The organism is Maricaulis salignorans (genome assembly GCF_900103475.1).
GTDB lineage: Bacteria > Pseudomonadota > Alphaproteobacteria > Caulobacterales > Maricaulaceae > Maricaulis > Maricaulis salignorans.
On the sequence record NZ_FNHG01000023.1, the window covers coordinates 1 to 44,547 of the forward strand.

The 44,547-nt window shown below is 63.1% G+C and carries 37 protein-coding genes; 17 read left to right on the forward strand and 20 right to left on the reverse strand.

Annotation, left to right across the window (positions count from 1 at the left end; translation table 11 throughout):
- Positions 1–633 precede the first annotated feature (633 nt).
- A complete protein-coding gene (locus tag BLT42_RS13745) occupies positions 634–1,092 on the forward strand; it encodes a peptidase S1 (RefSeq protein ID WP_091771776.1) in 459 nt (152 codons plus the stop codon).
- Positions 1,093–1,175: 83 nt separating this feature from the next.
- Here BLT42_RS13745 and BLT42_RS13750 read toward each other — a convergent pair whose 3' ends face one another.
- The 3 genes from BLT42_RS13750 to gap all read right to left on the reverse strand — a co-directional run bounded on the left by BLT42_RS13750 (position 1,176) and on the right by gap (position 4,580).
- Positions 1,176–2,213, reverse strand: a complete 1,038-nt coding sequence (locus BLT42_RS13750; RefSeq protein ID WP_091771777.1) for a class I fructose-bisphosphate aldolase — start codon at positions 2,211–2,213, stop codon at positions 1,176–1,178.
- Between the two features lie 121 nt (positions 2,214–2,334).
- The gene (locus BLT42_RS13755; protein ID WP_091771745.1) at positions 2,335–3,546 is read right to left on the reverse strand and encodes a phosphoglycerate kinase; all 1,212 of its coding nucleotides are present in this window, start codon (positions 3,544–3,546) and stop codon (positions 2,335–2,337) included.
- Between the two features lie 23 nt (positions 3,547–3,569).
- The gene (gap, locus tag BLT42_RS13760; protein ID WP_091771746.1) at positions 3,570–4,580 is read right to left on the reverse strand and encodes a type I glyceraldehyde-3-phosphate dehydrogenase; all 1,011 of its coding nucleotides are present in this window, start codon (positions 4,578–4,580) and stop codon (positions 3,570–3,572) included.
- Positions 4,581–4,858: 278 nt separating this feature from the next.
- Between gap and BLT42_RS13765 the strand changes: the two genes are divergently transcribed.
- Entirely contained in the window at positions 4,859–6,064 is a 1,206-nt protein-coding gene (locus BLT42_RS13765) for an NAD-dependent epimerase/dehydratase family protein (protein WP_091771747.1), read from the forward strand.
- 67 nt (positions 6,065–6,131) lie between these two features.
- Here BLT42_RS13765 and argE read toward each other — a convergent pair whose 3' ends face one another.
- The gene (argE, locus tag BLT42_RS13770; protein WP_091771748.1) at positions 6,132–7,304 is read right to left on the reverse strand and encodes an acetylornithine deacetylase; all 1,173 of its coding nucleotides are present in this window, start codon (positions 7,302–7,304) and stop codon (positions 6,132–6,134) included.
- Between the two features lie 120 nt (positions 7,305–7,424).
- On the opposite strand from argE, the gene BLT42_RS13775 reads away from it, so the two are divergent.
- From BLT42_RS13775 to BLT42_RS13785, 3 genes are all read left to right on the forward strand, one after another.
- Positions 7,425–8,915 (forward strand): pilus assembly protein TadG-related protein, encoded by a 1,491-nt coding sequence (locus BLT42_RS13775; protein ID WP_091771778.1) that lies wholly within the window; start codon positions 7,425–7,427, stop codon positions 8,913–8,915.
- 83 nt (positions 8,916–8,998) lie between these two features.
- Positions 8,999–10,564, forward strand: a complete 1,566-nt coding sequence (locus BLT42_RS13780) for a pilus assembly protein (protein WP_091771749.1) — start codon at positions 8,999–9,001, stop codon at positions 10,562–10,564.
- Positions 10,565–10,648: 84 nt separating this feature from the next.
- Positions 10,649–12,202: a pilus assembly protein gene (locus BLT42_RS13785; RefSeq protein WP_091771750.1), complete on the forward strand. Its 1,554-nt coding sequence runs from the start codon at positions 10,649–10,651 to the stop codon at positions 12,200–12,202.
- A gap of 76 nt (positions 12,203–12,278) precedes the next feature.
- Here BLT42_RS13785 and BLT42_RS13790 read toward each other — a convergent pair whose 3' ends face one another.
- The 3 genes from BLT42_RS13790 to BLT42_RS13800 all read right to left on the reverse strand — a co-directional run bounded on the left by BLT42_RS13790 (position 12,279) and on the right by BLT42_RS13800 (position 17,793).
- Positions 12,279–12,947: an FKBP-type peptidyl-prolyl cis-trans isomerase gene (locus tag BLT42_RS13790; RefSeq protein ID WP_233342510.1), complete on the reverse strand. Its 669-nt coding sequence runs from the start codon at positions 12,945–12,947 to the stop codon at positions 12,279–12,281.
- A gap of 57 nt (positions 12,948–13,004) precedes the next feature.
- Complete coding sequence (locus BLT42_RS13795) at positions 13,005–15,845, reverse strand: M16 family metallopeptidase (RefSeq protein WP_233342511.1); 2,841 nt, start codon at positions 15,843–15,845, stop codon at positions 13,005–13,007.
- Between the two features lie 88 nt (positions 15,846–15,933).
- Entirely contained in the window at positions 15,934–17,793 is a 1,860-nt protein-coding gene (locus BLT42_RS13800) for an ABC transporter ATP-binding protein (RefSeq protein WP_233342512.1), read from the reverse strand.
- 324 nt (positions 17,794–18,117) lie between these two features.
- Between BLT42_RS13800 and BLT42_RS13805 the strand changes: the two genes are divergently transcribed.
- Positions 18,118–21,534 (forward strand): PAS domain-containing protein, encoded by a 3,417-nt coding sequence (locus BLT42_RS13805; RefSeq protein WP_176780370.1) that lies wholly within the window; start codon positions 18,118–18,120, stop codon positions 21,532–21,534.
- 3 nt (positions 21,535–21,537) lie between these two features.
- Here BLT42_RS13805 and BLT42_RS13810 read toward each other — a convergent pair whose 3' ends face one another.
- Genes BLT42_RS13810 through BLT42_RS13820 form a run of 3 tightly spaced genes read right to left on the reverse strand, consistent with a single transcriptional unit; the run spans position 21,538 to position 24,889 of the window.
- Positions 21,538–22,776, reverse strand: a complete 1,239-nt coding sequence (locus BLT42_RS13810) for an ABC transporter permease (RefSeq protein ID WP_091771754.1) — start codon at positions 22,774–22,776, stop codon at positions 21,538–21,540.
- Entirely contained in the window at positions 22,773–23,453 is a 681-nt protein-coding gene (locus BLT42_RS13815) for an ABC transporter ATP-binding protein (protein WP_091771755.1), read from the reverse strand. Before BLT42_RS13815 ends, BLT42_RS13810 begins: the two co-directional genes overlap by 4 nt.
- Positions 23,450–24,889, reverse strand: a complete 1,440-nt coding sequence (locus tag BLT42_RS13820; RefSeq protein ID WP_233342515.1) for an efflux RND transporter periplasmic adaptor subunit — start codon at positions 24,887–24,889, stop codon at positions 23,450–23,452. The genes BLT42_RS13815 and BLT42_RS13820 overlap by 4 nt, the downstream gene beginning before the upstream one ends.
- A gap of 175 nt (positions 24,890–25,064) precedes the next feature.
- Here BLT42_RS13820 and BLT42_RS13825 point away from each other — a divergent pair, with 175 nt between their 5' ends.
- The 3 genes from BLT42_RS13825 to feoB all read left to right on the forward strand — a co-directional run bounded on the left by BLT42_RS13825 (position 25,065) and on the right by feoB (position 27,614).
- Positions 25,065–25,403: a hypothetical protein gene (locus tag BLT42_RS13825; protein ID WP_143024164.1), complete on the forward strand. Its 339-nt coding sequence runs from the start codon at positions 25,065–25,067 to the stop codon at positions 25,401–25,403.
- Between the two features lie 106 nt (positions 25,404–25,509).
- Positions 25,510–25,776: a FeoA family protein gene (locus BLT42_RS13830; protein ID WP_176780371.1), complete on the forward strand. Its 267-nt coding sequence runs from the start codon at positions 25,510–25,512 to the stop codon at positions 25,774–25,776.
- Complete coding sequence (feoB, locus tag BLT42_RS13835; RefSeq protein ID WP_091771759.1) at positions 25,773–27,614, forward strand: ferrous iron transport protein B; 1,842 nt, start codon at positions 25,773–25,775, stop codon at positions 27,612–27,614. The genes BLT42_RS13830 and feoB overlap by 4 nt, the downstream gene beginning before the upstream one ends.
- Positions 27,615–27,632: 18 nt before the next feature.
- Here the strand turns inward: feoB and BLT42_RS13840 are convergent, their stop codons facing one another.
- Positions 27,633–29,381, reverse strand: a complete 1,749-nt coding sequence (locus BLT42_RS13840; RefSeq protein ID WP_091771760.1) for a pyridoxal phosphate-dependent decarboxylase family protein — start codon at positions 29,379–29,381, stop codon at positions 27,633–27,635.
- A 155-nt stretch (positions 29,382–29,536) separates the two neighbouring features.
- Between BLT42_RS13840 and BLT42_RS13845 the strand changes: the two genes are divergently transcribed.
- Complete coding sequence (locus tag BLT42_RS13845; RefSeq protein ID WP_091771761.1) at positions 29,537–29,863, forward strand: ArsR/SmtB family transcription factor; 327 nt, start codon at positions 29,537–29,539, stop codon at positions 29,861–29,863.
- Positions 29,860–30,282: an SRPBCC family protein gene (locus BLT42_RS13850; RefSeq protein ID WP_091771762.1), complete on the forward strand. Its 423-nt coding sequence runs from the start codon at positions 29,860–29,862 to the stop codon at positions 30,280–30,282. The genes BLT42_RS13845 and BLT42_RS13850 overlap by 4 nt, the downstream gene beginning before the upstream one ends.
- On the opposite strand, the gene BLT42_RS13855 is transcribed toward BLT42_RS13850, so the two are convergent.
- The 4 genes from BLT42_RS13855 to BLT42_RS13870 form a co-directional block, all read right to left on the reverse strand.
- Positions 30,275–30,784 carry a DUF1697 domain-containing protein gene (locus BLT42_RS13855; protein ID WP_091771763.1) on the reverse strand — a complete coding sequence of 170 codons (510 nt, stop codon included), beginning with the start codon at positions 30,782–30,784 and terminating at the stop codon, positions 30,275–30,277. The two genes, BLT42_RS13850 and BLT42_RS13855, sit on opposite strands and share 8 nt — an antisense overlap.
- Complete coding sequence (locus tag BLT42_RS13860; protein ID WP_091771764.1) at positions 30,781–31,098, reverse strand: type II toxin-antitoxin system RelE/ParE family toxin; 318 nt, start codon at positions 31,096–31,098, stop codon at positions 30,781–30,783. Before BLT42_RS13860 ends, BLT42_RS13855 begins: the two co-directional genes overlap by 4 nt.
- Positions 31,095–31,337 carry a type II toxin-antitoxin system ParD family antitoxin gene (locus tag BLT42_RS13865; RefSeq protein WP_091771765.1) on the reverse strand — a complete coding sequence of 81 codons (243 nt, stop codon included), beginning with the start codon at positions 31,335–31,337 and terminating at the stop codon, positions 31,095–31,097. Before BLT42_RS13865 ends, BLT42_RS13860 begins: the two co-directional genes overlap by 4 nt.
- Positions 31,338–31,435: 98 nt before the next feature.
- Complete coding sequence (locus tag BLT42_RS13870; protein WP_233342513.1) at positions 31,436–32,227, reverse strand: SDR family NAD(P)-dependent oxidoreductase; 792 nt, start codon at positions 32,225–32,227, stop codon at positions 31,436–31,438.
- Between the two features lie 413 nt (positions 32,228–32,640).
- Between BLT42_RS13870 and BLT42_RS13875 the strand changes: the two genes are divergently transcribed.
- Complete coding sequence (locus tag BLT42_RS13875) at positions 32,641–33,828, forward strand: DUF418 domain-containing protein (RefSeq protein WP_176780372.1); 1,188 nt, start codon at positions 32,641–32,643, stop codon at positions 33,826–33,828.
- Positions 33,829–33,899: 71 nt separating this feature from the next.
- Here BLT42_RS13875 and BLT42_RS13880 read toward each other — a convergent pair whose 3' ends face one another.
- The 4 genes from BLT42_RS13880 to BLT42_RS13895 all read right to left on the reverse strand — a co-directional run bounded on the left by BLT42_RS13880 (position 33,900) and on the right by BLT42_RS13895 (position 39,028).
- The gene (locus BLT42_RS13880) at positions 33,900–35,123 is read right to left on the reverse strand and encodes a DUF5694 domain-containing protein (protein ID WP_091771767.1); all 1,224 of its coding nucleotides are present in this window, start codon (positions 35,121–35,123) and stop codon (positions 33,900–33,902) included.
- A 178-nt stretch (positions 35,124–35,301) separates the two neighbouring features.
- Positions 35,302–37,131 carry a translational GTPase TypA gene (gene typA, locus BLT42_RS13885; RefSeq protein ID WP_091771768.1) on the reverse strand — a complete coding sequence of 610 codons (1,830 nt, stop codon included), beginning with the start codon at positions 37,129–37,131 and terminating at the stop codon, positions 35,302–35,304.
- Positions 37,132–37,250: 119 nt separating this feature from the next.
- Positions 37,251–38,387, reverse strand: coding sequence for a PDC sensor domain-containing protein (locus BLT42_RS13890; RefSeq protein WP_091771769.1), 1,137 nt, complete (start codon positions 38,385–38,387; stop codon positions 37,251–37,253).
- Positions 38,388–38,551: 164 nt separating this feature from the next.
- Entirely contained in the window at positions 38,552–39,028 is a 477-nt protein-coding gene (locus tag BLT42_RS13895; RefSeq protein ID WP_091771770.1) for a MarR family winged helix-turn-helix transcriptional regulator, read from the reverse strand.
- A gap of 113 nt (positions 39,029–39,141) precedes the next feature.
- On the opposite strand from BLT42_RS13895, the gene hppD reads away from it, so the two are divergent.
- Together hppD and BLT42_RS13905 are read left to right on the forward strand one after the other, a co-directional pair.
- The gene (gene hppD, locus BLT42_RS13900; RefSeq protein WP_091771771.1) at positions 39,142–40,215 is read left to right on the forward strand and encodes a 4-hydroxyphenylpyruvate dioxygenase; all 1,074 of its coding nucleotides are present in this window, start codon (positions 39,142–39,144) and stop codon (positions 40,213–40,215) included.
- Positions 40,216–40,226: 11 nt separating this feature from the next.
- Complete coding sequence (locus BLT42_RS13905; RefSeq protein WP_091771772.1) at positions 40,227–40,760, forward strand: VOC family protein; 534 nt, start codon at positions 40,227–40,229, stop codon at positions 40,758–40,760.
- A 57-nt stretch (positions 40,761–40,817) separates the two neighbouring features.
- Here the strand turns inward: BLT42_RS13905 and BLT42_RS13910 are convergent, their stop codons facing one another.
- Positions 40,818–41,516 carry an SOS response-associated peptidase gene (locus BLT42_RS13910; RefSeq protein WP_091771773.1) on the reverse strand — a complete coding sequence of 233 codons (699 nt, stop codon included), beginning with the start codon at positions 41,514–41,516 and terminating at the stop codon, positions 40,818–40,820.
- Between the two features lie 319 nt (positions 41,517–41,835).
- Here BLT42_RS13910 and BLT42_RS13915 point away from each other — a divergent pair, with 319 nt between their 5' ends.
- The 3 genes from BLT42_RS13915 to BLT42_RS13925 form a co-directional block, all read left to right on the forward strand.
- On the forward strand, positions 41,836–42,609 hold the full coding sequence (locus tag BLT42_RS13915; RefSeq protein WP_091771774.1) for an ImuA family protein: 774 nt from the start codon (positions 41,836–41,838) through the stop codon (positions 42,607–42,609).
- Entirely contained in the window at positions 42,524–44,104 is a 1,581-nt protein-coding gene (locus tag BLT42_RS13920; RefSeq protein WP_143024166.1) for a DUF6504 family protein, read from the forward strand. Before BLT42_RS13915 ends, BLT42_RS13920 begins: the two co-directional genes overlap by 86 nt.
- Positions 44,104–44,547 (forward strand): endonuclease domain-containing protein (locus BLT42_RS13925; protein ID WP_176780373.1); only part of this gene is annotated, 444 nt, incomplete at its 3' end. The genes BLT42_RS13920 and BLT42_RS13925, both read left to right, overlap by 1 nt.

A 44,547-nucleotide genomic window follows, 5' to 3' on the forward strand; every position in this document is an offset into this window, starting at 1 on the left:
GTGGCTAGTGGGCCTGCATCGCCGCGCACACGAAAATCTCCACGCGGCTCGCCGCTGGAGGTTTGAGTGGGCCTCCCCGGTTTGGGAGGTGTGCGGGACGCCGGCGAATGCCGGAGCTGTTGTAGGTTTAGGGGGCATCCGAGACGTCCCGCACGTGGAGATTTGCTCAGGTCCCTCGCGGGCCCTGCCTCGAAATGACCGTGGACGAACAGTCGAGCATTCATGCTGCCCTTCCCCGATCATGGCCTCACCAGAGCTTGAGGATGTCACCCCTCTGCCCGGACGAGCTCCACGCTCCCGATCGCCGCGAATGACTGAGCTCACGCCTCCCGTGCGACCGGAACCGCTGAAGTATGCGCGCAGGTTGGTGGGGTGGGGATAACATCGCTCGGAATGTGTCGTCCTGACGCAAGTCGGGACCTCGATATTGCCGGCTGTGCACCTGTCTCAGCAAGCGCCTGGCTTGCGTCCGGGTTGCGTGGGACAGTTGTTTAGGGTGGGGGATAGGCACCCGATCCCGGCCCGGATGCAGTCTTCGACGCAGCGTGTTCATCTCGCCGTCATCAACGACACTGCATGTTCACAACATCAACCAATGATCTTGTTTCGATCCAGTTTTATCAGGGGAAATATATGTCCATCAAAACCGTCCTTGCTGCCAGCCTCGCTGTCGCAGCGCTTACCGGTGTCGCCGCCGCCCAGGATTACTCGCTGCCGCCGACCTATGGTTCCGTGGCGCTGAATCCCGGCTTTCTGCCTGACCCCCATCAGGCACAGGTGGTCGCTGGCGGCACGATTGATGCCTCGTCGATCAATAACGCCTGCGTCGGCCTGATCGCCAATGCACCCGATTATCGCCTGCAATACGGCGGCGGTGGCTCACAGCTGTTCATCGGCGTCACCTCCTCGGTCGACACGACCCTCGTCGTCAACGGTCCCGACGGCAGCTGGTATTGCAATGATGACTATAACGGCCTGAACCCGCTCGTTGGCGGAGAAATGCCGGATGCTGGCCAGTATGATATCTGGGTCGGCACCTATGGCAGCAGCACCGCGCCAGCCACCATCTTCATCACCGAATACGACCAGTAGACTTCAGACCATCGCCGAAACGAGAACGGGGCCCGCAATGCGGGCCCCGTTTTTTTGGTGGTCAGCATTCCGACAGCCGAAAATCAGGCGCCGTTTTTCTCCATCGCCGCATCATATTCACCCAGCGAGGCCAGGCTGTTCATCCTGGCGCGGTGGTTGAAGGCAGCCTGGGCCGCATCGACATTGCCAGGCTTGCCAGCCCAGACCTTCAGCGGCGCCGCCTGCAGCGCACGGCCATAGGAGAAGCTGACCGGCCAGGGCAGGTCATAATTCGCGGTCATGGCATTGAGGTGGGCCGTGGCTTCCTCATCGGACTGGCCACCGGAGAGGAAGGCGATGCCCGGCACGGCGGCTGGCACGCAATTGGCCAGGCACTGCATCGTCATGTCGGCGACTTCTTCAATGCTGGCGCGGTCCTCGTTCTTCGTGCCCGAAATCACCATGTTCGGCTTCAGGATCGTGCCTTCCAGGATCACGCCCTGGTCGAACAGCTCGCGATACAGCGTCTTGAGCGCGAATTCGGTCACTTCATAGCAACGCTCGATCGAGTGATCGCCATCCATGATGACTTCCGGCTCGACGATCGGGACGATATTGGCTTCCTGGCACAGCGCCGCATAGCGGGCCAGCGCGTGCATATTGGTGTTGATGCAATACTGGCTCGGCATGGATTCATCGCCATTGCGGCCGATATTGATCACGGCACGCCATTTGGCGAAGCGGGCACCGAGCCCGTAATAATCGGCGAGACGATCGCGCAGGCCATCAAGGCCTTCGGTGATCATTTCGCCATCGCTGCCCGCCAGGCCCTTGGCGCCGGCATCAACCTTGATGCCCGGAATCGCGCCGGCATCCTGGATCAGCTTGACCAGCGGCGTCCCGTCCTTGGATTTCTGGCGGATGGTCTCGTCATAGAGGATGACGCCGGAAACATGCTCGCTCATCGCCGGTTCGGTGCGGAACAGCATTTCGCGCCAGTCGCGACGGTTGTCGGCGGTGTTTTCCAGGTCAATCGAAGCGAAGCGCTTGCCGATCGTGCCAGTGGATTCATCAGCTGCCAGCAGGCCCTTGCCGGGCGCCACCATGGCACAGGCGGTTTCGTTGAGTTGGTCGAGATCCATCATGTCATCCCCAGCTAGGTTCGATCTTTGTCTTCATCATGCATTGCGCCCTATCTACACAGAGCGCGGCCAAATCCCAAGACAGGAAACGGCCCGAATTCGGGTTTGTCTGGCGCAGGCGTCAGGCGCTGACGCTATCGCGCTGCATCAACACATCGACGCCAGGCAGGACCTTGCCCTCCATCCACTCGAGGAAGGCTCCGCCCGCCGTCGAGATGAAGGTGAAGTCGTCGGCCACGCCGGCCTGGTTGAGCGCTGCGACCGTATCGCCGCCGCCGCCGACCGCGACCAGGCCCTGGTCGCGCACGGCGCGGGCGACATGTTCAGCCACGGCCATCGTCGCGGCCTCGAAAGGCGGGGTCTCGAAGGCGCCGAGCGGGCCATTCCAGATCAAGGTTCTGCAGGTGTCGATCGCCTGGTTGATTTCGACCACCGTACCGGGACCGCAATCGAGGATCATCTCCTCGGCGCCGACATTGTGAACGGCGGTGAGCCGGGTTTCCGGATTCGCCTTGAACTCACGCGCCAGCACGACATCGCTCGGCAGGATGAGCTTGCAACCCGCTTCTTCCGCGGCCACGAGGATTACCCGTGCCGTATCGGCCAGATCGGCCTCGCAAAGGCTGGCGCCGACCTTGATGCCCTGGGCGTGCAGCAGCGTATTGGCCATGCCACCGCCGACGAAGAGAATATCGACCTTCTTCACCAGGTTTTTCAGCAAATCGATCTTGGATGAGACCTTTGCGCCGCCAACCAGCGCCATGACCGGGCGCTCGGGCTTTTCCAGCGCCGCGACCAGATGGTCGATCTCGCGCTGCATGGCCAGGCCGGCATAGGCCGGCAGCAGATGCGCCACGCCTTCGGTCGAGCCATGGGCACGGTGGGCAGCGGAGAAGGCGTCATTGACATAGATATCGCCGAGCCGGGCCAGCGCCGCTGCGAAAGCGGGGTCATTGGCTTCCTCGCCGGGCTCGAAACGTGTGTTCTGCAACAATAGCACATCGCTATCGGCCATGTCGGCCACTGCCGAAGCGGCATCATCCCCGACCAGGTCATCGACGAAATCAACCGCTTCACCGACCAGGTCAGCCAGCGGCTGCGCCACCGGCTCCAGCGACAGACCCGTAACCCGGCTGCCTTTGGGGCGACCGAAATGGGCCAGCAGGATCACTTTTGCCCCGGCTTCGCGCAGGAATTCAATCGTCGGCAAGGCCGATTGCAGACGGGTATCGTCGGTGACGATTCCATCCTTCATCGGCACGTTGAAATCGACGCGCACAAGCACGCGCTTGCCGGCCAATTCGGCGTCCTGGATACGGCGGATCGTCGTCATGACCTGTCCTCGCTCAAGCGTGATTAAAGGTAACGGCCCATCGCCACGGCCGTATCGACCATGCGGCAGGCGAAGCCCCACTCATTGTCATACCAGGTCATCACCCGGACCAGGCGCTCATCAATGACATTGATCTTGTCGATGGCGACGATGGAGGAGCGGGGGTCGTGATTATAATCGATCGAGACCAGCGGGATGCTGTCATAGCCGAGCACGCCCTTCATCGGGCCATCGGCGGCGGCGATGATGGCTGCGGACAGCTCCTCCGCCGTGGTGGCGCGCGAGGGCACGAAGACCATGTCGATCAGCGACACATTCGGGGTCGGCACGCGCACGGCGGCACCGTCGAGCTTGCCGATCAGTTCGGGGATGACCAGGCCAACCGCCTTGGCGGCACCGGTCGAGGTCGGGATCATCGACATCGCAGCGGCGCGGGCGCGGTGGAGATCCTTGTGATTACGGTCCAGGGTTGGCTGGTCGCCGGTATAGGCATGGATGGTCGTGACATGACCGCGCTCGATGCCGACCGCGTCATTGAGCACCTTCGCGACGGGCGCGAGGCCATTCGTGGTGCAAGACGCGTTCGAGACGATGATGTCCTCGGCGCTCAGCTGGTCGTGATTGACGCCATAGACGATGGTCTTGTCAGCATTCTTGGCCGGAGCCGAGCACAGCACCCGCTTGGCGCCGCTCTCGATATGGGCCATCGCGGCGGCCTTGTCGTTGAACTTGCCAGTGCATTCCATCACCAGATCGACGCCCATCGCCTTCCAGGGCAATTGGGACGGATCGCGATTGGACACCTTCTGGATGCGGCCATAACCGGCATCAAGCCAGTCTTCACCAACTTCGATCTTGCCGGGATAACGGCCATGCACGCTGTCATAGGTCAGCAAGTGGGCGTTGGTTTGGGGCGTCGAGCTGTCATTGATCGCCACGACTTCGATCTCGCCCCAGCGCTTCTCCTCGAGAATCGCCCGCAGTGCGAGACGGCCGATACGGCCAAATCCATTGATTGCAACCCGAAGCGCCATGGCCAGTCTCCTCAATATCGGTAATCGCGACAGCGGGGCATGAGGCCGGTCGCGCTGGAATTGGCGCGGATTTACCCGCCTTTCAGGTCACAGTCCACCGCAGGAATGCGGCAAAACAGCGACATGACGGACTTATCGCCCCCCTCCGGACAGGCTGTATGTGTGTCAGTACAGTGCTTCACCGGCCCGACCGCAGAGCGGGGACTTGAAATGAAACTGTACGCCTGCGAGAAACGGAGTAGACAGTTATATAAACCTTTTGGGCGGGTGCCGGAATTATGAAAGTTATCGTTCTTGGTGGGGACGGCTTCTGCGGATGGCCGACAGCGCTTCACCTCTCCAATCTTGGCCATGACATTGTCATCGTCGACAATCTCTCGCGTCGCATGATCGATGTCGAACTGGAAGTGGAATCGCTGACGCCGATCCGGCCAATGAGCGAACGCCTTGCCGCCTGGAAAGACGTCTCCGGCCGCGACATCCGCTTCGTGAACATGAATATCGGCAAGGATTTCCAGGAATTCATCGATCTGATCGATGAGGAAAAGCCTGACACGATCGTGCATTTCGCCGAACAGCGCGCCGCGCCCTATTCGATGAAATCGGCCCGCCACAAGCGCTATACCGTCGACAATAACCTCAACGCCACCAATGACGTGCTCGCCGCGATCGTCGAGAGCGGTCGCGACATCCATCTCGTCCACCTCGGCACGATGGGCGTTTATGGCTATGGCACGGCGGGCATGAAAATCCCCGAAGGCTATCTCAAGGTGAAGGTGCAGACGGATCACGGGCTGCAGGATCAGGAGATCCTCTATCCGGCCAATCCGGGCTCGATCTACCACATGACCAAGACCCAGGATCAGCTCTTCTTCCATTTCTACAACAAGAACGACAAGGTGAAGATCACCGATCTCCACCAGGGCATCGTCTGGGGCACCCAGACCAATGAGACCAAGCGCGATGAGCGCCTGATCAACCGGTTCGATTATGACGGCGATTACGGCACTGTGCTCAACCGCTTCCTGATGCAGGCCGCCGTCGGCTATCCGCTCACCGTGCACGGCACGGGCGGCCAGACGCGCGCCTTCATCCATATCCAGGACACGGTTCATTGCGTCCAGATCGCGGTCGAAAACCCGCCGCAATCTGGCGACAAGGTTCGCATCTTCAACCAGATGACTGAAACTCACCGGGTTCGCGATCTGGCCAAGATGATCGCCGACATGGCCCATGCCGAAGTGCAGCTGGTTCCCAATCCGCGCAATGAAGCGGACGAGAATGACCTTCATGTCGAAAACGACACCTTCCTGCAGATGGGCCTCAAGCCGATCACCCTGGCCGCTGGCCTGATGGAAGAAGTCACCGACATCGCAAGCAAATACGCCGACCGCTGCGACAAGGCGAAAATCCCTTGCATCTCCTATTGGGGCAAGACTCGCGAAGACGCGGCCCAGCCCGACCCGCTGAAGGTCGTAGGCTAGGGCTTCAGGTCTGACGAATTGAAAAGGGCGCCCCGCGGGGCGCCCTTTTTTCGTGTGGCGGCCCGGCTCAGGCCTCCAGCACCCGCACCAGCCGCTCCATAAAGCCGCAACACTGATCCAACTGGTCAATCGCGACGAATTCGTCCGGCTGGTGCGCCTGGCTGATCGAGCCGGGACCGCAGACGACGACGGAGAGGCCCGCCGCCTGGAATTGGCCGGCTTCGGTGCCATAGCTCACGACGCGGGTGGAGTTGTCGCCGGTGAGCTGGCGCGCCAGGCGTTCGGCGGCGCCGTCGGCCTCGCGGGCGAAGGCCGGCACGTTGGAGCGCACGGTTACCGTCACGCTGGCTTCGGGAACTGATTGGCGCATTTTCGCTTCAACAGCCGCAGCCCGCTCCCGCAGACCCGCCTCGATCGCGTGCGGATCATCCCAGGGGGCGGGGCGGATCAGGCTGGAGAACTGGGCGTCGAGGGCCAGGATGTTGAGGGCTGTGCCGCCCTTCATCTCGCCAATCGTCAGCGTCCCGAAGGGCGGGGTATAGGGGCTGTCATCGGGGGCGGCGGCCTCCATTTCGGCGGCGCAATCGACCAGGTATTGCATCAGCGGCACACCGTGGGTGACGGCGCAGGCACCATCGCGCACGAGGGAGGAATGCGCTTCGCGGCCGCGCAGTTTCACCGTCATCGAGAACAGGCCCTTATGAGCGGTGACGACTTTCATATCGGTCGGCTCGCCGACAATGACGGTCGACGGCTTGATCGGGCCGGCCATGATCTTCTCGATCATCGCCGGTGCGCCGATACAGCCAATCTCCTCGTCAAAGGAGAGCGCGATGTGGACCGGGCGTTTCAGCTTGGCGCTTGCGAACATTGGCGCCAGCGCCAGGATGCAGGCGGAAAAGCCCTTCATGTCGCAGGTGCCGCGGCCATAGAGCTTGCCATCACCCTTGTCGGTCAGCGTCCAGGGATCCGACGTCCAGGGCTGGCCATCGACCGGCACGACATCGGTATGGCCCGACAAGACGACCCCGCCATCGACCATCGGGCCGATAATCGCGTGCAGATTGGCCTTCGTCCCGTCGCTATTGGGGATGCGCTCGCAATGGGCGCCCAGCGCTGTCAGGCGCTGCTCGACATGGTCGATCAGGGGCAGGTTGGAATTGCGCGAGGTGGTGTCGAAACCGATCAGATCGCGCAATTCGTCGATTGCGGTCTCAAGGAAGGGGGATGGCTGGGACATGGGTGACCTCGAACAGTTGTAGCTTGGGTGTTAGCCGGTTTTTCACTTCATTTCCAAAACTCAGTGCCCATCCGCCCGCCCCGCGCGCAGTATCGCCGGGTTGAACGGATTGTGGACCTGATGCCTTCGAGTCTGATCTCATTTTTACGGACCTGGATGGTCGACCGGCGCGGCAATGTCGCGCTGATGTTCTCGATTCTGCTGATGCCGCTCATGGTGCTGACTGGCGGGGCTGTCGATCTCAACCAGGCCCTCAATGCCCGCACCCGGCTGGCCCAGGCGCTCGACGCAGCAGCCCTCGCGGTCGGCGTGCAGACATCGCTCACCCAGGATGAGGCCGCAGAATTCGCGCTCGGCTTCGTGACCGCCAATTATCCGCCCACCGAGATCGGCGAGATTGGCGGGCTGACCGTAGCCCTGGATGCCGACAATGACATCGTCACGGTTGGCGCCGAGGCGCGCATTGCGACGCTGGTGCTGTCGCTGATCGGGATTGAATCCATCACTGTGCACTGGGAGAGCGAGGTCCAGCGCGCGCGCCGCCGGCTGGAACTGGCCATGGTGCTCGACAATACCGGCTCGATGGGCGGCTCCAAGATCGCCAGCCTGCGCGATGCAGCGCATTTGCTGACCGATATCCTGTTCGAGGGCGCCGATCCGGACCGGCTCAAGATCGGCCTTGTGCCCTTCGCGGCGACGGTGAATGTCGGCACTCAGTATGAACGCGCCTGGTGGCTCGATCCGGATGCGCTCTCGCCGCTGCATTCGGAGAATTTCATCCCGGCCGCCAATCGCTGGGACGTGTTCGACACGATCACCAATCGCGACTGGACCGGCTGTGTCGAGGCACGGGCCATTCCGCATGATATCGAGGATACGCCGCCGTCCGCGGCATCGCCGGACACGCTCTTCCTGCCCTATTTCGCACCGGACGAGTCCAGCTATGGCTCCTACCCCAACAGCTATATGAGCGATCAGATGTCGGGCTATGACCAGACCGCCCGGATGCGCAATGCGCCGAAATATACCGGCGCGTCTGTGTCATCGGGCGACGGGCCCGGCTGGGGCTGCACAGCGCGGCCGATCACGCCGCTGACGGGCAATCAGAGCACGATCAATTCCGGCATCTCCGCCATGATCGCCAGCGGCACGACGAATATCCCGATCGGCGTCAGCTGGGGGGTGCGGGTCCTGTCGCCGGGCGAGCCCTTCACCCAGGGCGTGGACTGGGGCGAGGATGATACGATCAAGGCGATGGTCGTGCTGACCGATGGCGAGAATTATCTCAATGGCCGCGGCAACAGCAATTATTCGGACTATTCCGGCTATGGCTATATGCGCGATGGCCGCCTTGGCATCGTCTCCTCGAATGACACCACGATCCGCAACGCCCTCAATGCCCGCACCACGGCGGCCTGTGCCTATGCCCGGGAGCGGGGTATCCGCGTCTACACCATCACATTCCAGGTCAATTCCAGCTCGACGCGCAATATGATGCAGGCCTGCGCAACCCATCCAGGCCTGTATTTTGACTCGCCCTCATCCGACGCCCTGCGTGATGCATTCGAGATGATCGCCGGGGATCTGAGCAATTTGCGACTTTCGCGGTAACACACTCAAAATAAACTTGGAATTCTAACTCGGTTTTAACTCCCAACCGGTAGAATCCTGGCGAATTGATGAGGGTGCCCTGCATGTGCCTGACCCGCTTTCCCAGAATTCTGTCCCGTTTTGCGAAGGATCGCCGCGGCAATATTGCGGTTATTTTCGCGCTGGCCCTGATGCCCGTCACCCTGCTGGCCGGCGGTTCTGTTGATCTCAGCACCGCAATGAATGCCCGCAGCCGGCTGGCCCAGGCGCTCGATGCAGCGGCCCTGGCGGTGGGCGTCAACGCCTCGGTGTCCAATGCCGATGCGCTGGCCATCGCCAATGGCTTCATCAATGCCAATTACCCCGAACGCGAAATGGGCAATATCACCGGCGTCACTGTGACCCTTGACCCGGTTACCGACAGTGTCACCGTGCGCGGCGCCGCGGAAGTGCGCACCACCATGCTCGCCCTGGCCGGGATACCGACCATCACCGTGCATTGGGAGAGCGTGGCCCAGCGCGCCCGCCAGCGCATCGAGCTGGCCATGGTGCTCGACAATACCGGCTCGATGAGCGGCTCCAAGATCACGGCCCTGCGCGGCGCGGCGCATCTGCTTTCTGAAATCCTGTTTGAAGGCGCCGGCGACACCGGCGACGTCAAGATCGGCGTCATTCCCTTTGCCGCAACGGTCAATGTCGGAACCGGATTCGCACGCGACTGGTGGCTGGACCCGAATGCCGCCTCACCGATCCACGCCCAATGGGCCGGCGGCGATCAAACAAGCGAGGTCTGCACCGGCAATGGCAATCGGCGCAGATGTACGACCACGACCATCCACCCCAATCACTGGGACTTGTTTGACGACCTGCGCAATACGTCCTGGGGCGGCTGCGTCGAGGCGCGCGCCGTGCCGATGGATATTGACGACACCACGCCCAATGCCAGTCGGCCCGAAACCCTCTTCATCCCCTATTTTGCGCCCGACGAGCCGGATCTGTCAGGCTATTCCAACAATTATCTGAGCGATGGACTGGCGAGCGGGGTGGCCGGGAACGTGCTCAACCGATTGCGCAATCTGCTGAAATATGAGGATGGGCGGCCCAGCTCCAACGGGCCGAATGCGGCCTGCACAGTGACGCCGATCACCCCACTCACCACCTCGCGCTCACGCGTCGACGCGGCCATTTCGGCCATGGCGGCCAACGGCAATACCAATATCGCCAATGGCATCGGCTGGGGCGTGCGCGTCCTGTCGCCACAAATGCCCTTCGCCGAGGGCGTCGCCTATGACGATCGCACCGTGCTCAAGGCGATGGTGATCCTGACGGACGGGGAGAATGTGCTGTCGGGACAGGGCAATGACTTCATGTCCCGCTATGAGGCCTATGGCTATATCAGCGACAACCGGCTTGGTGTGCGCACTTCGAACGGCAATCTGCTCAGCACGGCGCTCAATGCCCGCACCGCAGCGGCCTGCGCCTACGCCAAGGCGCAGGGGATCCGGGTCTACACGATCACCTTCCAGGTGAGTTCAAGCTCGACGCGAAACATGATGCAGGCCTGTGCCACCAATGCGAGCCTGTACTTTGACTCGCCCTCATCCTCGGCCCTGCGCGATGCCTTCGAGATGATTGCCGGCGATCTCGCCAATCTGCGGCTGTCGCGATAGGACACGATTGGTTAACCACCTCATCTAACGGCCCTTTAACCCCGAACCTGTAGAGTTTTACCGAATAGATGATGGTAAGCGCACATGTTCCTGGCCCGTATTTCGAGAAGAGTCGCAGAGTTCGCGAGCAATCGACGGGGCAATGTCGCAGTGATTTTCGCCCTGGCGCTGATGCCGGTGACCCTGCTCGCCGGCGGTTCGGTGGACCTCAGCACGGCGATGAATGCCCGCAGCCGGCTGGCCCAGGCGCTGGACGCCGCAGCGTTGGCCGTTGGCACCAATGCCACGATCAGCGACGAGGAAGCGCTTGAGATCGCGACCGGTTTCATCAATGCCAATTACCCCGAGCGCGAGCTGGGCAATATCACCAGTGTCACCGTCAGCCTCGATACTGAAACCGACACGGTGACCGTCCGCGGGGCCGCCGAAGTTCGCACGACCATGCTGGGCCTTGCGGGGATTCAGACCATCACCGTGCACTGGGAAAGCGTCGCCCAGCGCGCCCGCCAGCGCATCGAGTTGGCCATGGTGCTCGATAATACCGGCTCGATGGGTGGTTCCAAGATCCGCGGTCTGCGCGATGCGGCACACCTGCTCTCGGAAATTCTGTTTGAAGGTGGCGACGATCCGGACGACGTCATGATCGGCCTGGTACCCTTCGCCGCGACGGTCAATGTCGGAACCGGTTTCGAGCGTGACTGGTGGCTCGACCCGGATGCGACCTCGCCCATTCACGCCGAATGGGCTGGCGGCGATTACAGCGTCGAAGAGTGCCGCGGCCGCGGCCGCCGGCGGACCTGCACCACGACGACTATCCACCCGAATCACTGGGACCTCTTCGATCAGCTGCAAAACACCAGCTGGGGCGGTTGTGTTGAATCGCGTTCCCTGCCGATGGATATCGATGACACCCCGCCCAATGCCGGCCAGCCCGAAACGCTTTTCGTGCCGCATTTTGCGCCGGACGAGCCGGACACCTCATACTATCCCAATGACTATATCGACGACGACGTGAGCGGCAGTGCCTGGGACCGGCTGCGCAATTTGCCCAAATATGATGGCGCCCGGCCCAATCGCGGTGGCCCGAACGCGGCGTGCACGTCGACGCCGATCACGGCGCTGACCAATTCACGCTCGCGGGTCGACCGCGCCATTTCCGACATGGATGCGAACGGCACCACCAATATCGCCAATGGCGTCAGCTGGGGGGTACGGGTTCTGTCGCCACAAATGCCCTTCAGCGAAGGCACCGGCTATGATGATCGCGACGTTCTCAAGGCGATGGTGATCCTGACCGATGGTGACAATGTCCTGCGCGGCGAGAATTCCGACTTCATGTCCGAATACGAGGCCTATGGCTATATTGCAGACAATCGCCTCGGGATCCGAACAACCAGCGACAGCCGCCTGAGCGAGGCGCTCGACGAGCGCACGATCGCGGCCTGCAATTATGCCAAGGCCCAGGGCATCCGCGTCTACACGATCACCTTCCAGGTCAATTCCAGCTCGACCCGAAGGATGATGGAAGCCTGTGCCTCCAGCCCGAGCCTGTATTTTGACTCGCCATCAACCTCGGCGCTGCGCGATACGTTCGAGATGATTGCCGGCGACCTCGCCAATCTGCGCCTGGCACGCTAGCGCCGCACCGGTGAGCACAAACTCACCGGCACGGCCCTGACATCATCGGATTGATTTTCGGACCGGGTGAACGGGCCTAATTGGCGCCCGGCACATCGATCAGTTCAAGCTGGAAAACGAGCGCTTCGTTCGGGCCGATCGGGCCGCCCGGCGTGCCGCGCGGACCATAGGCCAGCTCTGGCGCAATGAAGAGGTCCCAGGCTTCACCCACCCGCATCAGCGGCAGGGCTTCAACCCAGCCCGCGATCAGACGGTTGGAGGGGAAGGTCGCGGGTTCGCCGCGGGCATAAGACGAATCGAATTCGCCGCCATAGGCGAACATGCCGCGATAATGCACCGTGACCAGATCCCCGGAGACCGGTGAAATGCCGGCCTCGCTGGCTTCACGAATGCGGAAGAGCAGACCCGACGGCAACTCAAATACGCAAGGTTCGGCACGCACTGCGTCGAGATAGGCGATGGCGGCGGCGGCGTTCACGGTGCCATCCTGATTGCCGGCCTCGGGCACATCAACAGTGAGCATGCTGGTATCGGACGCGCCCTGGCAGGCGCGGGCCTCGGCCACGATCGCAGCCTCGGCCGAGACGGTTGCCGGTTCAGCAACCGCTGGCGCTGGTGCTGGCGCCGCATCTTGTGCCGCCGCTTCGCCGTCAGGCTGGGTCGTTTCATTCACAGGGGCATCTCCACTCGAACAGGCCGAAAGCGCCAGGGCGAGTGCGGCTGTGGTCAACAGGGCAAATTTCATTCTCATATCTCCATTTCAGGCCCTCAGGCCCGCTTCAGTTGTGCCACCGCGATCCGGCTATTCCGTCGCGCGCGGCAAAATCGTCACCCGCCAGCTCGTCTCCGGTTGCAGATACTCTGCCGCCATCTCAACCAGCTCCTCACGGGGAATTTCGGCATAATCGGTCGCCAGCGCCCGGATACGGTCAAGCCGCTCGGGCTTGGACCAGGATTGCGACAGCCAGTTCAGCCAGGCGCCATTATTCTCGAACGCGTCCTCGATCTGCTCCAGCAGGGGCCGGCGGGCGCGCAGGATTTCATCCTCGGTGATCTCGCCGGCAGCCAGGGCCGCGGCCAGTTCGTCGATCGCCGCATAGGTCGCATCGACATTTTCCAGCCGGACATCGACGCCAACCCAGAGATAGCCGTAATCGGGATAGACATCCGACGTGGTCGAGCTGTTGAAGGCAGAATAGGTGAAGCCTTCAGCCTCGCGCAGACGCTCGGTCAGCTTGAGGTCGAACACGGCGCGCAGCAGGGCCAGGGCGCGGCTGCGGCGCGGCACGCTATCATCGAAGGTCGGCCAGTAGACATTTGCCATGGCCTGATAATCCGGCCCGTTATGGCGCAGGATGACCGGCTCACCTGTCGCTTCAGGGAAGCGGATATCACGCGCCTCGGCATAGTCCGGCCAGCTCGCGGCCCGCTCTGGCAGGGCGCCGAATGTGGCACCGACCGCGGCGATGACCGCCTCTTCGCTGATATCGCCAACAATCGTGATCTCGATCGGCGCAGTCTCGAGCGCCGGGTCGAGAAAGGCCTGGATGGCCGCCAGATCAACACCGGCGACTTCTTCCTCATCGGGATAGCCATAGCGTTGATCGCCGCTGCGCAGCATGCGTGCGACATCCGCCTGCAGGATACCGGTCGGTGAGGAATAGAGATTGCGCCGAATTTCCGGAGCCTGGCCACGATACTGCGCCAATCCTTCTTCGCGCCAGCCCGGATCGGTCATGAAGGCCGCGAACACGTCCATCTGAACCTCGAAATCGGCCGGTGTCGTATTGGCGCTGAAGGTGAAGCTGTCATCGCCGACACCGAAACTGATCCCGACCGAACGGCCAGCCAGCACACGCGACAGATCATCGGCGCTATGGGCGCCCAGACCCGAGGCGGTGAAAACCGAACTCGCCAGAATATCAACGGCCGGCACGGCGCGTGGCTCCAGTTCGCCGCGGCCGAACTGGACCCGGACCCGCACGATCTGGTCCTCGAAATCGGTCTGTTTCAACGTCACCGCGACGCCATTCCCGAATTGCAGCCGGACCAGACCGAGATCCTCGACCTCCGTCCGTTCGGCAACGGTCCCGGCGGGCCCGAAATCGGTATAGGCAAAGCTCTGTGCGCCGCTGTCTTCCGGCGGATCGACGGGCTGGGCGGCACTGGCTTCCCAGACGGCACCAATCGTCGCGCCTGGATCGGCGATCATCTCGGACGTCGCCAGGAAGAGCAGCGGGGCTGCACCGGTCCATTGCGCCGCCCAGGCGGTATTGACCGCCTCGAGCGTGATGCGGTCCGCGCTGGCATCGAAACGGGCCAGACCGGAGGCCGGCGTCGTGAACACCTGGCCGCCGCGCCAGCTGGACCAGATCGCATCGGACAATTGCGCACTGTCACGCGTACCTGCCTGGTCTGCTGAATTCTGCAGGCTGGTGCGGAAATTCGCCAGCTGCTCATCGAGCTCGGCCTGGGTGAAACCGTACTCGGTGGCGCGGCGGAGCTCCTGCTCGATCACCGTCACCGCCTCAGCCCAGCGGTCCGGCGTCGCAACAGCGAGCACGCCAGCCTCATCGGCCAATTCATAGCTTGTGGAGTGGCTGGCGGCGGCCTGCAACAGCGGCGAAACGCCCGAATTGACGATGGTCCGCAGACGCCGCGACAGGATGGCATCGCCGAAACTGGCCAGATTGTCGCGGAAACGGCTTTCCCCGGTATCGGCCTCATGCTGATGCGGACGGATCGCATTGACGGTAAAGATGGTGAAGACTTCGGGATCGTTGAAATAACCGACCGAGAATGGGCGCGCCTCGAGCACATCGCCCAGGTCCGGATCGGGACGGGCATCCTCGGGCGCCTGCCAGTCACCGAAGACGTCGTGGATCTTAGCCTCGATGGCATCGGGATCGATCGAACCGACCACCACGACCATGCCGCGCTGCGGCACGTAGAAATTCTCGTAATAATCGACAAAGCGATCACGCTGCACCGTCTCCAGGATCTCCACCGTACCGATCGGGTCACGTTCGGGGGTCAAGGTGCCGGGCAACTGGAAATACTGCAGCGCCGTGCTCCAGCGCCGGATCGCCGTATTGCGGAAGCGTTCCTCGGACAGGATGACGCCGCGTTCGCGGTCAATCGCTTCGGGATCAAAGACCAGCTCGGTGGCGGTCTCGCGCATGATGAAGAGCGCAGTGTCGATGGATTCCGCATCCGCCTCCGGCAGGTCGAGCTGGTATCCCACCGTGTCATAGCCCGTGAAGGCGTTGGTATCAGGCCCGAACTGGAGGCCATGACGCTCAAGCAGCGGGATCATCTCGCCTTCGGCGACATTGGTTGAGCCATTGAAGGCCATGTGTTCGATGAAATGCGCCACGCCGCGCTGGTCATCGGCTTCGCCGAGCGAGCCCATATTGAACACCATCCGTACGGAGGCCACATTGGGCGGCGTCTCATTGGCCAGGATCGCGTAGCGCAGACCATTCTCCAGCCGGCCATAACGAACCGCGGGATCGGCCGCCAGATCGCTGACATCATGTGGCCAGACGGCCTCTGCAGCCGGCCCGGCAGGCTGGCAGGCGGCCAGCAGGGCGCCGGCAAGCAGTGGCAGGAAGACGAGCCTGGAGAGGGCCTTGAGCGACATGATATTCACCGTTTCAGCTTTGAGTGCGGGAACACCATAGCGTGCGGCGCGCCCCAGTCGATTTAAATGGGCGTAAGGCCATGCAAGGTCAGACGGCGACCTGTTCGACCGGGTCATGCTCGGCGACCCAATGTCCCGATTCAACCTCGATCAGTTGCGGCTGGTATTGCACCGCATCGGGATCATCGATCAGCTTTGACTGCATGAAGCGCAATTGCGCCCGCGTATCCATCGGCGAGGGAAGCTCACCATCGAGCTTGAGACGTTTGCGGGTTTTCTCGATCAGCGGATCGGGCACGGGCACGGCGGAGATCAGCGCCTGGGTGTAAGGGTGGCGGGCATCTTCATAGATCTGGTCGCGGTCGGCCATTTCGACGATACGGCCCAGATAGAGCACCATCACGCGATGGGAGATTTCGCGCACCACGGACAGGTCGTGCGAGATGAAGATCATCGACAGGCCGAGATCCTGCTGCAGCTTGATCAGCAATTCGACGATCTGGGCCTGGATCGACACGTCGAGCGCCGAGACGGCCTCATCGCAGATCACCAGTTTCGGATTGAGGATCATGGCGCGGGCAATACCGACGCGCTGGTTCTGGCCACCGGACAATTCGTGCGGATAGCGATTGATCATATTCCGGTCGAGACCGACGCGTTCCATGATTTCGCGTACGGCGTCCTGACGCTGTCCGCGATTCATATCCTTGCGGAAAGTCTGCATCGGCTCGGCGATCGAGGCACCGATCGTCATGCGCGGATCGAGCGAGGCCATCGGGTCCTGGAACACGATCTGCAAATCTTCACGCGATTTGCGCATATCCTGCCGGCTGAGACCGAGCAGGTCGCGGCCAATCCAGGTGACCGCACCTTCCTGGGCCGGAACGAGGCGCAGGACAGCACGCGCCAGGGTGGACTTGCCACAACCGGACTCACCGACCACGCCCAGCGTCTCGCCGGCTTTCAGATCGAAGCTGACACCGTCAACGGCGCGCAGAACCTTATAGGTCGGGCGCAAGCCACCGCTGACCTGGATCGGGAACTGGACCTTGATATCGTCGACGCTCATCAGCGGCTCGGCGCCGGCCTGGTCGACCACAGGCTTGAGCTGGACATGACCGGGCCTGTCGGGCGCATCGATGCGCGGCATCGCGTCCAGCAACATGCGCGTATAGTCATGCTTGGGCTTGGCGAAGATATCCTCGCAGACACCGCCTTCGACATACTCGCCATAGCGCATCACCTCGACGCGGTCGGCCATGCGCGCGACCACGCCCATATCATGGGTCACGAAAGCCAGCGCCGCGCCGGTATCGCGCTTCAGCTCGTCCATAATGTCGAGGACTTCAGCCTGGACCGTGACATCAAGCGCCGTCGTCGGCTCGTCACAAATCAGCAGATCGGGTTCACACAGCATCGACATCGCGATCATCACGCGCTGACGCATGCCGCCGGACAATTCGTGCGGATACTGGCTCAAGCGGCGGTGGGCTTCGGGAATGCGGACCCGGTCCAGCCATTCCAGTGCCCGCTGCTCGGCTTTCTTGCCGTGCATTTTGAGATGGATACCGAGAACTTCGCCCATCTGGTCGCCAATCCGCATATGCGGCGTCAGCGAAGTCAGCGGATCCTGGAAGATCATGGTCATCTTGCGGCCGCGCACACGATTGAGCTTGTGCGGCGCCAGGCCGAGGATTTCCTGTCCGCGATAGCGGATCGAGCCGGTGGCGCGGCCATTCGAGGCCAGCAGGCCCATCGCGGCCAGGAAGGTCTGGCTCTTGCCCGACCCGGACTCGCCCACCACAGCCAGGCATTCGCCGGCGGCAATCTCCAGCGAGATCCCCCTTACCGCATTGACTGCGCCATCGGGCGTATCGAACCGGACATCCAGGTTTTCCACCTGCAGGATCGGTGGCGCACCGGCCGGCTTGTCTCCGCTATGCAACACAATCACACTCCTCACATACGGAATTGGGGCCGCAAAGCATATCGCCGATATCGCGTAAGACCAGCACGCGCATCACCAAACGCTGCGGTCATATCAAATGAGACCGCTTGCCAATCACGCCGATCAACGTAAACCGGCAACGAGGCTGTGCGCGCGGCCGTGCCGGACAGGCCGCGCACCAGACCTGGAACGCGCCGCGTGTGACAGGTTGGGCATGCCTGCATTTGGAGCTATCCACTGACTGAGGCAAGCTCTGCGCCGCGCGGTGCCGGCCTGATCGCCGGAACCGGAACAGAAACGGGACGTATGACTGACTCGAAGGACATGCTCCGAACACTGTATCGCAGCTCTCCCAACGCCGTTGTCGTGACGAATAACGCGCGCGAGGTGACCGGCCTGAACCCGGCTGCCGAACGGTTGTTTGGCCATGGCGAGGCGGAGCTGGTCGGCACATCATCGCAAACCCTCTACGCCGATCCGCGCGATTTCGATCAGCTCGGCGAGACGCATTTCCATCGGCATGCAGCTGAGATCAGCCGGTCTTATACCGCACGCTACCGGGCAAAATCCGGCCGTATCTTCGACGGCGAGACCACCGCCAGCGCGATCATTTCCTCGACGGGCGAACGGGATGGTTTCATTTGCATCATCCGCGATGTGACCGCGGAACTGTCGCTGCAGGCCAGGCTGGAGGCCAGCGACCTCCAGCTGCGTGTCGCCCTGTCGTCCGCGAATGAGGGCACCTTCTCCCTCAATGTGGTCTCCGGGCTCGGATCGACCCGCGGTTTCATCAATGAATTTCTCGGCATCAAGTCCGCCGATGCGACCATCAGCCTGGCCCGATGGACTGAAGCCCTGCACGAAGACGACCGTGACGAATTTCTCGAGGCCATCGACCGGTTGCGCAAACAGCCGACGACCGGCCTGGACACGGTCCATCGGGCTCGTCGCGCCGACGGCGCCTGGCGCTGGCTTCAGACCCGCGGCCGGGTCAGCGAGTTTGCCAGTGACGGAACGCCGCTGCGCATTTCCGGCATTATCGCCGATGTGACCGAGCGCCGGGCACTGGAAGTCAAGCTCGCCGAACGCGAACAACAATTGGAAAACGCGATCGCCGCCGGCTCGGCCGGAATCTGGGAAATTGATCCGGCAGTCCCCGGCGCCGTCGCCATCGGCCCGATCCGTGACATGCTGGGCGTGCCCGACAAGCCGGAATTGATCGAACGGGACATCTGGCTCGACCAGGTTCACCCCGACGAGCGCGACGCCGTCAATACCGAAACCATGCGGCTGCTGAGGGGCGAGACCGACTCACTCGACATCGAATACAGGCTTCGCGACATCCGGTCCGGGGAATGGGTCTGGCTGCGGGCCAGCGGTCAACGGATCAGGAAGGACAAGCAACACCCGATCATCTCCGGCGTGCTGATCGACATCACCGAACAGAAAGCAATGGCCGAACGTCTCACCCGGAATGAGCAGATGGTCCGCGAGGCGATGGCGTCGGTGAGAGACGGGGTTTGGAGCGCCGATCTGCAGCGCGAAACCGTCCGCATTTCGGGTTTCCTTGTCGACCTGCTGAAAATCGGCGCGCCCAATGAGGAATTGCCGATCAAGGACTGGCTGGCATCACGCCTGTTCGCGGACAGCCATCGCGGTGCCGAACGCCTGGCGAATCTGAAGCAGGCCCCCATGACCGGCAATGGGCCGGCTGAAATCAACACGGTTGAGTACCGGATGACCAATGATGACGGCGAAATCGTCTGGGTCCGCAGCCGTGGCCGTGTGATCGAGTGGGATGAGAATGGCAGGCCGCTCCGGGCTGCGGGCACGCATTCCGACATCACCGAGGAAAAACGCCTTCAGACCGAGCTGGAACGTCGCGATCTCCAGTTTCGTGACGCCCTGGCCGCGACGAATGAGGGCGCCTGGCGGATCAATCTGAAAACCCGGATATCCGACGTCACGGCCGTGATCAGCGAAATGATCGGCCTGCCGCCTCGGGACGCCCGCATTGCCCGCGACGAGCTGGTATCGCGTATCCATCCCGACGACCGCCCCATCGCCGAGGCATCCTTCATGAAGCTCGATTCAGGCGAGGCGGGTACGGTGGATTACACCGTCCGATTCCACTCCCAGATGGCCGGCTGGATCCATATCCACAGCCGCGGCCGCGTCAGCGGTCGCGATCCGCAGGGCAGGCCGCTGATCGCGACCGGCTTTCTCTCCGATGTCACGGAACGGCTGGAGACGAAGCAACGCCTGGAAGAGCGTGAGCAGCAATTGACTGACGCGATCCAGGCGACAGCACTCGGGATTTTCCGCATCGACGTCGAGGCGGCGGAACTTTGGTTGCGCGGCAATATCGCCGAGGAGTTGTTTAACAGCGGCGCAGAGACGCGCGTCGCGACGCAAGCCTGGCTCGACAGGGTCCATCCGGATGATCTGGAGAGGGTCACCAAGGTCACGACCGCGCTGTTCCGCGGCACCGAAACGGTCGCCGTGATTGATTATCGAATGCGGGACAGTGAAGGCCGCTGGATCTGGTACCAGGTAACCGGACGGATCGTGGAGGCCGACGATACCGGGCGCGTGCGCAATATCAGTGGCGTGATCTGGAATATCGATACCCAGAAGCGGCTCAATCATGCCCTGCTGGAAGAACGCGAGCGCTTCGAGGCGACCTATCGCGCCACACCGGCCATGATGCACACGATCGACGCCAGCGGGACGATCCGTGAGGTCAGTGACTACTGGCTGTCCCACCTCGGCTATAGCCGTGACGAGGTTATCGGGCGCAAGTCGACTGATTTCCTCGACCCCGAATCCGGTCAGCGCGCCGTTGAAACCTCATTGCCGGAACTATTCCAGAGCGGGCGCAATACCGACATTCCCTATCGCTTCATCCGCAAGGACGGCACCAAGCTGGACGTGCTGCTCTCCTCTTTCCTGGAACGCGATCAGGACGGAAATCCGCTGCACAGCTATGCCGTCATCACCGACGTCACACCGCTGCGGGCGGCCTATGCCCAGCTTGAGCGCACCAATGCCGAGCTTGACCGCTTTGCCACTGTCGCCAGCCACGACCTGCAGGAACCGCTGCGCAAGGTCGCGGCCTTCGCCGGCCTGATCCGGCGCCGCTATACCGGCCAGCTCGATGAAGACGGAACGCGCAGCCTTGACTATCTCGTCGATGCCGCCCAGCGCATGCAGCGCCTGATCGACGATTTGCTGAGCTATTCGCGCATGTCGAGCCAATCGCTCAGACTTCAGCCGGTCGACCTGGACGCCCTCATGGCCGACGTGGTCGATCAGCTCGACGCCGCAATATCGGAGTCCGGCGCGCAACTCGAAATCGCCGCCCTGCCGACCATCCGGGCTGACCCGTTGCTGATGCGGCAGGTGCTGCAGAACCTGGTCAGCAATGCGATCAAATATCGCGGCGCCGAGGCGCCACACATCGAGATCCGGGCGCATTGCGACCGCGAGGCATGGACCGTCTCGGTCACGGATAATGGTATCGGCATCGACCCGAAATTCTTCGAGAAGATTTTTGCCCCCTTCCAGCGCCTGCACTCCCGCGAGGCGTATAGCGGCACCGGAATCGGTCTCGCCATCGTGCGGCAGGCCGTCGAGCGGCATGATGGCCGGATCTGGGTGGAGTCCGCAGAAGGACAAGGCTCGAGATTCTGCTTCTCGATACCAATCCACTACCCGTCCGACGGCAACGGGACCGCCTGACCCTTATTCGAAGCGCAGCGCCTCGATCGGGTTGAGGCGGGCGGCGCGATGGGCCGGGTAGAGGCCGAAGAACACACCGACAAAGGCCGACGCCCCGATCGCGACCGCGACAATGCCCGGATTGACCGATATTTCGAGCTCACCGACATTGGCATAGGCAATCGTGCCGCCAACACCGACAACCAGGCCGACCAGCCCGCCCGTAACGCACAGGACGATACTCTCGATCAGGAATTGATTGCGGATATCGCTGGCGCGGGCGCCAACCGCGAGCCGCAGGCCGATCTCGCGCGTGCGTTCGGTCACCGAAACCAGCATGATATTCATGATCCCGATGCCGCCAACCAGCAGCACAATGCCGGCACCCACCGCCAGAAGCAGGCCGAGCTGGCTTTCGGTCTCATTGCGGGCACGGATGAATTCGGCCAGGCTGGCGACGCTGAAATCATCGTCGGCGCCCGGCTGGATATCGCGCCGGATCCGCAACAGGTCCTGGATATCGGCGATAATGCGGTCGGTATTTTCCCCGTCACCAACCGCAACATAGATGGTCTGGACCGGGTCCCTCACCGTCGGCGTCTCACTGGCACCAAAACGCTGGCGCACGGTTGAGAGCGGTGCGAAGACAATGTCGTCCTGGTCTGAGCCAAAAGATGTCTCGCCCTTTGCCGCGACCGTACCGATCACCTCAAATTGCTGTCCGCCAATGCGCAGGGACTGGCCAACCGGGCTCGCGCCGTCGAAGACCTCATCGATAATGGTCTGGCCGACGACCGCAAGGCGACGGGCCGACTGCTCCTCTTCCACCGAGAAGGCCCGGCCTTCCTCGATCGTCCAGTCGCGAATGCCGAAAAAGGACGGATTGACGCCGGTGATCCGCGTCGACCAGTTGACGCCGCCAAACACCACGCTCAGACCCATGGCATTGACCTCACCGGAAACGCCATCAATGCCACTGACCTGGTCCCGGATGGCCTCGGCATCGGCATCCGTCACCGGCGTGCCCGTGCCTCCGGCACCGCGCCGGCCGCCGAAGATCGAGGCGCCGGGACGCACGATCAGGAGATTGGCGCCGAAACTGGCGATCTGCGCTTCAACGGCCTGTTTGGTGCCTTCACTGATCGAGACCAGCACGATCACCGAGGCGACACCGATGATCACGCCGAGCATGGCGAGCGAGCTGCGCAGGGCATTGATCCGCAGGGCCGTCAGGGCCACGCGTATCGAGGCGAGCAAATTCATGTGCGGTCCTCCAGCACCCGGCCATCGCGAAACACGATCTGGCGGCGGGCGTGATCGGCGACTTCCTGCTCGTGGGTCACCAGGATGATGGTAATGCCCTCACGATTGAGCTGGTCAAAGATCGCCATGATGTCCTCGGACGTCTTGCTGTCGAGTGCGCCGGTCGGTTCGTCCGCAAGCAGGATTTGAGGGTCATTGACCAGGGCGCGGGCGATGGCGACACGCTGTTGCTGGCCACCGGATAATTGCGACGGATGGTGATCGGTGCGCTCACCGAGGCCGAGCTGCTCCAGACGCGCCAGCGCGCGCTCGCGACGTTCGGCATGGGCCACACCGCCATAGACCAGCGGCAGGGCAACATTCTCCGCCGCCGAGGTCCGCGGCAGAAGATTGAATTGCTGGAAGACAAAGCCGATCGTTCGATTGCGGAACCGGGCCACGGCTTCCGGCCCCAGCGTGCCGAGATCCTCGCCGGCGACCCGCAGCAGGCCGGAGGTCGGCCGGTCGAGGGCGCCGAGCAGATTCATCAGGGTCGATTTGCCCGAACCGGAACTGCCCATGATGGCGACATATTCACCCGCTTCGATGGCCAGGGAGACGCCATCGAGAGCACGGATCGTCATATCGCCCATGGAATAGGTCTTCACCAGATTCCGGCATTCGATCAGCGCCGTCATTCACGCACCTCGCGGGCACGCGTAACCGCCAGATCGCCCTCGGCGAGATCGCCGGCCACGACTTCGGTATTCTGGCTGTCGGAGATTCCAAGCCGCACGCGCCGCTCGACCAGCATGCCGTCGGCCTCCTGAACCCAGACAGTGGCGGAGCGGGTATTGGCCGCCTCGCGTGCCATGGCCCGGTAACGCTGCATCTGTTCCGGTGTCAGCACGGCTTGCAGACCGCGATCAATCTCGGCCTGCAAGGCGTCGCGATCAATACCGCCACCCGCCTGCGCGGCACCCTGGGCGCGGCCGAATGCGCTGCGGAAGACCGTGCCGGCGCTTTCAGCCTGGTCAGGCGTCAGATCGAGCTGCTCGGTCAGGCGGTCGACGGGATTGCGGCGGCCGCCGCCCTCACCGCCCCGGCGCGGACCACCAGCTGGCGCGGCTTCGACGGGCCGCGTGCGGCCCTCCAGGACGGGCGATGGACGAAAGCGCAGTGCAGAATTGGAGACGCGCAACACACCGTCGCGCTCGCCGGTGACGATATCCATATTGGCCGTCATACCCGGCAGCAGACGCTGGCCAGGATTGGCCGCGGTGACCACCACCGTATAGGTGACGACATTGTTCAACGCGGTCGGCGACAGGCGGATCTGATCGACCAGACCGGTCAATTGCATGTCGGGATAGGCATCAACGGTGAAACTCACCGGCTGGCCTTCGGCGATCTGGCCGATATCGGCCTCATCGACCTGGGCATCGATCTGCACCTGTCGGAGATCCTGCGCGATGGTGAACAGGACCGGTGCCGACAGGCTGGCGGCGACGGTCTGACCTTCGTCGACGGCGCGATCGACAACAATGCCATTGATCGGTGAGCGGATCGTGGTGCGCTCCAGATCAATGAGCGCGCCTTCCAGCGTCGCGTCGCGCTGACGCAGCACGGCTTCCGCATTGGCAATCTGGGCCTGGGCGACGCTGACATCTGCCAGTGCGGCATCAAGCGCGGCGCGGGCATTGTCGAGCGCGGCGGCGGAGGCATTGCCGCGTTCGCTCAGGGTTTCGGTGCGGTCAAAATTGAGCTGGGCGGTCCCGGTATTGGCGCGCACCCGGGTCAGCGTGGCGCGCTGCAGCGCCAGGCTTGCGAGCGCCGTGGCGCGCGAGGCCTCGGCTTCGCGGACCCGTGTCTCATAAGTCTGCGGATCGAGCCGGGCGATGACCTGGCCTTCCTCAACCTCATCATTGAAATCGACCAGGACTTCGGCGAGTTGGCCGGAGAGCTGCGAGCCAACCTCGACGGTCACCAGCGCCCGTACGGCACCGGAGGCCGCGACGATGCTTCGGACCTCACCGGTCGTCGTGGCCGCAGTCTCGATCTGGACAGAGCCGACACTGCCATCAGCGCGCCCGAGGAACCACCAACCCGCCAGGGCCAGTGCCGCAACAGCCACAAGGGCCAAAATCCAACGTCTATTTTCCAACATGCCTGCCTCTTGGCCTGGGCGCGTGCACGCGCCGCGCTGACTGGGGTCTACTGCCTCAACGCGGCAGCGCCCGAATTCCGTCTCATGAACAACATCTCGTTGCGGTGTAGCGTGATGACCCGGTGAAGGCTATCTAGTTGAGATGATACCGAGGGGCCGGATTGTGGATTTCCAGGAATTACTTGAATTGCCGGACATAGCAGGGCTGCTGGCGGTCGCGCCCGTGATCGGTATCGCAGCCTGGATCCTGCTGACCGCTGTGCTCTGGCGCAATGGTTTCGGGGACTTGTTCGAACGCTTCATACGACCGCGCTGGAGTATGACGCAGCGCGCAGCGACCTTGCTGATGATACCGGGACGGGCCCTGCTCCTCACCCTCGTGGCCGGCCTCGGCGCCGGCCTGACAACGCTGGGCCTGTTGATCAATCTCGGCGTGATCCTGAACCTCGTGCGGGCCGGCAAGTTGCTCCTGGCCGGTTGAGGCGCCAGGGTGCGGCAGGCCTGTTCCCGGTCAGTTTGTCGCGCCAGCTGCGGGGTGACATGGCCGGTTTACAGGCATATGTGTAAACTGGCGAAATGATAACGACTTGCAAACGCAAGCTGCTGCGACAGGGCCAGACGTGACGCTCGACCAACTGGAAAAAGGCCGGATTTGCCGTGTGACGGGATTCAGTTCCGGCTGCGAAGATCTGGTCATCAAACTGCGCGAAATCGGATTTGCCGAATCTGACGAAGTGGAATTGATGCATCGCGGGCCGCTGGGCGCCCAACCCTTGTGCTTCCGCCTCAACCGCACCCTGATCGCCCTGCGCAGCGATGAAGCGCGCGCCATTCAGGTGGATGCACAGGAATGAGCCGGTTGCGTATCGCGCTGGTCGGCGCCCCGAATTCCGGCAAATCCACCCTGTTCAACGGGCTCACGGGTGGCCGCGCCAAGGTTGCCAATTATTCCGGTGTTACGGTGGAAACCCGTACCGGCCAGTTGCAGACCCCTGGCGGGGCCGGGATCGACCTGATCGATCTGCCCGGCATTTACGGTCTCAAGGCGCGCTCAACCGATGAACGCATTGCCATCGACCTGCTCTGCAATGGCCGCGATGGCGAAGCGCCGCCGGACGGCATGCTGGTGCTGATCGATGCGGCCCATCTTCGCACCCATTTGCACACCGTGCTGCAGATGCGCGCGATTGGCCGACCGATGATTGTCGTGCTCAACATGATCGACCTGGCCGAACGCGACGGGCTCAAGATCGATGTCGAACGCCTGCAGACCGAGCTCGGCGTCCCCGTTGTCACTTCACGGGCCACCCGCGCCACCGGCCGTGCTGACCTGCTCGCCTGCATCGATCGGGAGACTGCCGGCTGGCAGGCGCGCAGCGCCGCTGACAGCACGGTCTGCACCATCGATACCGATCTGAGCGCCATGCAACGCGAAGCCCGCGGCATTGCTGACAAGGCGATCCTGTTCGAGCCGGTGATGAACCGGCTGACCCGACAGATCGACCAGTTCGTGCTGCATCCCGTCGCCGGACCAATCATTCTCGCGGCTCTGCTCTTCTTCATGTTCCAGGCGGTTTATTCCTGGTCCGGCCCCTTCATGGACGCGCTCGAAGCCGGCGCGGCCGGGCTGGGACAGCTGGCCGGGCAATGGCTGCCGGCGGGCTGGTTCCACGACCTCATTGTCGACGGCATTATCGCCGGGGTCGGCAGTGTCGTGGTCTTCCTGCCGCAGATCGTCATTCTTTTCCTGTTCATCCTGGCACTGGAAGCCTCCGGCTATATGGCCCGCGCCGCCGTGCTGATGGACGAGCTGATGCTGCGCGTCGGCCTCAATGGCCGCGCCTTCATCCCGCTCCTGTCGAGTTTTGCCTGCGCCATTCCCGGCATCATGTCGGCGCGCACGATCGACAATGAGCGCGACCGGCTGACCACGATCATGGTGGCGCCGCTGATGACCTGCTCGGCGCGCCTGCCGGTCTACACCCTGATCATCGGGGCCTTCATCCCGCCCGATACGGTGGGCGTGTTCAACCTTCAGGGCATCGTGATGTTCGGCCTCTATCTCACCGGCGTCGTCAGCGCCGTGACCGTGGCCTTCATCCTCAAACGCACCGTGACCAAGGGATCCAACCAGGTCCTGATCATGGAATTGCCGACCTATAAACTGCCCAATCCGCGCGATTTCCTGCTCTCGCTCTGGGGCCATGTCTCGGCCTTCCTCAAGCGCGCCGGCACGATCATCCTGACGACCTCGATCATCCTGTGGTTCCTTGCCAGCTATCCCGCCTCGGCCACGAGCCTGCGCGAGAGCTATGCCGGCATGATCGGCTCGGTGCTGGAGAAACTCCTCGCCCCGATCGGCTTCAATCTCGAGATCGCCATTGCCCTCGTGCCCGGCATGGCCGCGCGCGAAGTAGCCGTCGGGGCTCTGGGCACGGTCTATGCCATCCAGGGCGGCGAAGAGAATGTCGAAGGCCTCGCCGCGGCGCTGCAGGGTGCCTGGTCGCTACCGACCGCGCTCGCCTTCCTCGCCTGGTATGTCTTTGCCCCGCAATGCTTCGCCACCCTGGCAACGGCGCGGCGCGAGACCAATTCCTGGGCCTGGACCGGCTTCATGTTCGCCTATCTGATGACGCTCGCCTATATCGCCGCCGGCGCGACTTTCCACATTGCGAGCTGGGTCGGGCTCTAGGGCGCCAGGCGCTCGCCTTCAGCCCAGATGCGTCTGCAACGTCTCGATGAAGGCGGGCAGCAAGGCCCGCTCGACATCGGGATTGCTCCAGAACGGATTCATGAAGACACAGCGCAGCAACACCAGCTGATCGCTGTCATACTCGCCGTCCCAGGACGCCACATGCGCCTGCATCAGTGCGTCATAGCTTTGCGCCGACATCACGGTGCGCGACACCGAGAAGGCCGGATCACCCTGCAGCCGCGTGAAGACCTCGCCGGTGCGCTGATTGGACTGTGACAGCGCCTCGCCCGGCCGCGCCAGCGAGAAACAGAGGATATTGCTGTCCGCCGGCAGGAAGCGGGCGTCCGGGATCGCCGCGGCAATGGCGGATTGAAACGCCATCCGCGTCTCGATCGTGCTGCGCAGCATGTCGCCGAAACGCCCGGGTCCGAAACCGATCGAGCGCCCGGTCAGCCAGGTCGCCGCAGCGCCGGATGCGGTACGCGAGCCCTCCAGCGTGCAGGCCCATTTATCATTCGTCGCAGCGCGGTCGATATAGGGTGCCTGGAAGGATGAAGCGACATAGCCGCGGACATCACGGGTCAGGAAGGCACCGCAGGCATAGGGCACATAGCCCAGCTTGTGCGGGTCGAGCGTCACCGAGTCGGCGCGCGCAATCGCCCCCAGAGCCCGCACCCGGCCGGGCTCGAGACAATGCTCCGCCGCGCCGCCCAGCATGGAGCAGAAAAACCCGCCATAGGCGGCATCGACATGATGCCAGATATCAATCCCCTCGGCGCGCAGGGCATCGAGCCGGTCACACACACCATCAACCGGATCGATCTCGCCGGCCTCGGTCGTGCCCGCCACCGAGACGATGGCCAGGACCGGGCGGCCCTCATCGCGCGCCCGGGCGATCAATGCGTCCAGCCCGCCCAGGTCGAACCGGCCTTGCGCATCGAGCGGCGCATTCCAGAACGCCTCCTCGCCAAGGCCGAAGACATTGGCCGCCTTGCGCCAGGAAAAATGCTTGTTGCCCGGCGTGATCAGGACCGGACCGCGCCAGGGCCGTCCGGTGGCGCGGGTCAGGCGTTCGCCATAGTCGAACGGATTGCCCAGCACCCCGCTACAGCCCCGCAATTCGGCCTCGATCGCACCGCTCTCGGCGCGCTGCGCCTCGAAAGCATCCCAGCCGATATGCGCCGCCTCGAACGCATCAAAACGCTCGCCGCGGCTCTCATAGCCCTGCAGGGCGAGCGAGAGACAATGATCCATCCGGTAGCGCGCCCGCCAGACCGCCTCGAAATTGGCGACGGTGCCGCCGCCGGTGAAATGTCCCTGGGCCAGGGCCGGATCATAACCGACCATGCCGGCCAGCATGGCGATGGCTTCATCCTCGATCACACCGCCGACCCGCGCCACATCGCGCGAGGTATTATTGGGATTGTGCAGCAGGGTGGCGAAATGCCCGAGCAGGGCCGGCAGTGAAACCTCCGAAACCATGTGACCGACATAGCGCGGCGTGAAGGTCGGCACTTCGGCGCACAATTTCTCACGCAGGATCCGCACCGCCTGGCCGAGCCGTTCGCGCTCGCGCAGGAATTCAGTCGACAGCCGGCGCTCGGGAGAGATCGCTTCGGGATCATCGGTAAAGAGCGAGCGGCGCCAGTCAAACCAGTGATCGAGAATGGCCTGGAACTCGCCGCGCACCCAGGCTGCATTCTCGGATTTGGGGCCGAGAAAATAGGCGTCACTGGCAAAACGGGCTTCAGGATTATCAGACATGACACGCTCCGGAACAGATCGCCCTATCAATGGCCTGGCTTGACAAACATCAAGCCCTGTCTCTGCGTCATAGGGGCGCAGCGTGTTGCACGACGCGCGGCGCTTGACATGACACCGAAAGGTTTCCTATAAGCGAAACCGAAAGGTTCCACATTATGCCGCTGACCACCGACCAGACCCAGCCCGTCTTCCGTGCCCTCGCCGATCCGACGCGGCGCGCCATCATCATGCTGCTGGCCGACAGGGATTTGCCCGTTGGCGATATTGCCGCGCGTTTCGAGATGACGCGTCCGGCCGTGGCCAAGCATCTCGCCGTGCTCAAATCAGCCGATCTCATCCATGTCAGCCAGGCCGGGCGCGAGCGGATCAATCAACTCAATCCGGCGGCCCTGAAAGCCGCAACCGACTGGCTCGCCTGGTTCGACCGCTTCTGGGACGACCGTCTCGCCGCCCTCAAATCCGCCGTGGAGAAAGACACATGACCCCGCTCAAAATCACCAAGACCCTCTTCCTTAAAGCCCCCGCCGCCCATGTCTGGAAATTCCTGACGCAGGCCGACCGGCTGGCCGAATGGTTCCATCGCGGCGGCGCCGACCTGGTCGCGAAGGGCGAATACAGCCTGTTGACCAATACGCTCGGCAAGGAAGGCACGAAGATGTGCTGGGGCCAGGTGATCGAGTTCGATCCGCCGCACCGGCTGGTCCACACGTTCACGCATGACCATCTCAAGGGCGTTGAAACCCTGTGCAGCTGGACCCTGACCGAGGCCGAGGGCGGCACCGTGCTGACGCTTGAACATACCGGCTGGGAGAAGGTCGGCGAAGGCGCCTTCGCCATGGCCGCCAATCATGATGCCGGCTGGGACGAGCACTTCTCCCGCCTGCGCCGGGTCGTCAGCTGATCGCCCCGGCCATCTCCACCAGATTGGCGACGGTATTCATATTGCGCGCGGTGCCGGCCTTTGCCGCCGGGATGACCAGTTTCGACTGCCCCATTCCGCCCGGATAATGGACATAGATCTCGCGGACGCCGGGTCGGATCTCTTCATCGGCCCGGTTCCTGAGCCCGTCCAGCTCGCCGGGCGCGCCATCCAGGAAGATCGCGACGCTGCGATTGCCCGGCTGGTCAGTGAAGGGACTGGCCGCGAGCACCGCGCGCATCTCGTCGGCCGTGCGCACCATCACCGCGACCGGCTTGCCGGCCCAGGCGAGCAGCGCCGCCTCGAGACCAGCCTTCACCGCCTCCCCATCCTGATCGCTGGTGAAGACAACATTGCCCGAGGCGATCCAGGTCTTCACCTGGCCATGGCCGAGCGCCTCGCACATCGCGGCCAGCTCCCCCATCGGCAATTTTCCGCTGCCGCCAACATTGACGGCGCGCAGCAGGGCGATGAAGGCGGTCATGGGTCAATCATCCAGGCTGGGATATCGGAGCCAAGATGGAGGACGCGCCAGATGTCGATCTGGTCGGCGTGAGCGATATAGAAAACCGCATAGGGAAAGCCCTCGATCCGCCAATGACGCAGCCCCGGCAAACCCAGATCGGCACCAAATCGGCTTGAGCCGGTTTCGGGCCATTCTGCAATATGGTTGCACGCAGCTCCGAAAGCCTCGACGAAGCGCAAGGCCACCGGCTCTCCAGCTTCAAGAACGTAATAATCCACCGCCGCCAGAAGATCGGCGTCTGCAGCCTTTTGCTGGACAAGTGGCCGGCTCACCCGGCGCGATCACCGCGTCGCGCCCGCGCTCGCAATCCTTCAAGATAAGCCGCATCCACCACAGGACCAGGGCCAGACCTGGCGCCCTCGAGCAGCAAGGCCCGCACCTGCTGGCGGTCCTGATCCTTGCGGATCAGTTCACGGACATACTCGCTCACTGTGCCATAGCCCCGCTCAGCGATCTGATCGTCAACGAAGGCTTTCAATGGCCCGGGCAGGGAGATGTTCATCGTGCTCATGAATGCACGATAAAGCGCATGACAAAATTTGGCAAGAATGAGCGAGCCGAGTGGGGACAAGCTCCGGCTTCCAGAATGCCGGACCCTGCCCCCATCAATCAGCCCGCGATGGGTCCGCCGCGCGTGGAGGCGATGCCGCCATCGCAGACCACTGTGGTGCCGACGACATAATCGCCAGCGCGCGAGGCGAGGAAGATCGCCGTGCCGGCCATGTCTTCAATCGTGCCGACGCGGCCCGATGGCACCGCCTGGGAGACCAGATCGGCATGATCGCGCGCGACCTTGTTCATTTCCGAGGCAAAGGCGCCGGGCGCAATCGCCGTCATGACGATATTATCGCGCACCAGTTCCAGCGCCATGCGCTTGGTGAGATGGATGATGCCGGCCTTGCTGGCGGCGTAGGAATAAGTCTCGAGCATGTTGACGGAAATGCCGTCGACCGAGCCGATATTGATCACCTTGGACGGCTGCTCCTTCGAACCCGCCGCCTTGAGGGCGCCGAACAGAGCCTGGGTCAGGAAGAAGGGCCCCTTCACATTGACGTCCATCACCTTGTCCCAGCCATTCTCCGGGAATTCGGCGAAAGGCGCGCCCCAGGCGGCACCGGCATTATTGACCAGAATGTCGAGCTTGCTCTCCTGCTTGAGGAATTGCGCCGCCAGTTCGCGGCAACCCTCGACGGAGGAGACATCGCCGGGAATGGCGATGCACTCGCCATATTGCGACAGCTCCCTGGCCGCCTCGAGGCAGGGCCCCGCCTTGCGCGCCGAGATATAGACCTTGGCACCCGCCCGCAGATAACCCTCGGCAATCATCGCGCCAATGCCGCGCGAACCGCCCGTGATAAGAGCCACACGGCCTTTGAGAGAGAAGAGGTTATCCATGCTCATGATCGGTCTCGCTGATTGGGCGCGGCGGGAGAGATTGCGGCGCGAATTGGAAGAATGGGTTTGTCGCTAATGGATTAGCGTGAAGGGTGGGAAGCGTCCAGTCGGGATATGGGTATGGGAAGAGATTGCGGCGGGTTTCATTCACACCCATCAAAACCCTTCCCCGTCATTCCTGACGGATGCCCCGCGCATGCGGGGCGGAGACCGGGAACCCAGAACCACCAAATTGGAACCAGCGGAGCTGGACGGCAAAACCCTCGGCTCCGGCGCGGGAGCGACCAGGAGTCAGGCGACCTCAAACGGCCCGCTGCCATTGCCAAGGCGGCCTCCGGTCAACACAATGGCCGGCAGTTTTTGGGGGAATTCGACATGCTGTTGCCACGGACTTCAATCGACAATCCGGCGGGCGCGCAATGAGCGCCGCGCCGACGACCGAGCGTCTGATCGGCATTGATGCGCTGCGCGGGGTCGCCGTGCTGGGCATTTTGATGATGAATGTCCAGGCCTTTGCCATGGTGCCCGGCGCCTATGACTACCCGGTAGCGCATATGGACATGTCCGGTTTGAACGCCGGGGTCTGGGCGATCGGACATACGTTCTTTTCGATGAAGTTCATCACGATCTTTTCGGCCCTGTTTGGCGCCGGGATCATGTTGATGGTCGGGGAGAGCACCGATACCCGCCTGCATTACCGGCGGATGTGGTGGCTGTTCGCGATCGGCATGCTGCATGCCTACCTGCTCTGGTATGGCGATATTCTCGTGCCCTATGCCCTGTTCGGCATGCTCGCGGTCAAGGCGCGGTTCTGGTCGACCGGCAAGCTGATCATCTGGGGCCTCGCCCTCATCACCCTGACCGGTGTCCTGGTCATCGGCCTGTTTCACGCCGTGCTGGCGATGAAAGGCTTCGACCCGATGATATTGGGCGTGTCGGAAGAGATCGTCGCCGCGTCGGTGGCGGCCAACCAGGCCGGTTACCTGACGCAATTGCCCGATAATGCGCTGACCGCAGCGGGGGCCCAGTTTGCCAGCCTGCTGGTGTTTGGCGGACGCATACTCGGCGTGATGCTGATCGGCATGGCGCTGTTCAAGAACGGCTTCCTGTCGGCCCGTCTGAAATCGCCGACCTATTTCGCCATCGGCGTACCCAGCCTGTTCTTCGGGCTCGCCCTGTCGGCCTGGAGCTCCGAGCATGCCCTGGCGAGTGGCTTCGCCCTGGATACCGCCTGGCAGACAGGGTTGAGCAATTATGTCGGCAGTCTTCTGGCGGCACTCGGCTATGCCGCCGGCATCATGCTGATCTGCAAGTCCGGCTGGGTCAGCTGGCTGGTGCAGGTGTTTGCCGCCACCGGCCGCATGGCCTTCACCAATTATCTGACCCAGACCCTGATCATGACCTTCATCTTCGTCGGCGCGCCCGGTCTGGGCCTGTTCGGCACGGTGGAGCGGGTCGACCAGGCCAAGCTGGTCCTGCTGGTCTGGGCGCTGCAATTGATCTGGTCGCCGCTCTGGCTCAGCCGCTTCCGCTTCGGCCCCTTCGAATGGGCCTGGCGCTCACTGAGCTATGGCCGGTTGCAACCCATGCTGCGCGAACGAAGCTAGCGCCTGTCATCACGGCATCGGCCAGACATCAGAACCGGTTGGCGGGACAGCCCCCCCTGTCCCGCCAGCCGCTATTCCACCGGATCCGCCAGCACCTGCTCCACGCTGACCAGTTCGAAATCATGCATCTGGTCGAGATAGGCGTCGAAATAGGCCTTGTGGGAGGCCCCGACGATGACCAGGACGCGGGCACCGGGCTGGTTGCCGGCGGCTTCGACCACATTGGCCGCCATGCGCAAGCCGCGGACTTGCCACCAGGCGAGATATTGCCGGGCGACGGCATCTTCATCGGGCGTGGCGGCGGCGAGTCCGAAATCACCCTCAATGACAAAACGCTGATAGGCTTCACTATTCAGGAAGCGATAGCCCTCAAGCACGCCGGCGGCTGAGCCAAGATAGGCTTGTTGTGCCGCATCCATCCGGGCATCGAGCGGATGCTCCGCCGCCCAGACGCCCTGGATGACCGGCCCCAGAGCGCCCGGTGCTCTCATCCGGACGATATCAGCCGTATGATCATCCATCGCCGCGAGCCGCTCCAGGCCAAGCTGATTGCCGAGGGCCAGGCCGATAAGACTATTCTCGTTGCGCGAGGTCAGAAACCGGTTCAGCCGATCGCGCAGGGCCGGGCTGACGACCTCATCGGCAATCCGGTCGGCCGGGTCGAGCCTTGACCATTGCAGCGCCGCCGACCACGGCTCGCCAGCGCCAAAAAACAGCGTAGCCAGACGACGCCGCTGCGTCGCGGAAGGGTTTTCGGTCAGGGCCGGGAACTCGGTTTCAACCGCCAGCGCCGCTTCCGGCTGGGTCATGCCGAGGCGCTCGAGCGCGGTGGCCGGATCGGTGCAGTAATCATCGGCCACACCCGGATAGAGGGCCGCATGGCGGCGCAGCGTATCGCAGCCGCGCCCGCCAACCGACTCGACCGCGATAATGTCGGGGCGGTAGGCCGCGAGCCGGTCAAGGAGCAGCGCAAGATGGTCGGGGCTGAGGGCCGCCTCGGGCAATTGGTTGAGATGGGCGGTGCCGAGCACCAGCACACGGGTCGGCTCGCCGCCCAGCACGGCCTGGACACCGGCGAAGTCGATCAGGGGCGCGGCGCCGGTCCGCTCGAAGACCGGCGATCCGGCAAGACGCGGCGCGGTGACGGTGTCAGCGGTGCTGGCAGTGTCGGTCGCAGCGTTGGTCGCTGCGCCGGCCGTCGTCGCAGCGGGGTCTGCCGGTTGCGGGCTGCAGGCGGCGAGCGCCAGTCCCAGAGCTGCGGCCAGGGCCGGAATGGGCATCGAGATGGTTTTCATGGGGCTCCCCTGTTTGACCGGTTTGCCCGTCAATATCGCGCCCGGTCATGCCCGTCGACCCGCTCTTTGACATCGCATCGACCTACAGCAAAACGGCATGGCCCCGATGGGAGCCATGCCGTCTGCAGTCCGGGTAGTCGTCATCGTAGCAGGCGAATGTCACCCACTCCGGGAAATTCTAGCCACCCGCGGCCGTGCGGGCCCGCTTGCGCTCGAATTCCTTGAGGAAGATCTTGCGGATACGGATGGATTGCGGCGTCACTTCGACCAGCTCGTCATCATCGATGAATTCCAGCGCGAATTCGAGCGTCACACGGATCGGCGGCGTCAGGACGATATTCTCGTCCGTGCCCGAAGCGCGCATATTGGTCAGTTTCTTGCCCTTGGTCGGATTGACGACCATGTCGTCATCGCGGGCATTCACGCCAATGACCTGGCCTTCATAAATATCGGCTGCGTGACCGAGGAAAAGCTTGCCGCGGTCCTGCAGGTTGAACAGCGAGAAGCCGGCAACCTTGCCATCCACCATCGAGACCATGGCACCGTTATGCCGCTGGCCGAATCGGCCCTCGGTACGCGGGGCGTAATGGTCAAACGTGTGGAACAGAAGGCCTGTGCCCGATGTCGCCGTCAGAAATTCGGAACGGAAACCGATCAGGCCACGGGTCGGGATGACATAATCCAGGCGCACCCGGCCATGCCCGTCCGGCACCATGTTTTTCAGATCGGCGCGGCGCTGGCCGAGCTTTTCCATCACCCCGCCCTGGTGGGCTTCTTCCATGTCGATGGTCAGAGCCTCGTAAGGCTCGCAGGTGACGCCGTCGATTTCCTTGAGCACAACGCGCGGCCGGCCGACGGCGAGCTCGAAGCCCTCGCGGCGCATGGTCTCGATCAGGATGGAGAGGTGAAGCTCACCCCGCCCCATGACGTTGAACTTGTCGGCATCGGCCATCTGCTCGACACGCAGGGCGACATTGTGGATCAGCTCGCGATCAAGGCGTTCCTTGATATTACGGCTGGTCACGAATTTGCCTTCGCGGCCGGCAAACGGGCTGTCATTGACCTGGAAGGTCATCGACAGGGTCGGCTCGTCGACGGAGAGCAGCGGCAGGCCCTCGACAGTGTCCGGATCGCAGACCGTGTCGGAGATTTTCAGCTTGTCGATACCGGTGAAGGTAATGATGTCGCCAGCCTGGGCGGCATCAATCTCGACGCGCTCGAGGCCATGAAACCCGTAAAGTTGAAGGATCTTGCCCTTCTGCAGCGAGCCGTCAGCCTTGGCGACAGTGACCGGCTGGTTCTTGCGGATCGTGCCGCGGGCGATGCGGCCAATGCCGATAACGCCGGTGAAGCTGGAATAATCCAGCGCCGAGACCTGAAGCTGTAGCGGACCGTCACGGTCGACCGGAGGCTCGGGCGTGTATTCGGTGATCATCTTGAAGAGCGGCTCCATATCGGTGCCGATCTCGCCGGGATTGCTCGCCGCCCAGCCCTGCAGGGCCGAGGCGTAGACAACCGGGAAGTCGAGTTGCTCTTCGGTGGCGCCGAGGCGGTCGAACAAATCGAAGGTCTGGTCCAGCACCCAGTCAGGGCGCGCAGACGGACGGTCGGCCTTGTTGATCACGACGATCGGCTTGAGGCCGCGTGCCAGGGCTTTCTTGGTGACGAAGCTGGTCTGCGGCATAGGACCGTCAACCGCGTCGACGAGCAAAAGCACGCAATCGACCATGGAGAGGACGCGTTCGACCTCACCACCGAAATCGGCGTGTCCGGGGGTATCGACGATATTGATCGACCAATCGCCCCAGGTGACGGCCGTGTTCTTGGCCAGAATGGTAATGCCGCGTTCTCGCTCCAGATCGTTGGAGTCCATCATGCGTTCGGATGTATTGGCGCGGTCGCCCAAAGTGCCCGACTGCTTGAGCAGCTGGTCAACGAGGGTCGTCTTGCCGTGATCGACGTGCGCGACGATGGCGATATTGCGCAGCTTGTCGAGGGACGCGCTCATGAGTGTAATCCTGCTTGGTGAAAAGGCGCGCCCTAATACGCTGCCCTATCCGGCATGACCAGTGATTATTCCGTATTATTAATGCAGGGGCCGGTCCGGGCACCGTATAGAGGCGTCTTTCACGCCACCGGCTTCACCTTTTCGCGGCCCAGAATCGCGCCCGTTGCGAGGGCGCCAAGCATGGCGGCCAGAACCAGCAGGGCGAGAATCTGCGCCCAGGAACGCGAGGTTTGCCGGATCGGGGCCAGATCAACCACTGAAACGAAATACCAGGACGGGCCTTCGATGCGGCTGAAGGCAATCATCCAGCCGCCATCGGGGACGACGAACACGCCGAACGGACGCGGGTCGAGCCGAAGCATGGTCATGATGTCTTCCGGTGCCAGCACAGCGCGCGCCTGCTCCCGGCCTGCACGCGCCGCCGGTGGCGGCCCACGCGAAATGATATTGCCGGCATGGTCGAACAACATGTTCACGCCATGGCTTGGCGGCATTTCCAGCGCCGTGGCGAGCGTTTCGGTCATCGAGATCGAGCTGCCGAACGCTCCGAGCAATTCATCACCGTCGCGCACCGGCTGACGGCAGGCGCTCGCGGCCCGGTCACCACCATCGGCATACACAAAGCGGGACAGCGCCGTGCAGCGCATCTCGCTATTGGGATTGCTGCGCAAATCGAACAGGGCGGCATCTTCATCGCCGCGCAGATCAAAATCGGCCGGCGCCTCGCTGCGATAGAAGACCAGCCGGTCCTCACGCTCGGGCGCAAACATCACCATGCGACGATCGGGTGTGAAATAGTACAGATTGGAAAAGCGGCCCAGATAGGCCTCGCCCACGGCGCGCACGGTGTGAAAACCGGCCAGATAGCGGCGTTTCTCGGTGTCCGTCATCATCGCGCCATCGGCCAGGAAGGCGCCGATACCGAAAACATAATCGCCCGTCGACAGCGTCGTCCCGTCATACAGGCCCGGAGCGCTGCGACGGGTGCCGTCGGGCATCACCGGAAAGAGCCGGTCGAATTCGGCGTCCACCGGCACGTCCTGCAAGACGGCCAGGCGACGCCGGAAGGTTTCCTCCGCCGCCCGGTTCAGCCGACGGGCATCCTCGAACATCTGCTGCTCGCGACCGGCGCGCACCCGGATATAGGCATTGAGATGTTCGGCCTGCGCGGCTTCGAGGCGCTGGTCCAGGATTCGGCATCCGGCCAGGCCGGTCAGGCCGGCCAACAGAATCGAGACACATATCTGCCCGATCAAGATTGCCAATTTCCTGGACGCCAAAGTCATTCTCCGCACACGAGCCAAGCGCTCGTGAAGCCGATTCAATGTCCAAGGTCAATGTATCAGATATGCACGCGTGACGCGTCCCGGGGTCGCGACAGGTCCGGCCAGGCTCGCGACAGGTCCGGCCCGACCGGAGGTCAGGACCCGGACGGATCAGACATGGTCGAGACGAGCCGGCCCAGAAGCGCGCCGAACCGCCTTTGTTCATCGGGGCTCAGCGCGGCATGTATCTCCCGGGAGACCGCTTCCACCCGCGGCATCAACGCCTGGTACAGGGTCTCACCGGGACCGGTGAGAAACAGGTGACTGACGCGGCCATCGCCCGTCGAGGCTTCACGCCGGACCAGACCTGCGACGAGTAGGGCCTTGGTCGCACGGCTGACGATGCCCTTGTCCATCGGCGTGATGGTGACAACTTCGGCCGCGGTACGGCCCGGCTGTTCGGCAATGGCCGCCATGACCCGCCATTGCGACAGGTTGAGCTGGCCATATTGCTTCACGATTCCTGCCGTGTGGCGTGAAATCCGGTCGGCCAGCACGGTCAGCTGATAGGGCCAATAGCTGCCCAGCTCGATCACGCGCCGGGTGGCAACGGGTGTGTTGGAAGTCTTCATGTCGATAAATTAGTTGTTTTCACAACTTGACGCAAGCGCGACCGGAATGATACTCCAGCGGCAAGATGGGCATGGTTTCCATGCCGAACCACCACGATTCCGGGAGATGATGCATGGCCGATCTGTTCGAAAATCCTATGGGGCTTTGCGGCTTCGAATTCGTCGAATTCACGGCGCCCGAAAAAGGGATACTGGAACCGGTCTTCCTCTCGATGGGCTTCACCCACATCGCCAATCACCGCACCAAGGATGTCACGCTCTGGCGCCAGGGCGGCATCAATATGATCATCAATTACGAGCCCAATTCACCGGCCGCCTATTATGCGGCCGAGCATGGCCCTTCGGCCTGTGGCATGGGCTTCCGCGTCCGCAATGCCGGCGAAGCCTACAAGCTGGCCGTCTCCAAGGGCGCCGAGCCGATCGATATGAAGACCGGATTCAGCGAACTGAAACTGGCCGCGATCAAGGGTATTGGCGGCGCCTCGGTCTATCTGATCGACCGCTTCGAGGACGGCAAATCCATCTATGATGTCGATTTCGATTATCTCGAAGGCGTCGACCGTCACCCGGCCGGCTGCGGTTTCAACGTGATCGATCACCTGACCCATAATGTTTACAAGGGCCGGATGGATTACTGGGCGAATTACTACGAAACGCTCTTCAATTTCCGCGAGATCCGTTATTTCGACATCAAGGGCGAATATACCGGCCTCGTCTCGCGCGCCCTGACGGCGCCGGACGGTCTGATCCGCATCCCGCTGAATGAGGAAAAGGGCGAGAAAGTCGGCCAGATCGAGGAATATCTGCGTGAGTACAAGGGCGAAGGCATCCAGCACATCGCCTTTTCCTGCGATAATCTGATCGAATGCTGGGACCGCCTGAAAAAGGCCGGCGTGAAATTCATGCCCGCCCCGCCATCGACCTATTACGACATGCTCGACGAACGCCTGCCGGGCCATGGCGAGCCGGCCGACGAACTGCGCCAGCGCGGCATCCTGCTCGACGGCACGACCGAAGGCGGCGAGCCGCGCCTGCTGCTGCAGATCTTCTCGGAAAAGGCGATCGGTCCGGTCTTTTTCGAATTCATCCAGCGCAAGCAGGATGAAGGCTTCGGCGAAGGCAATTTCGAAGCCCTGTTCAAATCCATCGAGGCCGACCAGCTGGCCCGCGGCGCGATCAGCGCCTAGGAGGCACTCTCATGACCGTCAATCTCAAGCGCATCCACCACGTTGCCTATCGCTGCAAGGACGCCAAAGAGACGATGGAATTCTACCAGCGCGTCCTCAATATGGATTTCGTGCTGGCCATCGCCGAGGACCAGGTGCCGTCGACCAAGGCGCCCGATCCCTACATGCACATCTTCATGGATGCCGGCATGGGCAATGTCCTGGCCTTTTTCGAACTACCCAATTCACCGGAAATGGGCCGCGACGAGCAGACCCCGCAATGGGTCCAGCATATCGCCTTTGAAGTTGAAAACATGGACGCGCTGGAAGCGGCCAAGGCCCATATCGAAGCCGAAGGCCTCGACGTTCTCGGCCCGGTCAATCACGGCATTTTCAAATCGATCTATTTCTTCGACCCCAATGGCCATCGCCTCGAACTGGTCGCCAATACCGCCACCGAGGCCCAGATGAAACAGCTCCACGAGGTCGCCCCGGCGATGATCGAGGAATGGAGCCGTACCAAGCGCGCGCCCAAACACGCCGCCTGGCTGCACGAGCAGGACTAGGTTTCTAAGATTTCCTCCCCGCCCCGGCCGCAATGCCGGGGCATTTTTTTGTCCGCCTCAGATCAGTCCGCCCCGCTGCACCCCGTCACCCGGCTCGGTCAGCCATTCGCCCTCGCTGCGGACATTGCCGACCGATTTATTGGCCGCATGGATGGTGATCACCTCGGACGGCGCGCCCTTGAGGATGAGCTCGATATCGGCGGTTTGGGGCTCCAGCCAGGGCTGGCAATCCTCCGGCCGCAACATCACCGGCATGCGGTGGTGCAGGCGCTGCATGGCATCATTGGCCGGGATGGTGAGGATGGTGAAACTGTCGATCACCGTGCCCTCGATCTCGGTCCGGTCCCACAGCCCGGCCATGCCGAACCAGTCCGTGTCCTTCATCCCGATAAACCAGGGCTGTTTGGCACCCTTCTCACCCGTCCATTCATAGAACCCGACCGCCGGCACGATGCAGTGATGGCGGCGGAAGGCATGGCGGAAACTGGGCAGGTCGGCGGCGGTTTCGGCCTTGGCGTTGAAGGTGGAGTATTTCATCTCGCTCAGCGGCTTGTGCCAGAAATGCGGCACCAGACCCCAGCGCGCCATCGCCATTTCATTTCCGATTTCCTCATCGGTACGCTGGCGGATGATCGGTGCAATCTGGGTCGGGGCGACATTCCAGCGCGGCTCGAGATTGGTCGCCGCCTGCTGGAGCTTGAACGTCTCCTGCAGGATCCACCATTGCAGCTTGCCGATGGCGTAGCGTCCACACATGGCAGGGAGGTTAGCGCGAGTTCGGGGGAATTGCAGCCCGGCCAACACAAAACCCGCCACGGCAGAGCTGCCTGGCGTTACTCGGGAATATGGGCGGGCCTCAAGACCCGGGCTCCGCGCTTGCCACGCCGAGGTCCTGACTGTCGTCAGGATGACGTGGGATAATCGCTGGAGGGTGGGGATAAACCGCTGCCCTGACCAACGCCGCGCCCGTCATCCTCACCAGCTCCGCCGCCTTCGGCGACACCCACCGATTCCCCTCTTGACTCTGCGCGCCGCGGAACGGAACATAAGTGGAACATTCAACAGAGGCCATGACATGCCAACTGCGCCGCATGCCCGAACAGGGCGGCCGCAGCTCGAGGAGCTGCGACGCCAGATCCAGGCGATTGAAACGCCCATGACCGGCCCCGTCCTGACGGGTCAGGACGCGCTGGTGCTTGGGGCGGGCCTGCATGAGGTCTGCCCGGCGAGCTATCTCGACACGCCGGCCGCGCTGGCATTCCAGATCGGTATGCTCGGCCATGGCCTGGCTGAACAGGACAAGCTGCGTCCGGTGATCTGGGTGCGCCCGGCGGGCCAACGCGCCCATGATTTCGGCCGTCCCTATCCGCTCGCCATGGCCCGTTGGGGGCTGGAGCCGGAACGGGTGCTGCTGGTCGAGGCGCGTGATGCGAGCGACGTGCTGTGGGCGATGGAGGAAGGGCTCAATGCCGGTGCGCTGATGATCGGCGAGATCGGTGCCTCGGCCCGCTATGACCTCACCGCCTCGCGCCGCCTGCACCGTTCGGCCCAGGCCGCCAAGGCACGCGTGCTCGTTTTGCGCGGCCATCAGGACATCCAGCCCAGCGCGGCCCTGACCCGCTGGCGATTATCCGCCCTGCCGTCACCGGACCGGCCATGGCGCGGGGCGACAGGTCTGCCGGGATTGGGGGCGCCGCGCTTTTGCGCCGTGCTCGAACGGGTCCGGGGCGGACCGCCGAAAAACTTTGAGATCGAGTGGAAAAATGCGGCGTTTCATGTCCTTGAGCCTGCCAAGATGGCCCGTCGAACGGCGCAATCTACGCCCCGCTTCGACCGCCTCGCCGTCTGATGCGCCCGAGCTCCCCTTCGCGCTGGTTCACACCTCAACCGGTGGCGAGCGGCTCTATGCCCTCAATAATGAGGCGGCACGGCTGGGCTTGCGGCGCGGCCAGGCCCTGGCCGATGCCAAGGCGCTGGAGCCGGGCCTGCGCATTGCCCCCTTCGCGCCCGATGCCGACCGGCGCCTGCTCGGTGCCTTTGCCCGCTGGTGCGGCCGCTGGTCACCCTGGACCGCGCCCGATCCCGGCGAGCCGGGGGAGGATGGCGTGATGGTGGATATCACTGGCTGCGCCCATTTGTTCGGCGGCGAGGACGCCCTCATCACGGCCGCCTTGCAGGCCGTGCGCGGCCAGGGCCTGAGCGCCCATGGCGCCATCGCCCCGACCATCGGTCTCGCCTGGGGTCTGGCGCGCTTTCCGGCACGGCGTTCGCCCAGCGGCTGGCTGATCGCCCATGATGTTTCAGCCAGCCTGCACGCCCTGCCGGTCGAGGGTTTGCGCATTGGCGATACCGCCGCGCGCCTGCGCCGCTTCGGGCTCAAACGCGTCGGCGATATTGCCGGCCTGCCGCGCGCCAATCTGGCCCGGCGTTTCGGCCCCGATCTGGTGCGCCGCCTCGACCAGGCGCGCGGTCAGGACGACGAAAGCCTCAACCCGCTACAGCCGAAAACCCCGTTTCGCGCCCGGATGCGTTTTGCCGAGGCCCTGCTCCTGCTGGACGGCATCAAACAGGCTGTGCGCGAGACGGCCGATACGCTGTGCGCCCATCTGGAGAGCGAGGGCCGCGGCCTGCGCCGGGTCGAACTCAATCTGTTTCGCGTCGACGGCAAAATCCATCTCCTGATCATCGGCACCGCCGCCCCGGTCCGCGATGCGGCCCATATCGCCCGCCTGTTCAATGAAAAACTCGACCGCGCCGAGATCGATATCGGTTTTGGCATTGATGTCATCGAACTCAATGCCACCGCCACCGGCCCGCTGGCGGGCCGGCAATCGGGCCTGATCGGTGACGATCAACTGGACACGGAGGATTTCGCCCGCCTGACCGACCGTCTCAGCGTCCGCCTGGGCGAGGCCCGCGTCAAACGCGCCGCCCGCCGCGACAGCCATATCCCCGAACGCGCCGCCGGCTGGAGCACGGAAGCCAATCCGTCCGGTTCAGCCCTGATGCTGCGCGAGGCGGGCGGCCAGCAAGCCTTGCTGCCGCCACCGGAACGGCCCCTGCTCATCCTCGCTCGCCCGGAACCGGCCGAGGCCGTGGCGGAGATTCCCGACGGCCCACCACGCAGCTTCGTCTGGCGCCGCACGCGTCACCAGGTCCGCCAGGCCGAAGGGCCCGAACGTCTCGCCCCGGAATGGTGGCGGCCTGAAAGCCGCGCCAGCCCGAAGACGCGCGATTATTTCAGAATCGAAACGATCGAGGGCCGCCGCTTCTGGCTCTATCGCGACGGGCTCTACGGCCCGGAAACCCGTAACCCCCAATGGTTTGTCCACGGAGCATCATGATGGAAATGACCCAGTTGACGACGCGCCGGCGCGCCCATCCCCGCCAGGAGACGATGCCGTTGGCCGGAAACATTCTCTGGGAGCGTCTACGCGGGCGCAGGGTTTCCGGCCACCGCTTCAAACGTCAGCACCCGATAGCTGGCCATATCGTCGATTTCGCCTGCGTGCAGCACAAGCTTGTCATCGAGCTTGATCGCGGCGTGCGCCGCCGCCCGGAGAAGGTCGAGCGCAGCCGGCAACGGACAATGCAGCTGATGCAGCAGGGCTGGACCGTGATCCGGCTTGCCGATGCCGATATCACTGAGCGCCTCGAACAAGTGATCACGACCATTACCCGGCACCTCCCCATCCTCCCCCGCAAGGCGGGGGAGGTGGACCGGACAAGATCCGGGCCGGAGGGGGCCTCACCGCCGAACACCCCCACAGTCCACTGCGTGGACAGC

Coding starts and splice junctions, on each gene's coding strand:
- BLT42_RS13745 (WP_091771776.1), top strand. CDS start 634: ATGTCCATCAAAACCGTCCTTGCTGCCAGCCTCGCTGTCGCAGCGCTT.
- BLT42_RS13750 (WP_091771777.1), bottom strand. CDS start 2,213: ATGGATCTCGACCAACTCAACGAAACCGCCTGTGCCATGGTGGCGCCC.
- BLT42_RS13755 (WP_091771745.1), bottom strand. CDS start 3,546: ATGACGACGATCCGCCGTATCCAGGACGCCGAATTGGCCGGCAAGCGC.
- gap (WP_091771746.1), bottom strand. CDS start 4,580: ATGGCGCTTCGGGTTGCAATCAATGGATTTGGCCGTATCGGCCGTCTC.
- BLT42_RS13765 (WP_091771747.1), top strand. CDS start 4,859: ATGAAAGTTATCGTTCTTGGTGGGGACGGCTTCTGCGGATGGCCGACA.
- argE (WP_091771748.1), bottom strand. CDS start 7,304: ATGTCCCAGCCATCCCCCTTCCTTGAGACCGCAATCGACGAATTGCGC.
- BLT42_RS13775 (WP_091771778.1), top strand. CDS start 7,425: ATGCCTTCGAGTCTGATCTCATTTTTACGGACCTGGATGGTCGACCGG.
- BLT42_RS13780 (WP_091771749.1), top strand. CDS start 8,999: ATGTGCCTGACCCGCTTTCCCAGAATTCTGTCCCGTTTTGCGAAGGAT.
- BLT42_RS13785 (WP_091771750.1), top strand. CDS start 10,649: ATGTTCCTGGCCCGTATTTCGAGAAGAGTCGCAGAGTTCGCGAGCAAT.
- BLT42_RS13790 (WP_233342510.1), bottom strand. CDS start 12,947: ATGAAATTTGCCCTGTTGACCACAGCCGCACTCGCCCTGGCGCTTTCG.
- BLT42_RS13795 (WP_233342511.1), bottom strand. CDS start 15,845: ATGTCGCTCAAGGCCCTCTCCAGGCTCGTCTTCCTGCCACTGCTTGCC.
- BLT42_RS13805 (WP_176780370.1), top strand. CDS start 18,118: ATGCTCCGAACACTGTATCGCAGCTCTCCCAACGCCGTTGTCGTGACG.
- BLT42_RS13810 (WP_091771754.1), bottom strand. CDS start 22,776: ATGAATTTGCTCGCCTCGATACGCGTGGCCCTGACGGCCCTGCGGATC.
- BLT42_RS13815 (WP_091771755.1), bottom strand. CDS start 23,453: ATGACGGCGCTGATCGAATGCCGGAATCTGGTGAAGACCTATTCCATG.
- BLT42_RS13825 (WP_143024164.1), top strand. CDS start 25,065: ATGATACCGAGGGGCCGGATTGTGGATTTCCAGGAATTACTTGAATTG.
- feoB (WP_091771759.1), top strand. CDS start 25,773: ATGAGCCGGTTGCGTATCGCGCTGGTCGGCGCCCCGAATTCCGGCAAA.
- BLT42_RS13840 (WP_091771760.1), bottom strand. CDS start 29,381: ATGTCTGATAATCCTGAAGCCCGTTTTGCCAGTGACGCCTATTTTCTC.
- BLT42_RS13845 (WP_091771761.1), top strand. CDS start 29,537: ATGCCGCTGACCACCGACCAGACCCAGCCCGTCTTCCGTGCCCTCGCC.
- BLT42_RS13850 (WP_091771762.1), top strand. CDS start 29,860: ATGACCCCGCTCAAAATCACCAAGACCCTCTTCCTTAAAGCCCCCGCC.
- BLT42_RS13855 (WP_091771763.1), bottom strand. CDS start 30,784: ATGACCGCCTTCATCGCCCTGCTGCGCGCCGTCAATGTTGGCGGCAGC.
- BLT42_RS13865 (WP_091771765.1), bottom strand. CDS start 31,337: ATGAGCACGATGAACATCTCCCTGCCCGGGCCATTGAAAGCCTTCGTT.
- BLT42_RS13870 (WP_233342513.1), bottom strand. CDS start 32,227: ATGAGCATGGATAACCTCTTCTCTCTCAAAGGCCGTGTGGCTCTTATC.
- BLT42_RS13875 (WP_176780372.1), top strand. CDS start 32,641: ATGAGCGCCGCGCCGACGACCGAGCGTCTGATCGGCATTGATGCGCTG.
- BLT42_RS13880 (WP_091771767.1), bottom strand. CDS start 35,123: ATGAAAACCATCTCGATGCCCATTCCGGCCCTGGCCGCAGCTCTGGGA.
- typA (WP_091771768.1), bottom strand. CDS start 37,131: ATGAGCGCGTCCCTCGACAAGCTGCGCAATATCGCCATCGTCGCGCAC.
- BLT42_RS13895 (WP_091771770.1), bottom strand. CDS start 39,028: ATGAAGACTTCCAACACACCCGTTGCCACCCGGCGCGTGATCGAGCTG.
- hppD (WP_091771771.1), top strand. CDS start 39,142: ATGGCCGATCTGTTCGAAAATCCTATGGGGCTTTGCGGCTTCGAATTC.
- BLT42_RS13905 (WP_091771772.1), top strand. CDS start 40,227: ATGACCGTCAATCTCAAGCGCATCCACCACGTTGCCTATCGCTGCAAG.
- BLT42_RS13910 (WP_091771773.1), bottom strand. CDS start 41,516: ATGTGTGGACGCTACGCCATCGGCAAGCTGCAATGGTGGATCCTGCAG.
- BLT42_RS13915 (WP_091771774.1), top strand. CDS start 41,836: ATGCCAACTGCGCCGCATGCCCGAACAGGGCGGCCGCAGCTCGAGGAG.
- BLT42_RS13920 (WP_143024166.1), top strand. CDS start 42,524: ATGCGGCGTTTCATGTCCTTGAGCCTGCCAAGATGGCCCGTCGAACGG.